The organism is Nocardia sp. SYP-A9097 (genome assembly GCF_009649815.1).
Taxonomy (GTDB): Bacteria; Actinomycetota; Actinomycetes; order Mycobacteriales; family Mycobacteriaceae; genus Nocardia.
In genome coordinates this window covers 1-57,671 of the sequence record NZ_WJIC01000008.1, presented here as the reverse complement: position 1 = coordinate 57,671, position 57,671 = coordinate 1, and the positions used below count along the sequence as shown (strand labels likewise).

Annotated in this window: 21 protein-coding genes; 17 read left to right on the top strand and 4 right to left on the bottom strand. The window is 67.1% G+C overall.

Going from position 1 to position 57,671, the window contains the following annotated elements; all coding sequences use genetic code 11:
- The first annotated feature begins 70 nt into the window (after positions 1-70).
- The 11 genes from GFY24_RS18275 to GFY24_RS18225 all read left to right on the top strand — a co-directional run bounded on the left by GFY24_RS18275 (position 71) and on the right by GFY24_RS18225 (position 41,751).
- A complete protein-coding gene (locus GFY24_RS18275; RefSeq protein WP_153806295.1) occupies positions 71-1,630 on the top strand; it encodes an amino acid permease in 1,560 nt (519 codons plus the stop codon).
- A gap of 72 nt (positions 1,631-1,702) precedes the next feature.
- Positions 1,703-3,856 carry a serine/threonine-protein kinase gene (locus GFY24_RS18270; protein WP_153806294.1) on the top strand — a complete coding sequence of 718 codons (2,154 nt, stop codon included), beginning with the start codon at positions 1,703-1,705 and terminating at the stop codon, positions 3,854-3,856.
- A gap of 39 nt (positions 3,857-3,895) precedes the next feature.
- A complete protein-coding gene (locus GFY24_RS18265; RefSeq protein ID WP_153806293.1) occupies positions 3,896-5,326 on the top strand; it encodes an aspartate ammonia-lyase in 1,431 nt (476 codons plus the stop codon).
- Between the two features lie 31 nt (positions 5,327-5,357).
- The gene (locus tag GFY24_RS18260) at positions 5,358-6,953 is read left to right on the top strand and encodes an MFS transporter (protein WP_153806292.1); all 1,596 of its coding nucleotides are present in this window, start codon (positions 5,358-5,360) and stop codon (positions 6,951-6,953) included.
- A 359-nt stretch (positions 6,954-7,312) separates the two neighbouring features.
- A complete protein-coding gene (locus GFY24_RS18255; protein ID WP_153806291.1) occupies positions 7,313-7,654 on the top strand; it encodes a hypothetical protein in 342 nt (113 codons plus the stop codon).
- A 128-nt stretch (positions 7,655-7,782) separates the two neighbouring features.
- Positions 7,783-8,442 carry a response regulator transcription factor gene (locus GFY24_RS18250; RefSeq protein ID WP_309231005.1) on the top strand — a complete coding sequence of 220 codons (660 nt, stop codon included), beginning with the start codon at positions 7,783-7,785 and terminating at the stop codon, positions 8,440-8,442.
- A 12-nt stretch (positions 8,443-8,454) separates the two neighbouring features.
- Entirely contained in the window at positions 8,455-9,870 is a 1,416-nt protein-coding gene (locus GFY24_RS18245; protein WP_153806289.1) for a HAMP domain-containing sensor histidine kinase, read from the top strand.
- Positions 9,871-9,966: 96 nt separating this feature from the next.
- Positions 9,967-11,601: a hypothetical protein gene (locus tag GFY24_RS18240; RefSeq protein ID WP_153806288.1), complete on the top strand. Its 1,635-nt coding sequence runs from the start codon at positions 9,967-9,969 to the stop codon at positions 11,599-11,601.
- The gene (locus tag GFY24_RS18235) at positions 11,601-38,912 is read left to right on the top strand and encodes a C2 family cysteine protease (protein ID WP_153806287.1); all 27,312 of its coding nucleotides are present in this window, start codon (positions 11,601-11,603) and stop codon (positions 38,910-38,912) included. The genes GFY24_RS18240 and GFY24_RS18235 overlap by 1 nt, the downstream gene beginning before the upstream one ends.
- 15 nt (positions 38,913-38,927) lie before the next feature.
- Positions 38,928-41,273, top strand: coding sequence for a hypothetical protein (locus GFY24_RS18230; protein ID WP_153806286.1), 2,346 nt, complete (start codon positions 38,928-38,930; stop codon positions 41,271-41,273).
- A 94-nt stretch (positions 41,274-41,367) separates the two neighbouring features.
- Positions 41,368-41,751: a hypothetical protein gene (locus tag GFY24_RS18225; protein ID WP_153806285.1), complete on the top strand. Its 384-nt coding sequence runs from the start codon at positions 41,368-41,370 to the stop codon at positions 41,749-41,751.
- A 142-nt stretch (positions 41,752-41,893) separates the two neighbouring features.
- Here the strand turns inward: GFY24_RS18225 and eccCa are convergent, their stop codons facing one another.
- From eccCa to eccD, 3 genes are read right to left on the bottom strand one after another with little or no spacing between them, the layout of a single operon-like run.
- Positions 41,894-45,925 (bottom strand): type VII secretion protein EccCa, encoded by a 4,032-nt coding sequence (eccCa, locus tag GFY24_RS18220; RefSeq protein ID WP_153806284.1) that lies wholly within the window; start codon positions 45,923-45,925, stop codon positions 41,894-41,896.
- 40 nt (positions 45,926-45,965) lie between these two features.
- Positions 45,966-47,369, bottom strand: coding sequence for a type VII secretion-associated serine protease mycosin (mycP, locus tag GFY24_RS18215; RefSeq protein ID WP_153806283.1), 1,404 nt, complete (start codon positions 47,367-47,369; stop codon positions 45,966-45,968).
- Positions 47,362-48,816 carry a type VII secretion integral membrane protein EccD gene (gene eccD, locus GFY24_RS18210; protein ID WP_153806282.1) on the bottom strand — a complete coding sequence of 485 codons (1,455 nt, stop codon included), beginning with the start codon at positions 48,814-48,816 and terminating at the stop codon, positions 47,362-47,364. Before eccD ends, mycP begins: the two co-directional genes overlap by 8 nt.
- A gap of 230 nt (positions 48,817-49,046) precedes the next feature.
- Here eccD and eccA point away from each other — a divergent pair, with 230 nt between their 5' ends.
- The 4 genes from eccA (at position 49,047) to GFY24_RS42960 (ending at position 53,579) form a co-directional block, all read left to right on the top strand.
- The gene (gene eccA, locus GFY24_RS18205; RefSeq protein ID WP_153806281.1) at positions 49,047-50,867 is read left to right on the top strand and encodes a type VII secretion AAA-ATPase EccA; all 1,821 of its coding nucleotides are present in this window, start codon (positions 49,047-49,049) and stop codon (positions 50,865-50,867) included.
- A 130-nt stretch (positions 50,868-50,997) separates the two neighbouring features.
- Positions 50,998-52,470: a glyceraldehyde-3-phosphate dehydrogenase gene (locus GFY24_RS18200; RefSeq protein ID WP_153806280.1), complete on the top strand. Its 1,473-nt coding sequence runs from the start codon at positions 50,998-51,000 to the stop codon at positions 52,468-52,470.
- Between the two features lie 67 nt (positions 52,471-52,537).
- Positions 52,538-53,245, top strand: a complete 708-nt coding sequence (locus GFY24_RS18195) for a hypothetical protein (protein WP_153806279.1) — start codon at positions 52,538-52,540, stop codon at positions 53,243-53,245.
- Between the two features lie 205 nt (positions 53,246-53,450).
- A complete protein-coding gene (locus tag GFY24_RS42960) occupies positions 53,451-53,579 on the top strand; it encodes a hypothetical protein (protein ID WP_255458695.1) in 129 nt (42 codons plus the stop codon).
- Between the two features lie 445 nt (positions 53,580-54,024).
- On the opposite strand, the gene GFY24_RS18190 is transcribed toward GFY24_RS42960, so the two are convergent.
- On the bottom strand, positions 54,025-55,398 hold the full coding sequence (locus GFY24_RS18190) for an alpha/beta hydrolase domain-containing protein (RefSeq protein WP_153806278.1): 1,374 nt from the start codon (positions 55,396-55,398) through the stop codon (positions 54,025-54,027).
- A 133-nt stretch (positions 55,399-55,531) separates the two neighbouring features.
- Between GFY24_RS18190 and GFY24_RS18185 the strand changes: the two genes are divergently transcribed.
- Both GFY24_RS18185 and GFY24_RS18180 read left to right on the top strand, forming a co-directional pair.
- Complete coding sequence (locus GFY24_RS18185) at positions 55,532-56,791, top strand: DUF4132 domain-containing protein (protein WP_153806277.1); 1,260 nt, start codon at positions 55,532-55,534, stop codon at positions 56,789-56,791.
- A gap of 252 nt (positions 56,792-57,043) precedes the next feature.
- Positions 57,044-57,244: a DUF1918 domain-containing protein gene (locus GFY24_RS18180; RefSeq protein ID WP_153806276.1), complete on the top strand. Its 201-nt coding sequence runs from the start codon at positions 57,044-57,046 to the stop codon at positions 57,242-57,244.
- The last annotated feature ends 427 nt before the right edge of the window (positions 57,245-57,671 follow it).

Below are 57,671 nucleotides of genomic sequence, written 5' to 3'. Positions count from 1 at the left end.
GATATGTGCCATTGAATGACGGTATGTTCCGTCAATCACTGGCACGGTTGATGTTAAGGAAGACCGAATCATGAGAACCGTTCGACCACAAGAACCTTCGGCGACCACCGGCGGACCGGCCGACGAGGACGCCGGATATCACAAGGTGCTGCGCCCCCGGCAGTTGCAGATGATCGCCATCGGCGGCGCCATCGGCACCGGCCTGTTCCTGGGCGCGGGGGCCCGCCTCAAAGACGCCGGCGCGGGGCTGTTCATCGCCTACGCGGTCTGCGGCGTCTTCGTCTTCTTCATCCTGCGGGCCCTCGGCGAACTGGTGCTGCACCGTCCGTCGTCGGGCTCTTTCGTCTCGTACGCCCGCGAGTTCTACGGGGAGAAACTGGCTTTCGGCGTCGGCTGGATGTACTTCTTCCACTGGTGTATGACCGGCATCGTCGACATCACCGCGATCGCCACCTATGTGCACTACTGGGGCGCGACCAAGGTTATTCCGCAGTGGTCGATCGCGCTGGTCGCGCTGGTGATCGTGGTCGCGATCAATATGGTCTCGGTGAAGTGGTTCGGCGAGCTGGAATTCTGGGCGGCGCTGATCAAAGTAGTTGCGCTGGTGGGCTTCCTGATCATCGGCCTGGTCTTCCTGGTGGGGCGGTTCAAGATTCAGGGCGAGGTCACCGGTCCCAGTGTGATCTCCGGACACGGCGGACTCTTCCCGCACGGCGTCCTACCCCTGGTGCTGACCACGACCGGTGTCGTATTCGCCTATGCCGCGGTGGAACTCGTGGGGACCGCCGCCGGTGAGGCGGAGAACCCGGAGAAGATCATGCCGCGCGCCATCAACTCCGTCATCGCCCGCATCGCGCTGTTCTATGTCGGTTCGCTGGTGCTGCTGTCACTGCTGTTGCCGTACACCGATTTTCGCTCCGGAACCAGCCCGTTCGTGACCTTCTTCGCCAAGCTCGGCATCCACGGTGCCGGATCGGCGATGAATCTGATCGTGCTCACCGCCGCGTTCTCCAGCCTGAACGCGGGCCTGTACTCCACCGGCCGCATCCTGCGCTCGATGTCGATGAACGGCAGCGCTCCCGCGCTGGCATCGCGAATGACCAAGGGCGGCGTGCCGTACGTGGGCATTCTCGCCACCGCCACGGTCGCGCTGTTCGGCGTCGGCCTCAATGCGATTGTGCCGCAGCGGGCCTTCGAGATCGTGCTGAACATGTCGGCGCTGGGCACCATCGCGGCTTGGGGCGCGATTCTGCTCTGCCAGCTCAAGCTGTGGCAGTGGTCCCGGCAGGGCCTGGTCGAGCGGCCCAAGTTCCGGCTGATGGGCGCTCCGTACACCAGCATCTCCGCGCTGCTGTTCCTGGTGGTGGTGCTCGGCATCATGGCCTTCGGCCGGGACGCGACCCAGCGTGGCTCGGTGATCGCCATGGGCGTGGTGGTGCTGCCGCTCATGATCGGCGGCTGGTTCCTGGTGCGCGGGCGGGTCTCGGCCATCGCGGCCGCCAGAGCGGGCTACACCGGGCAGTTCCCGGTGCTGGCCGAACGACCCCTGGAATACCGGCACGAGCAGTTGACCGAAGTGGTCGACGCGGTGTCGGGCGAGCCCGCGCCCGATGAGGTGCGGGCGCGCTGAACACCACTCCGCGACCGGGTCCCGCTCGGTCGCGGAGTGACCGCCATCGGCACGAGAAATGACGTGGTAGGCATGAAGAACGTAGCGCAGGACAGTACCGTGGCCGCCGATTCCCCTGCCGGGCAATCGTATTCGGACAGATCCGGGCCCTCCCGGCCGAGTCCGCCGCGCTTCGGCCTGCGGCTGGTCGCGATGCCCGCGCTACCGCCTACCGAGCCCGAAGCCGCGGTACTGACCAAACTCGAAGTGCCCGAGGACAAACGCTTCTGCTGGAAGTGCTCTCGACCGGTCGGGCGGCGTGACGATCGTGGTCCGGGTGCGACCCGGGGCGCCTGCGCACACTGCTTGACGCTGTTCAACTTCCGCCCCGCGCTGCGCGAAGGCGATGTGGTCGCCGAACAGTACGAGATCCGCGGGTGCCTGGCCTTCGGCGGGATCGGCTGGGTCTTTCTGGCCCGCGACCGCCATGTCGGTGGCCGCTGGGTGGTGCTCAAGGGCCTGCGGAATCCGCGCGATATCGAGGCACACGTGGCGGCATTGGCGGAGCGGCAGTTCCTGTCCGAGGTCATCCATCCGGCCATCGTCAAGATCTTCAACTTCGTCACCCACCGCGCCACCGACGGTGCCTCGGCCGGATACATCGTGATGGAGTACATCGGCGGTAGATCGCTCGGCGAAATGCTCGAACAGCAAGCGCCCGAACCACTTCCGGTGGCACAGGCGATCACCTATGTGCTGGAGATCCTGCCGGCCCTGGACTATCTGCACTCGCTCGGACTCGCCTACAACGATCTGAAACCTGACAACGTCATGGTGAGTCAGGACGAGGTCAAACTCGTCGATCTGGGCGCGGTGGCGGCGCTGCGCTCCGGCGGAAGTCTTTACGGCACACCGCGTTACCAGGCGCCCGAGGTGGCACGCACGGGTCCGACCGTGGCCTCGGACATCTACACCGTGGGCCGGACCCTGGCGGCACTGACCCTGACCGGCGGGGCCGAAAGCTCGACCGCCGAGGACGAGCCGATCCTGCACCGCTACCCGGCGTTCGCGAAACTGCTGCGCCGGGCGACCGATCCGGACCCGGACCGGCGATTCCCCTCGGCCTCGGCCATGTACCGCCAACTCGGCGGTGTGCTGCGGATGGTGCTCGCACAGGACACCGGCCTGGACCACAGGCAGGTCTCCACGACCTTCGGGGTGCCGCGCACCGATTTCGGTGTCGATGTCCTACCGCTCGTGGCCACCGTCGACGGGTGCCCGCCGGACCCGGCCGAACTCGCCGCGGCCCTGCCCATTCCGATGATCGACCCCGAGGACCCCAGTTTCGAATTCCTCTCCGCACACCTGCACGCCGCCCCTCGCCATGGGCTGGAGGCACTGCGGATCAGCCGAACGGCCTTGCGGGCGGGCATGATCGAGCTGCCCGCGTCCTTCGCGCTGGAGAGCGCGCTGATCGAGACCCGGGCGCGCCTGGACCTCGGCGACGTGCGCGCGGCGGGCGAGGTGCTGGACCGGCTGCGCGCCGAACACCCGGCTGAATGGCGAATCGACTGGTTCGACGCGATCGGCGCGCTGATGACCGGGCGGCTCGAACACGCCTACGCGCGGTTCGACGCCGCGGCCGCCATGGTGCCCGGCGAGCTCGCACCACCGCTCGCACTCGCGGCCACCGCCGAACTACTCGTGCGGGCGAGCACGGATTCGCTTCGCCGGGAACGCTGGTCGGGTCTGGCCACCCGGCAATACCGGACGGTGTGGCAGACCGACCGCAGCGTGGTCACCGCGGCCTTCGGGCTGGCCCGGCAACAGCTCGGCGGGGGCGAGTACGCGGCGGCGATCGACACCCTGCGCCAGGTGCACGCCGCCGCCCGGAATTACGACATCGCCTGTATGACACTCAGCCGGCTGCTGGTCTCGCGGGCCACCGCGGAGCTGACGCAGGACCGGCTGGACGAGGCGGCGCACCGGCTGCAGGAGTTGCCCGTCGAAAGACGGGTCCTGGAACTGCGATCCGTCGTATTGGAGCGCGCGCTGCGCTGGCTGTGCGCGGGCGGCCGGCCCGGTGCGCCGAGCGACCGCATCCTCGGCCACCCCTACACCGAGCGCGGGCTGCGCAAAGGGCTCGAGTCGGCCCTGCGGGCCGTCGCGCACGCGACGCCGGAACGGCTGGCCCGATTCGCCTTGGTGGACCGAGCCAATGCGGTGCGCCCCCGCTCCTGGATATGAACACCCGATGAACAACACGGACTACGAAGGAGATCTGCCATGCCCACCGAGCTGCGAATCGAACGGGATTCACTGGGCGAGAAGGCCATCCCGGCGCACGCGTACTACGGGGTGCACACCGCTCGCGCGCTGGCGAACTTCCGCATCACCGGAACCACGATAGGCGGCTATCCGGCCTTGATCTCCGCGCTGGCCGCGGTGAAACAGGCCGCGTGCCAAGCCAATCGCGACCTCGGACTGCTCGATGCACCGCAGGCGGACGCGATTGTGCGCGCCTGTACGGAGATCCGGAACGGCGCACTGCTGGAACAGTTTCCGATCGATCCCATCCAGGGCGGCGCCGGCACCTCGTCGAATATGAACGCCAACGAGGTGATTGCCAATCGTGCGCTGGAACTTATGGGCCGCGCACGCGGCGACTACACCGAGCTGCATCCGCTCACCCATGTCAACCTCGGCCAGTCCACCAATGACGTCTATCCCACCGCGATCAAACTGGCCGTGGTCGCCCACATTCGGGAACTGGTCGGTGCGCTCGGCCGGCTGACGGAATCCTTCGATCGCAAATCCGCCGAGTTCGCCGACGTGATCAAGATGGGGCGCACACAATTACAGGACGCCGTGCCGATGACCCTCGGCCAGGAGTTCGGCACCTACGCCACCATGGTCCGGGAGGACTGCGACCGGCTCGGCGAAGGCGCGCGGCTACTGCTCGAATGCAATCTCGGCGGTACCGCGATAGGCACCGGCATCAACTGTCACCCCGACTATCCGGCCCTGGCCTGCGGCTATCTGAGCGCGATCGCCGGTGAGCCGATGTCCTTGGCCGCCAACCCGATCGAGGCCACCCAGGACTGCGGGGCCTTCGTGCAGGTGTCGGGAATTCTCAAGCGGGTGGCGGTGAAGCTCTCCAAGATCTGTAATGATCTGCGGCTCACCTCGTCCGGTCCGCTCGCGGGTCTGCGCGAGATCAATCTGCCCGCCGTGCAGGCGGGTTCGTCGATCATGCCCGGCAAGGTGAATCCGGTCATACCCGAACTCGTCAACCAGGTGGCCTTCGAAGTGATCGGGAACGATCTGACCGTCACCATGGCGGCCGAGGCCGGGCAACTCCAGCTCAATGCCTTCGAGCCGATCATCGTGTTCAGCCTGCTGAAAACGCTCACCCATCTGACCGCGGCCGTGGACAGCCTCGCCACCGGCTGTATCGACGGCATCACCGCCAACAGGGCGCATCTGCAAGCGGGCGTGCGGAACTCGATCGGCATCGTCACCGCGCTGGCACCCCGGCTGGGCTACGCGGTGTGTGCGCGGGTGTCCGAGCAGGCACTCGCCACGGGTCATTCGGTCGCCGACATCGTGGTGGCTGCGGGAATGCTGAGCCGGGAAGAGGTCGGAGAGTTACTTTCCCCTCGTCGGCTGGCGGGTTTGCCCGCGATAGCCGAAACTTCGGTTAGCCAGGTCGGGTAACGAGCACCCGGGTGTGAAGGTAAGGGCGACTATGACACTCGAGGCCGGGAATGCTCGGCGTGCGAACACGACGGCCGGTACCGGATCGGAGACCGATCCGGACCGCGCTGAACGGCGGCAGCGCACGATTGTGCTGGTGGTGTTGTGCGGCACCGGTTTTCTGTTCAGCCATGATGTGAGCCTGCACAGCATCGCGGTGCCGACGCTGCTGCAGCAGTTGGGGGACCGGCCCAATCTGCATATCGCGCAGTGGACTCCGAAGGTGTACGTGCTGACCTTCGCCGCACTGCTCATGCTCGGTGGCGCACTCGCGGATCGACTCGGCGCCAAACGCGTCCTGGTCGGTGGATACCTGATGTATCTCGCGGGCGCCGCCGTGCATGTGGCCGTGCCGACGACAGTGCTGCCACTGGCCCTGGCCAGAGTGGTGATGGGTGCGGCTGTGGCACTGATCATCCCGGCGAATCTGCTCGTGTTGTCGGCCGTCAGCGGTTCGTCCCTGCACCGCGCGAAGGCCTTCACGATCTGGGCAGGCTGTTGTGCTGCGGGTGTGACGGTCGTGCCACTGGTCACCGGCCTGATTCTGAACGATGTGCTGTGGCCGAAGGTAATGGTGGCGATCGGGATCAGCGCGGTCGCCCTGTTGATCGGCATCATCAGATTCGTACCGGTCATGCCGGCGGATCCGGGATCGCCGGTGGACTGGCCGACGATCACGATCGCGACGCTCGGCAGCGGGCTGACGGTATTCGCCTTCCTGCAGGCGCCGGAGTGGGGGTGGGCCGCACCCTGGGTCGCCGGGCCGCTGGTCGGGGGCCTGGTGCTGGCGATCACGTCGGCGGTCATCCGGCGCGGCGGTCATCTGCCACTCGACTATCTGTTCCGCGCGGATGCCCGGCTGCGCCCGGCCATTTTCGCGGTGGCCGTGGCGGTCCTGACGCTGTGCGGAATGGTATTCCTGACCGTCCAGTATTTGCAGGCCGTGCGTGGCCATGCACCGATTGTCGCCGGCACCATTATTTTCCTGCCGTCCTGCGCCGCGACGGTGATCGGCGCGAAACTGGGGCAGCTGGTGCGGCGTCCGTACGGCGTCACCGCCGCGTTCACCTGCGGGTTGACCGCGATTCTGGATGGTCTGGCCTTCGGTCTCACCGCCGACGCGGCGGGCGACCTCGGTGCGATCGTGGCGATGGTGACGGCGGCGAGCGTGGGTTTCGGCATGGTGATGAGTGTCGGACTCGATATGGTCAGCGCGGCGCTGTCCGCCTCCGGCGACGGAATCGCCTGGGCGGCAATGGAAACCACCGTGCAAGTCGCCGGCTACCTGGGCCTGGCGATCGTCGGCAGCCTGGTCGATCGGGGCTATCACGCCGGCCTGGTGGTACCGGGCCACATTCCCGCACCCGATGGGGTCGCCATGAGTCACGATTCCCTCGGCAAGGGTGTGGCGGCGGCGGCCGCCTCCGGCGGGGACGGGATCGGGGCACCGCTGGCCGATGCCGTGCAGAACGCCTTCCTGACCGGTTATCGGCACGGGTTGCTGGCCACCATCGCGGTCGTCGCCGCCGTCATGATCGGAATACTCGTCTCGGCCGCCCGTTCGAAGTCCTCGGCCGAACGGTTCTGACCCCGGCGCCTTTCCATAATTGGGTGATTCGGAATCTCGGTGGTTATTCCGTGCTGCCGTGAATTTGAATTCGGATAAGGCATCGCGCATTCCGGAAGAAGTAATTTCGGGCCGGGTCCAAAAGGCTCGAAAAGTCTATGCGTGCGCATTCTGTGTTAGCTATAACATCAGGTGGCGGCATGTATTTCATGAATTCTGAAGAGGTTGCGCAATCCTCAAGGGATTCTAAAGATCAACAGCATGAACTACTCAAAATTTCGGTCGACTCGTGTAATTCGAGGCGGCGTTGTACCTTGATCTCGAACCATCTGAATCCCCTTTCGGGATAGGCGAAAACAATTGAAAGGCCGGTGTTTGCCATGCAGGAATTCGACAGCGGCACCCGGGCCGGTCGGCGTGCCGCCGCACGACCGGCATCGTCTCGGACCTCGGCGGAAGAGGCGCTGGCGCGATCGCGCGCGGATCGGGCACAGCTCGAACAGGGGCGGCTGTTCCACTCGACTCTCGTCGAGGAAGCCGAACAATTGCACGAGGAACTCCGGCTGCTGCACGAGGAGTTGCGCGAGGTCTATCGGAATCTGAGCGGCCTGCGCCGCCGATTCCCCAGCCTGCCGCCGGCGCCGCGCTTGGCCGGATACCCGCCGATGGCCGTCGCCCCGGCCGCCGCCGGCCGCCCCCCGTCCGGCCGCGCCACCGCCTGAGGATCCGCCCCGCGTATATCGGCCACATGAACAATAGGTGCCCCGGTCAGCGGCCGGATCGCCAGATGCTTGCTGTAGTCTCACCTTCTGTTCAGACAGCCTCTGGACTGCGGAAGGGACCAGCTGTCGTGCGTGTGGTGGTGGTAGAGGATGACCCGGGTATGGCTGCTGCCGTCGTGGACGGCCTGCGTGCCGAGGGCTTCGACAAGGTCGACCATCTCTCCCATGGGCTGGATCTGTTGACCTCGCATACCGGTTATGACGCGGTCGTACTCGATCTGGGACTGCCCGACGTCAACGGGTATCTGGTGTTGCGCCAGCTTCGTAAGGTCAGTTCGGTGCCGGTGGTCGTCCTCACCGCCGAGGGCGATGAGCTGGCCGTAGTCTCCTGTCTGCGGGCCGGCGCCGACGATTACGTGGTCAAACCCGCCCGGGTCAGCGAGCTGGCCGCGCGGCTGCAGGCGGTGGTGCGACGCTGGCAGGCCACCGACTATCGCCCGTCCGTGGTGGTCACCGGCGATGTGCGGATCGACCTGGTGGCCCGCATTGTCGAGGTCGCGGGTCAACCGATCTCGTTGACCCAGAAGGAATTCGCCGTCGCACGCATACTGGCCGAGCGTGCCGGTGCCGCCGTCGGACGCGAAGAATTAATGGATGAGATCTGGGGCGAGAAGAACTCGTCCATCTCCCGTTCACTCGACGTGCACATGGGCGGGCTCCGGGGCAAGCTGAATCGGCCGGGTCTCATCACCACCGTCCACGGCTTCGGCTATCGATGGGATCGGTGAGGAACACCTCCCATGCGCGGCCGATTGCTCATGACATTCACCGTGCTCGCCGCGATCTGCATGACCGCCCTCGCCCTCGGGATCGGCGGGCAGCTCGCCTCCAGCCGGACCCGCGGACTGATGATCGATCGCATCCGCGACGCCGACCGCTTCGTCGCGTGGTCCGCAGGTGATCCGGCCGAATTGGCGAACGAAGCCCGGAAGTATGTGGCGCGCAGCCGCAATGGCGTCCTGGTGATCGACGCCACCGGCACCGTGCTGTGCGATCTCGGGGTGGATCGCGACGATCCTGCGGTCGTGAACGTCATCGACCGGGCCCGCCGGTTCGATCCGCCACCCCTGCAGGACACGCTCTACCCGTGGAGTGCGCGGACGATGCTGATCGCGCAACCCGTCGGAACCCCGCCCATGGCCGCGGGGGTCGTCGTCATCGCCGCCTCCACGGTCGAGACCACCACCGGAATCGCCGATGGCTGGATCCAATTGGCGTGCATCACGGCCAGCGCGCTGCTGGTCTTCGGTGGTCTGGCGCTGGTGCTGTCCGGGTGGATTCTGCGACCGGTCTCCGAACTCATCCGCAATGTCGACGCGCTCACCGCGACTCTGTCCGGACCGGGTGGGCCGCCGCGCGGTACGACAGCCGCGGGCGATGGGCCACAAGAGATTCGGGAACTCGCGCACGCGGTCGAGGCACTGACCCACGCGGTGGCCGAATCCGCCGCGGCGGAGCGCCGGCACGTCGCGGATACCGCACACTCCATGCGAAATCCGCTGGCCGCGTTATCCGTTCGTCTCGAAGCCCTGCAACCGGCGATCGTCGGCGGCCGGGCCGAATCGACCTTCACCAGTATCGTCGGCGAAGTGGACCGGCTGACCGGACTCCTGGACGACCTCCTGGCCGACGCGGTCGCCGAAGCCCAACAGGTATGCGGCACAGCGGAGCTCGTGCGGGCGGCGGCTCCGGAATGCTGCGATGTCGTGTCCGTGGCGCAGGACCGGGTCGACGCCTGGCACGCGGCCTTCACCCGAGCCGGGATGGCGCTGACCATCGAAACATCGGTTCCGGCCGCGAGAGTCGCGGTGCCGGCGCGGATTCTGATGCAGATTCTGGATGTCGCACTGAGCAACTCCGCGCGCTACGCCGGAACCGGTGAGCACACCACGGTCGCGGTGCACCGGGAGTCCGACTCGGTGGTGATCGCGGTGCGCGACACCGGAATCGGCGTTCCGCAAGACGAGCTCGACATGCTCACCATGCGATTCTTCCGCGGCGCTAATGCCGTACCCGGCGGTTCCGGACTGGGCCTGCCGATTGCGGCGACACTGGCCGGAAAGCACGGCGGACTCTTCTTCGTCGACGCGGCTGAACCCCGCGGACTCATTGTGACGGTGAGCTTCCCGGCGCTCGACAGCTCCGAAGTTCGCTGACCGCACAACCTTACGGCCGGGTGAACTGCTGAAGAGGGGGTGAACTTTCCCCTTCGAGCACTTCGAATCGCCGGTGTTCTGCGGCACGATCCCGGGGTGTCGGAAAATGGTGGCGAGCGCGTCGATCAGGGTGATCATCATCCGCGCCGTCATCATCACGGCGGTACCGGAGCTGAAGACTCGCATGGGCACCCGGGTGCGACGGGGCCTGATGACGAAGACGATCTTCCAGGTGCGACCGGGCCCGAGCACGATCATGAGCATCACGGTGGTTCGCATCCCGGGCATTCGCATGGCCATCACGGTGGCGGCTCGGGCGCCAGTGGGGCGCATGGTCCGGGACAGCACCACGGCGACTCCGGTGACGGCAAGCCGAGGGGCGGTGACGGCAAACCGAAAGGCGGCCACGGCAAGCCGAAGGACGGCGACGGCAAGCCGAAAGGGGGCGGTGGCAAGCCGAAGGGTGGCGGGCAGCCCAGTGGTGGCGGCAAGCCGAGCGGTGGCGGGCAGCCGAGCGGTGGCGGGCAGCCGAATGGTGGCGGGCGTGGCGGTGCTGCCGTGCAGGTCGATCCCGCGGCCCTGATCGACAAGGGCAAGAAGCTCGCGGAACTGCCGAGTGTGTCGAACGGTCTGTTCGACGTCATGAAGAAATTGAATAACACCCTGCATTCACTGGGACAGCCGTGGGGTGACGACGAACTCGGAAAGCAATTCTCCGAGGGCGCGTCGGGCTATTTGGCGGCGGTGGAGTCGCTGGTCGGAAATGCGAGTACCGGGCCGAACGCCTCCGGTGCCATTCCGGTGTACGGGCAGTTGCTGGTCAATTACGGCACCACGATTCAGGAGGCGGGCAAGGCATTCGCGGCCGGTGAGGATCTGTACGCCGAATGGATGCTGAAGAACTACGTCGACGAACACGCGTCCGGCAACCCCGGGCAGTACCACGGCCCGCTCAGCTCCGATCCGAACTTCGGTAAGGGCGGCGGCAATCCCTCGGGTCCGCCGGTGAACACGCAGTATCAGGGCACCGGCGGTGGCGGTGGCGGCCCGAAAACCGGTGGCGGATCGGCAGGTGGCGGCAACCCTGGCGGCGGCAACCCGGGCGGCGGGAATCCCGGTGGATCGTCCCCGACCGGTCCGAACCTCGACGGTCTCACCGGTCCGACCGGCCCGCACACCTCGAATGCGGCATTGACCGACGCCACCGGTCCCGGGTCGCTGTCGGCACTGGACAACGGCACCGGGCCGCTGCGCACGGATGATTCGCTCGACCCCGCGATGTCGGGTGCGCCCTATTCGGACCCGTCCCTCGCGCCGGGTGTCAATGTGGCGCCCGGTGCGCTCGGGCCGAACGGGTACTCGCCGGTCAATCCGGCAACCGGTGCGCCACAAGGCAATCCGGGTGGTTCGAGCGCCGGTCTCGGCGGCTCGAACAGTGCCGGCGCGCCCCGCACGTCCCTGCCGCAGACCGCGTTCGACGGCGAGAAATTGGCCGGCGCACCCGGACCGGGCGGTACTCAGTCGCGCGCCACCGTAGGTACCGGCGGGATGATGCCCAGCAGCCCGGGTATGCCGGGCAGCGGCACCGGTGGCGCCGCGGCCGACGGGAAGGACAAGCGGCGCGGTGAGCGCCGCAAGCCGGCGGCGGCCGTGGATGAGGCCGAGGGCGAGGGCACGCCGGGTGCCGATGATCCGTGGCAGCGGTCCGGCTGGCCGGTGGGTGGCCGGTAGTGTCCGTTCCCGATGCGATCGCGCAATCCGACATCAAATTGCCGTCGGAATTGCACTGGCTGAGCTATGTCGCCGGTGGCGCGTGGCCCGAGGGCAGTGAGAACGGCATGTTCGCGCTGGCCGATGCCTGGTCGGAGGCCTCGAGTGAGCTCGCGGGGCTGGTGGCGGGAATCGATGACGCCGTCAAAGACGTACTGGGGGCATATAAGTCGGCGAGTGACAAGAACGCCGAAATGGTGCAGACCCTGAAGGATATGACGGCGGATTCGAGTAAGTCGTCGTTGCATGCGATATCGACGTCCCTGGGACAGATATCGAAAACGTGCGACAAAGTGGGTTGCTCGATTCAAGAGAACAAAATCATGATCATTATCGGTCTGATTCAGCTTGTTTACGACATCGCGATGGCCTGGCTTTCCCCGTTGACCGCGCCCCCCGAAGAAGCGCTGTTGATCGCATGGTATCAACTGGTATTCCACTGGCTGAAGAAATTGCTGATGGAAGCCATGATCGCCGCGCTGCGCGCCATGGGCCAGCAGATGATCCTCGATATTGTCATCCAATTGGGTCAGATGGCCGCCGGTCACCGTGACAGTTTCGACGGCAAGGAATTGGGACAGTTCGCGCTGGGTGGCGCGCTGGGTGGCGCGTTCGGTCATATTCTGGGAAAAATAGGTGGGGACCTGTTCCACTTCGTGGGCGGGAAGATCACGAAATCGGAATTCGACGGCCGCATACAGCAGATGATGCGCGGTGCCGTGCAGGGCGGTGCCGGTGGTGTGGGCGGCATGATCGGCGGCGGCGTCGCCAATCAGCTCATCAACGGTGGCCCGTTCGTACTGGATCCGAAGATGCTGGGCGCGGGTGCGGCGGGCGCGTTCAGCGGTGGTTCGCGAGGTTGGCGGACCGGCGGCGCCAAGGTGCACGTGGATCTGCCGGAGACGAAAGGTCTTGGCGGAAGCAAGATTCCGGAGAGTCCGATCCCGCCGCCGGAGGGGCCCGGCGCGAAACCCGCGCTGGGCGATGGGCCTGCGGGCTCCGGCGGATCCGGGGCGGCCGGCGAACGCACCAATGCCGGCGGCGCCGAGCACACCAACGGCACCACCGATCAGCGTGCCAATGTAGCCACCGACCAGTCCACAAGTGTTGGCGCGGGCGACCGTTCGGCCGGCGGTACCGGCGGCGATCAGGGTTCCAGGACGGGCGGTGGCTCGTCGTCGAACCATGACGAACGTTCGGCCGCACCCGGTTCCGAGGGCAGCGGGGCGCGGGATCGCGGTGCCACGCCGGGCGACGGATCCCAACCGCACGACAATGAGCCGTCGAATCAGGGCACCGGCCACGAGCCGACCCCGGTGGCCACGCCGCCGTCGAACAGTACCGGCGGCGCACCGAATACGCCCCGTGCCGAGACGCCGGGCTCAGCGCAGGGCGGGCGTTCACCCGTGAACGAGCCGTCCCGCTCGACCACCCCCGGTGACAACGCCACCCGGCCGGGGTCCTCGGAGCCGAAGTCCACCGCAACCCGGCCCAATGCCGATGAGACGCGTGCGCAGCCGCGGCCGGACGCGACTCCGGGCGACCGTAAAGGCAGTGTCCCCGAAGGTATTCAGGCCAAACGAGCGACCGACGGGGCGCAACCGGGTTCGCCCAAGCCCGGCGTGTCCGGCACCGATTCCGTCGTGGCGCACGAGCCGACGGTGGTGCACGACCCGACTGTGGTGCATGAGCCGACGGCAGGGCGGTCGGAGTCTCCGTCGGGGTCGCCGAGTACTCGATCCATGCGCGAAGGGCCTGCGGACCGCACCGCCGAACCCGACCGGACCGCCGACTCTCCGACCCGCAAACCGGCGACACCGGCGACACCGGCACAATCCGAGCCGAAATCGCCTGCGCCGGCACCGCGCAGCGGCGCAGCCGAGGTGACACCGGACCGCGATGCGCCGCGCGGCGCCGCGTCCGCACGCACACACGAGTCCGAGAATCCGCCGCACGCGGAGAGTGCCAAACCCGCGGAGGGCGCGAAGCATTCGGGCACCGCGAAGCATGAGGCACCGGCCGCATCCGACGGCCCGCCCTCCGGTGCCCGCTGGCGGCGTGTGGACGCGAGCCTGCTCGGTCCGGTATGGCCGGGTGGTCGCGGATTCCTGCGCCAGCTCATCGGTTTCGAGCAGACTATCGCGCTGTTCAAGAGCAGCAAATCGCCGCACGAGAACCGGGAGCTGTTCCGGCAACATCAGGACGGTGACCTGCCGCTGCGGCAGGGCTTCGGTCAGAAGAAGCCCCCGGCCGCTCCGGTCGCGGGCAAGGACGATGCCGCCGCGGTGCACGGATACGACGAGGCGCTGTCGCGCGGCCTGTACCGATTGAACGAAAACGAGCGCGCCGCATATAAATTCACCATCTCCGAGGACGGTCACTGGTCGCGGGACGGGGCCGGGAGCACATCGAAGACCGGCGACGGTGAATCGAAGTCGGACGATGCCGCATCGGTGAAGAGTGATACCGATTCGGTGAAGGACAGGGCCGATTCGGCGAAAGACGATGCCGCCCCGGCGAAGGACGACGCTGCCCCCGGAAAGGACAAGGCCGCCCCCGCGAAGGGCGACGACGCCGCCCCCGCGAAGGACAAGACCGCTCCCGAGCCGCCGAAGGATCTCGTCGATGATCCGCAGATCACGGTCCCGCGCTCGGGTCCGATGCTCAAACGCTGGGCGGAGCAGACCGCGCCGGTCATGCGGACCGTGGTCGGCGATCACGAAGGACGCTGGTACGTCAGCGATCTGACGCATGAGGCGTTTCACAACGCCGGTGTCTACACGGCCTTCAAGGCCGCTTTCCGCGATGGCAAGCTCGTCGCCATCCACGATTGGGCGGGCGCGTACCACCCCTCCCCGGCCCGGGTCCGGGAGGCGCTGGGCAAGTTCTACGACGGTGTCGACCACTTCGACCAGCACGGGCGGAAATACACGCCCGAGCAGCAGCAGGAGTGGGCGCCCGCGGCGAAGCGAAATCCCTTGGGGGAGAAGGACGTCGAGCCCGTCGCCCACGACGAATCCGTCCCGCCGAAGCCCGAACCCGACGACGATCCGCCGGTTGTCGGGCCGCCGCGGGATTACCGGGGCGAGGCCGAGGACCTCCTCGAGAGATACGCGAACGAATCCGCCGAATGGGAGGGTATGTCTCATGCGGAATTGTGGGAGCTGTTGCAGGGCAGCGTCCATCACAATTCGCCCGAGCATGCGGAGGAGTATCAGCGTGCCGTCACGGCCGCGGTCGAGATAATCCGGCGTGGCACGGCGACCGAGACCAAATCGGGTTTGACACTGCGCTGGACGCAGACGATGGCCACCATGGCCATGCGCCACGGTCCGATCAATATGGATGCCGGTGAAGGCAAGACGCTGGTCTTCCTCGCCGACGGACTGTTGAAGGCGGCGTCCGGTGAGCCCGTGCAGGTGTTCACCACCCGGGACAGCCTGGCCAAGTCCGCGTTCGACCTCTACCAGAAGGTGTTGGAGCCGTACGACTTCAAGGTGCACCGGATGAATCCGGACGAGGATTCATCGCATATCCAGCCGGTGGACGGCGAGCCGACGATCTATGTCGGCACCCTGAACGACGCGGCCTTCGCGCGCCTGCGCGGCAATGAGGTGCCGGGGCGGGTCGCCGTGATCGACGAGATCGACGAGGCGCTGGTACACGCGGACACCACCTGGATCATCTCCGACGGTGCGGCTCATCCCGCGGAAGCCGGTGCGGCACTTCGTGTTGTGCAGGCACGCGATTTCCTCGACGAGCATTTCGCGGCGGGCGCGCTGACGCCGGAGCACTTCGGCCGGACCGAGGGGCAGGTGGGTGGTCCCGCGAAGCTCACCGATGCCGGTATCGCCGAGTTGCGGACACTGCTGCAAGACAGCGGTGCGGGCGTGCGGCAACCCTTCCGGGAGCTATCCGAGCATCCGCTGGAAGATGTTGTCCGACTGGTGAATTCGGCTGCGTCGGCCCGGTGGGAGTTCGTCCGGGACGATCACTACATCGTGGACCGTGGCAATGGGAAAGTGTTCATCATCGATCAGACCACCCACAAGGTGATGTTCGATCCCAAGACGTCCACCGAGAGCCGCTGGAATGGCGGGCTGGCGCAGGCCGTCGAGGCCAGACACGGGCTGACCATCCGCTCCGATTCGGCCGATTCCAGGAGCCTGGCCGCCGACGACCTGTTCTCCGGCAAGAACTACGACTCGCTGACCGGCGCGTCCGGTACCGCCAAGGGCGTATCCCACATCCTGGCCGAGCGCTACAACATGGCCGATGTGGTGACGATTCCACGGTTCAAGACCTCGAAACTGCACACCCACGACGACGTGCTGGCCGGTGATCAGGCGGAGAAACACCGGATGATCGCCGAGGACATCGCCGCCGAAGCCGGTCCGACGGCCCTCCCGAAATTGGTGATCGCCGACCGCAACAGTGAAGTCGCGAAGCTGCACGCCCTGCTGGACGAGATGGGCGTCGCACACCAGTACGTCGACGCGCAATGGTTCCTCGACAATGGTGTACACGCCGAAACACGCCTGAAGGACATCTTCGAGAAGGCCGGTGAATTGGGTGAGGTCCTGGTCATCAACCGGCAGGGTGCCCGCGGTGTCGACATCGAGATCAGCGGGAAGGTCGATGACGCCGGTGGTCTGCAGGTCACCCTGACCAGCAAATCGAACCTGCGCGATATCGATATCCAGGCCGAGAACCGCGCTGCCCGTAATGGCCAGAACGGCAGCGTTCGTTACTATCTCGCCGCGGACGACGCCCTCTTCGCGCATGCGCCGCACGCTGCCCAGACCGTTATCCGCTACACCGACGCGGCCGCCGCGCACGAAACCGCGGCGACCGCGCACCGGACCGCGGAAGCCGATTACGAGACTTCGAACGCCGCGGTAGCGGCGGCGGATCTGCTCCACCAGAACGCGGCAACGGAACAGAATTCGACCCACCGCGAGGCTATGCTGACCGCCCGCGACGAGGCCCGAATCAGGCGCGATGCCGCGCGACTCGCATACGAAACCGCGTCGAACGAACGTCAGGCCGCGGCAGCCGCCCTGCTGAGGCTGGCTCCCACCCTGCAATCCGACAATGTCGATTACCGGTCACTCGAAAGTGTTGTGGCACAGCCTGTCCCGCTCGACTCGGACAGTCTTCCCGGTTCGCCCGCTCCGGTCCGGGACGAGGAGATTCCGCCACCCGGCCGGAACGACGAGCATTCAGGCGATCGGGACCCCGATAACGGGGACGATCGGGTCGAGCCGCGCCACGACAATGCCGAACCGCGCCAAGACAATTCGGAGCAGCACCAGGACGCGCCGGGCGATTCGGCGCAGCAGTATCGCCCCGAGTTCGCACCACCGGCCGATACGCAGGTCGACCGTGACCCGCTGATCGCGAACCCGATGCTGCCCCGGTTGACCATGCCGGACCTCACCCCGCTGCTGGACCTGGACCGAAATGTGCTGGCACCGGACGAGAATGGCGCATTCACGGTGCTCCAGGTCGAGCAGACCTGGGTCCAGGTGCGGGGCGCGAACGATATCGTCACCTGGTTGGCACCGGACGCGCTGGAGCTCGCCGGGCTGATGGTTGCGGCCGGAGACGACATCGTCCCGGTGGGTGAGCAGACCGTGCGCCCGGGCGACCAGCTCGTGTACGCCCAGACCGTCGTGCTGCCCGATCAGCCGCCCGCGACGCTGATTCACGGCTGGCACTACGCGATTCGCGAGACCGGCAACCCGGCCATGGTGCAACTCATGCGCATACCGGACGGGAAGAGCTGGACCCTGCCCAGGGCACAGGCCGCGCGATCCGGGCTGCACCCCCCGCAGCGCATGCAGGGCCCGCTGTGGCGGCCCGGCGGCCCGCGGCCGGAGGACATTCCGGCGCACCTGGGCGACCCGGTATTCGCCGATGAACTCCGCGAGTTCGTGACCCGAAACCCGGACGCGGTCGCGGACATGTTCGTCTCCATCGATACCGCGGACCGGATGACGGCGGACCGCTACCGGATATTGACGACCGACCACAGCGGCCCGGTACTGGTGGACGTCAACCGTCTGACACACCCCGGCGCGGACGGTCGCCTCGCGGTCCCACCCGGCGACCCGGTATGGCCGTACCTGCTGCTGAAGGCTTACCGCGCAACAAGATTCGTCGAGACCCGAACCGGTCCGGCGCGAGTGCAGCACACACCGGCGACCACCGAGAAGGATCTGCCGCCGCTGCCGGTCGAGAACGATCCGCGTGCGCTGCCGGTCGAGAACGATCTCCACGCGCTCGCGGTCGACAAGGATCTGCCGCGGCTGCCGGTCGAGAAGGATCAGCCGGTGCCGCCGGTGCCGTGGCAGTTGGTGCGGAATCAGTATTGGCAGGTCGGCGAGACCACGGCGGATCTGGCCGATCACCGCGCGGGGTATCTCGAAGCGGGGCAGTCCCTACTGCTGGGCGATGCCACCGACCACCTGTTCACGATCCGCCGCGATGTCTCCGATGGTGCACTCGCCGTAACCGATCATCTCGGCAGATCCGTCGACCTGCGGGGCGCGACGATCAGGGAATTCGTCACCGGGAGAGGGCTTTCCGAGTCGCTGATGATCGTTCGCGGCGGCCCGTCGCGCGCCGGTACGGTGGACAACTTCGCGAGCAGAATGTCCGATGCGATGGCCAGCCGCCGCCGCGGGAATCCGGGGCGGGCTGCTCGGCCCGCGGTCGAGCCGAGTACAGCCGAGGCGGAGGCGGCCGGCGCCGCGACCCGGGATCACGAGGCGTGGTGGCGGGAGGCCGCCCGGCAGGACGAGTCCCCGGGAACGGCTGCCGGACCGGGCGAGACCTGGAACGATGCGGAGGCGGCGCTCCTGGAGGCGGGGACCCGCATGGACGTGCCCGGGGACATCTCCGGTTGGCTGGCGGGGGAGCCGGGCCGCGTGGTCCTGTTCGGTTCGGCCGATCGTCACTGGTTCACCGTGTCCCGGGACACCGCCGGCCGTATCGCGGTGCACGATTCGATGGGCGGGCCGGTCGACCTGGACGGGCGCGGATTCAGCGGCCTGATAGCCGACCACGGCGTGCCCTTCGCCGTCGCCGGTCGCGCCCGCTCCATCGCGCCCTCGAACCCCGAATTCGATACCGTCGCAAGGGCTTACGAGACGGATTACGCGACTCCGGAGTCGGTCCCCAGTCCGGAGCCGCAGTTCTTCATGGAGTCGGGCCGGGGGCCGGGGCTGCTGCTCGAACAGCCGCTGGCCCCGGCGGAGCTGTTCCCGATCCCCCGCAATCTGATCGTGCGCGGGGCGCTGCCCTGGGACCATCCGGACACGGTGACGTTGTGGGACAGCGTATTTCTGGACGCACCGATATCCGCGGCGAGTGTTCCGGACGTATTGGCCAGCGATGAGGGACTCGTGCTGCTGTTCGGCACGGGCAGACAGCATTTGTTCACCGCGGTTCTCGGTGCGAATGACACGGTCGCCGTGGTCGACTTCCGCAAAGCTCCCCTCCACCTGGATGCGCATGGCCTCGACGGGCTGATGGCGAGGTACGACGACCTCAGAACCATGGTGGTACGCGCCCCGCACCTGCAGGCCGAGGTCGATCGCATCACCGCGGACGCGGCGGTGCCGCTATGGCCGTCGATGATCGAATTCGATTCCGACGCAGGTGATTCCGATCCGGCCGGTAATTCGGTCGTGAGCGCACCGACCGGGGAGGGTGCGGTCTTCACCGCGTCGGTGCTCCCGTCCGTGGACGCCGGCCCGCTGCCGTCGGTGCGCCTGCCGCGCACCATGCCGGCCGCCAGACTTCTTGCGCCACAGGCTCATTTGATGTTGACCGATGTCGACGGCCGAGTGCTGTGGGTGGCCCGCGATACCTCGGTACCGGTGCGCGCGCGGGGCACGATCGGTGACACGGGATTCCACGAGCTCGAGTTGCCCGACGGCACCACCCGCAGGCTGCCCGATGCCGCGGTGCGCGCGGCGTTCGACGAATCGACCCTTCCCGATGGGGGACGCGAACTTACGCCGAAGGCACCGGGGTTCTGTTACGCCGGCGGCGGTGAGGTTGTCAGGTTCGCCGGGCTGGGGCCCTTCGGGGTGCGGCCGAGCGAGCTCGAGCCCACGAAGTTCGACCTGTACTCCCCGGCGAGTGAAAAGTGGTTGCCCGGAGCTATTTCCGGACTCCTGTCCGTGGGCGTCGGCAAAGCGCTCGGCGATCTGTATATCGATGGAAAGCCGCGGCCGGAGGACGTCGTCCAGGGCAATATCGGCGACTGCTACCTGATGTCGAACCTGATCGGATTGGCGACGCATCAGCCGCAACTGATCCTCGACATGATTCGCGAGAACGCCGGGCCGGATCGTACGTTCAGCGTGCGATTCCACGATCCCGAAAAGGCTCGATGGGTGTGGGTCGAGGTGGATGACACCTTCTACCGGGACTCCGCCGGAAAGATGATCTACGCGGCGCAGGATGCGACCCGGCCGCTGTGGGCCGCCGTCGTGGAGAAGGCGTGGGCGGTCTTCCGCGGCGGGGACCGCGGCTATCTGGGTATCGACGGCGGATGGGCCGGGACGGCGGCGGCGCAGCTGCGGCCACCGCTCATGCCGGGCTTCGCGGGTCGCGTCCAGTCCACGCGTGGCCTCGACGCGTCCCTGGCCGCCGCCCCATTGCACATGGATCGGGACACGCTGGACCGCCTGAATGTGAATTCCGGTGTCGCCCACATGATTCTGGGCAGCGAGAATGCCGCTTTCGCAAACTACCTGCGGGAGTCACTGCCCACCGCGAACACCAATATGGTGCTCGAGGAGCTGGAAGCGGTGAGCCTGCGGGTGTCCGATCGGATGGACGAGCACGACGTTCTTCCGTCGGCACTGGCCACAATGAGCCGAGCCGAGCTCGCCGAACTCCTGGGTTCCGACAGTGTGGCGGCCGCGGTCATGGAGACACTGCCGGCCTGGGAGACAGCGGATTTCGAGGACGATCCCGCCGACTTCTCGCTCTTTCTCGACGACCAGTGGTCGCCGAGCGGCGAGCGACTGCAGGGGTATCTGACCAACTGGCTGTCGAATGACGCCCCTGCCGACACGACGGTCGCGGCGTGGGTGGCGGAGCGGATCGACTATCTGCTCCGCCGCGGCGACACCGTGAGCCTGGGTACCAAACAGCATCTGCCGGGCGGGCCGGCGGCGGCCGACGCACTGCGGGGCCGGCACGCGTACTCCGTCGTCCGGGTGAGTCGGGCGAACGGACCGCTCGGTGCGCCCACCGGGGTGGTGGTGCGCGACCCGTACGGCGGTGCCGAAATCACCGTGCCACTGCGACGTCTCAATCAATTCCGCAGGCTCAGCTCCGCGGGCTCGGGCACGCTGGCCGCCTACGGTGCAGGGCCCACACTCGATACGATCAGATCCGAGCGCGACCGCGCCGGCGGGGCAGCGGCGGCCGAGGCAGCGGCGGCCGAGGCGGCCTCCGACGGGCAGCCCACGGCACCGTCTTCGGCTGTGCCGGAAGCCATTTCAGCACCACCGCACTTCCCGGCGACCGCCTATCGGCCGGGGGAGATCGCGCGGTGGTGGGCCGATCACGGCAGGAGATGGTGGACCGATCTGGGATTCTCGAATCTCGCGTCGGAAGATCAATACCGGCTTGTGACCGGGTTCGCCACCCTGCGCAATGCCGACGGCATTCCCGCCGCGGTCCGAGACACCCTGAATCGGAGCTATCTGCATGGCGCGCTGGGCAATTCGCAGCCGCATACCGGAAAGCTCGAAGAGGTTCTGCTCCGACTCGGCGCGGCCGAGTTGGAGGCCGGGCAGGTCGCGGCCGCGTCGGATCTGCCGGTCCCGCCCGTATATCTGCTGAAGCTCGATCCGGCCGCATTCGGTGGGCGCGGTGCGACGGTGGTGAGCTTCGGTGATATCGACACCGCCGCGTTCGTGGCATGGCATGTACCGGGATTCGAGTCCACGCGGTCGGCGATGAGCAGCGGCGCGGTCAGTGCCATGAACCTGTACGCGGCAGCGAAACAGGAGAACCCCGCAGTGGAAACGGCGGCCGTGGTGTGGCTGGACGATGAGCTCTCGCGCGACCCCGGGATGGTGTCGCAATTGATGAGCTCGACGGCGGCGCTGCTGGGCACCCGTCATCTTCGAGTGCGAAATGCGGTGGCCGCCTTCGCCGCGGCGCGCCGCATCGCCGGAGGCGCCGCACCCACCGTCGAGATATTCGACGACCGATGGGAGCGGGAAGGCGCCGCCTACGGTCTGGACCGGCCGGTGAACCACCTCCTGAACCAGCCCGCGGCCGCGATCGCCATCCCCGCGGCCGGTGTCGAGTTCGAATCGGCGGGCCGCACGGTGACATTCGACGGCGACGAGGTGGTCGCGATCCGCCCGCATGAGACCTCGACCGATCAGGTCTGGGTGCTCGATCCTTGGGAGTCGGACGCCGAGGCGGCCTGGCACCTGGTCGACACGGCGGCACTCGGTATCGAGGCGCCCCGACTGGTGCATGCGCCGGGCACACTGTTCCGGGCGGACGGCAGCGTCGGTATCGAGGATGTTCTCGAGGTCGGCGTCGGCTCGTCGGCCCTGCTGCCCCTGCTGATCTCCCTTGCCGCACATCCGAATTGGGTTCGACGGATGGTGCGGGAACGATCGGACGGCAATTTCGAGGTGCGCTTCGGCACCGAGGATGGTGGCGGCATCCGGGTCGCGGTGGATCGGCAGTTCCACGCTTACGGCAGCGCCGGGGAGATGGCGTACGCGGCGCATATCCCCGGCCAGCCGTTGTGGCCGGCGGTGATCGAGAAGGCATGGGCGATCTACCACGGCGAGGAACAGGGGTACGCGGGAGTTCGTACCGCTTGGTCCGCGACGGCCGCGACGGCCCTGCGGCCCGCCGGCGTGAACGGCTGGACCTGGTCGGCGGATGCCGCGCGGGCCGGTGACTTCGCCGCGCACCCGATGGCCATGGAGCAGGACGTCTTGACGAGGTCGCTGCGCACCTCGCCGAACTCGCCGGGTAATTACGCGGCGGCGTGGGCGGTACTGGGCCTGCAGGCGCAGTGGCGCGAACGTATGGGCCGGTGGTACCGCGCCCAAGAGGATCGCGACAGCTGGGAGCCCGCCCGTGCGGCCTACCACCGGGCGCATGCCGCCGGTGTCGATGCCGCCGCCGCACAGGGCATTCCCGCGGCCGAAATCCCCGATTTCGCAGCGGATTTCGCCGACCGCGCCTACCGGCGCTGGCTCGGACTGCACGATGTCCGCTACGCCGAAGGCTTCATCGACTTCCTGCGCACGTCACTGGACAGGACCACGCTCCGCGAGACCGGGCTGTCGTCGCGTATTTTCCGTAAACGCATGGCGGCATGGGATTCCGGCGACGAGGCCGAGAGTTTCCGCGCGGCGCTACCGGATTTCGGTGGGCTCGATCGTCAGCAGTACGGGGAACACGACAGCACCGGCCGGGCGGCCATGCCGATATTCGCGGGCACCAATCTTCCGGTGCCGGAGCGCAAGAGCGCCGCGGACCGCCCGCTCGGGGGAGTACTGCCCGCGACCGCGACCCCGGATTCCTGGCTCGCGCCCGCCGAGCGCGAGCGGTACCGGATCGTGGTCGGTCCGCGGAATCTGCTGTACCGATCCGACGGCGGCCTTTTCGACACCACCTGGGGCGCGGAAACCGGCGCGGATGGATCGATTCCACGCGCGGTCATGGTGGTCGACGAGTACGGCAATGCGTACGCGGTCCCCGAGGCGCGGCAGGGTCATGAAAGACTCACGCACGCAACCCTTCTCAATGGCGCTCCGGCTGTCGCGGCAGTGCTGGCCGAGGTGCGCGCCGGCGTTCTCACCGGCATCTCCGAGCGGGGCGGCGAATACCGGACCTCGCCCGAAATGAACCGGGCGGCAGTCGATTACCTGTTCGGTGGTTCGAATCCGCTACTGGCGGAACAGGATTACCCGCAGGCATCGGAGCCGGTGATCGAGGGTCCGATCTCGCTGGTTCCGCGTGGTGCGATCGGTGAATCGGTGCTATATCCCGCCCGGCCGCGGTACCGCGTATCGGTGACGTCGGAACCGATCATCACCGATGACGGTGTATCGCTGAATCCGTTGTCCGAGGGTGTCTTCGGGTTCGACAACGCGGCCGATTCGGTCCGCACCAACGCGGTCGGATTCCGGTCCTATCGGGTGACCGGGGCGAACGGGACCGGTTGGGTTTCCATGGTCGATCTACGGCGGCGCGGATATCGCCGGGACACGGTCGGCGGAGACTTCGTTCAAGAGCGGGAATTGCTCGGCCGCCCGGACCGCGTGAATATCTTCGTGTTCGAGCAGGTCTCGGTCGAACTGGATCACCACAGTGCCGGCCGGGTGCTGGTACGCAAGGCCGGTGAGGCCGCGGTTTCGGTCAGAGCGAGCCTGGCCGAGCGCGCGGGTCTGCCGCACCTGGAGCCGCTCCCCGGTCCCCTGTTCTGGACCGCCGGCCCACTGGTGGATGATCTGCGAATTCTGGACGGCCAGGACGCCGCCGCCATCGCGCAGCTTCGCGCACTCGTCACCGATCATCCGGACGTCGTCGAGAACATGGTGCGAGCTGTTCCCGGGACAGCGGACGGCGAACCCGCCGCCGAGCAGTTCGAGGTACTGCTCATGGTCGATGGCAGCCCGCGATGGGTGCGGGTGGATCGTTCGACCACACTGGCGATCGAGCTCGAGGAATGGGAACCGATCTGGCCCGTCCTCATTCTCGCGGCACAGCACGCCGCGGCCGTAGTGAACAATCCGGAACCGCACGAGCGGGTCCCGGCGGCGACGGTCACCGTCCCCGCGGGCGGAGTCGACTTCGAGTCCGACGGCGTGGAAGTCCATCTCGCTGCGGGTTCCAGGGTCGCGCTGCGCCGCCATGACAGCGAGCCCGGGCAGATTCTGGTGCACGCCGGACGAAGCGGCGGACGATCGGTCTGGCGCCAGGTGCCGGAGGCGCACCTCCGGAAGCTGGGTATCAAGGCGCCCAGCCTGATTCGAGTCGGCAACGACCTGTTCGGGCCGCATGGCCCGCAGCCACAGGATGTGCGGCAGGGTGCCGCGGGAACGTGCTATCTGCTCGCCGCCCTCATCGATCTGGCGCGGGAGAATCCGCAGTGGATTCGCGACATGATTCGCGTGCGTCCTGCCGACGGTGACTTCGAGGTGCGATTCATCGAGCCGGACGGCCGCGAGGTGTGGGTTCCCGTGGACCGCCGGTTCTACGCCTACAAGGGCAAGATGGCCTACGCGGCGCATGAGCCGGGTCAGCCGCTGTGGGCGGCGCTGATCGAGAAGGCATGGGCCATCCACCGCGGCGGGGATCGCGGATATGCCGGTGCCAGTGGCGGTCGAGCCGGGCGGACCGCGGCCGCATTGCGCCCGCCGACGCTGCCGGGTACGGCGGAACGGGTCCAGCAGACCCGTGCGATGGATGACTCGACATTCGCGCATCCGATGACATTGGGCCCGGATGCGCTGGCCGAGTTGGTCGGTGGCACCGAGATCGCGAATGAGATGCTGGCGCTGGCGAGCGCCTGGCGGGATCGATTGAGCGGCCGCGGGATTCACGCATCCGCGGAGCGAGCGAAAAAGGCCGCACAGGAAATGCGGGACCGGGGTTTGGTGGGAGACGCACTCCAAACCGAACTCACCGAATGGATTTCCGATGACGACGCCCGCAAGTCGACCGGTTTCGCCAGGTTTCTGAAGGAGACATTGGCTCCCGGGCGATTCGACGAACTGGGAGAGTCCTTCGCGCCCATGCTGACCGAGATGAAGGCGTGGGAGTCGGCCGAGCCGATCCCGGGCTCGATTCTGACCCGATGGGTCCTGGACCGCATTGCCTACCTGGTGAAACGTGGTGACACGGTTACTGTTTCGACGCGTAAGGTCGCGGCGATCCGGCACCCGCACACCGAGCTGTTCGGTGGTCACTCCTACACCTTCTCGGGTTTCGTGACCGATGAAATCACCGGGCTCACAACGGGTTTGCGTCTGACGAATCCGCACCGTCCGCGCGCTACCGGAGCGAGCGAGCGCGAGGTCGAGGTCCCGGAGCGGCATTTCAACCAATTCGTGTCGGTGGCCTCGATGGGTGCGGGCAGCTTGGGCGCGCACGGCGACCCGGAGCTCTCGGCCTCGGCGACGGTCGCGGCGGAGGCGGTCCCCGATGATCGGCTGCTGTTCACGGGCACCGAAACCCCGGTGCCCGAGCCGATTACCGGCGATCCGGAACTGTCCGGTGTGCCGATGACCTACGACGACGAGGAGTACCACGAACTCGCTCCCGCCCGCCGCGCGGATCTGCGGATCGTGGTCGGGCCGGGCGGACTGCTGTATCGGGCGATCGACGGCGGGCTCTTCGACACCACCTGGACCGAGGATGATCCGAGCCGGCCTCGGGACTTCTACACCCGGCGCGCGCTATTCGTGATGGATGTGCGCGGCAATATGTACGCGACCACCTTCACAACCAATGAGCGCCCGGCCTCGATCACCGCGGCCACCCTGCTCAACGGCGCGCCGGCGGCGGCCGCGGGACTGATCGAGGTGCACGCCGGTATACCCGAGATCATGACGGTGGTGGACGACGAGTACGAGATCACCGCCGAAATGAACACGGCGGCATGGGATTTCCTGCGATCGCAGCCGCACGGACTGGTGCTGGGCCACGATTTCCGGCACCTGGAGTTCGACGCACCCACCCGCGAGGAGCTCGGCTGGGCCACCCAGGACCCGGACGGCAAGACCCCCGTTCCGACCGAATCGGAGCCCGCCGTCAGCGTCGCGCGCCCGGCGCTCTCCGGCCCGATCCCGCTGGCTCCGCAAGGCGCACTGAGTGATTCGGTGCTGACACCGGCTCGCCCGGCTGCCCGCGTCACGCCGGCGAGTACGGTACGGCGATTCGATGTTCGGACCGAAGCCGGTGTGGACCTCGCGCCGCTGCCGGGTGGCATTCTTCGCCATACGTATGCCCCGGCGGCCCAGCGTCTCGGGCCGGACGGAAAACCGTTGCTCTTCGTGACCGGCGCGAACGGCACCGGCTGGGTGCCCGCGCAAACGCTCTCGCGCCGTAGATATCTCGCCGATCCGGAGTCCGGGGGCTTTGTGCTCCGGATCGCCCTCACCGGGCATCCCGCTGATGAACACGTGCGCGGAATCCAGCTGCGGGTGAACGATTCGGTTGTGGTGGAACCGGATTCGCGTTACCCCGGATGGGTGCTGCTGCGCCGCGACGGTGAAATGCCGGTGTCGGTTCCGGCGGATGTCGCTGCCGGATATGGCTTACGCCCCCGGCGCGACCTCGAAGGACCGCTCTTCCGAGACGAGTCGGGGCCGACGATCGGTGATCTTCCGGAGACCGCGTTCTTCACCGAATTCCCGGCGCTGGCGCAACTTCGTGACCTGGTCGGCACCCCCGCCGGCGTCGCCGCCGTACGCCGGATGATCCGTGAGGTCACACCGGGCAGTATCGAGGTCCTGCTGATGGTGGCCGGTCGGCCGCAATGGGTGCGCGTGGATCGCTCCACCGATCTGCCCTTCGCCGTGGGCATCGTCGATCCGATCTGGCCCGCCGCGATCCTCGCCGCGCATGCCGCCGTCACGGACGACGAACGTCAGCACGAGTACCGTCAGGCCCGGCGCGACCGGGAGTATGACGAGGAGACCGGCGCGTGGATTCCCTTGGCGCAGACAGGAGATCAGCTCGAGGCCACGCACGCCGAGGTCGGCCGCTGGCTCAGCGGTGTGCCCGCGAGTGGATTCGCCGAGGGTCCGGAGTCCGCGCCGGAGCCGGCCGACCATGCGGCCGCGGTGTGGCGGTTGGTGGCCGGAGACCCGGAGGACGAGACAACATCATTGATTCTCGAGAATCCCGCGACCGATGATTCGATCCAGACGACTGCGGCGGAGTTGCGGACCCTGGGTGCCCGATTCGATCAGCGCACACGGGAATTCCACCTGCCGGTGCTGATCGACCTCCCGCAGGCTTCGGATCCGAGCCGGCCCCTCGACGGCGCGGCATTCACCCCGGCGATAGCTCCCGCCGCGGCGGACGAACCGGCGGCGGCCGAGCGTCTCCCCGCAGCAACGGTGGCTATCCCGGACGTCGGCGTCACCTTCACCTCGTTCGGCGAGACCGTGCACCTGGCGGGCGGGACGAGTGTCGCGGTTCGCCTGGATGACAGCGCACCCGATGAGGTTGTCGTCCTCGACCCGGCGGGCACGAACTCCACCTGGCATCGGGTCGAGCGGAGTGTGCTGGTGGCACAGGGCGTGCACGTGCCGAGTCTGGTGCGGGTGACCAGTGAGCTGTTCGGGCCGTCCGGTCTGCCGCTCGCCGCCGATGTGCGGCAGGGCGGTCTCGGTGACTGCTATCTGCTGGCCGATCTGATCGGTCTGGCCGAACAGCATCCGGAGTGGGTGCGCCGGATGATTCGGCTACGCGCGGATGGTGATTGGGAGGTGCGGTTCACCGAGTCGGCCGGCGATGGTCTGCGTCGTGAGGTGTGGATTCCGGTCGATCAGCGCTTCTACGCCTACGGCGGGCGGATGGCCTATGCGGTGCATGAGGCGGGTCAGCCGGTGTGGGCCGCGGTGATCGAGAAGGCGTGGGCGATCTTCCACGGTGGCGACAAGGGCTACGCGGGCGTCTCCGCCGGACTCTCCGGTGCGACCGCGGCCGCATTGTGGCCGACGGATACCGCGGACCGCGCGCGGTCGATGCGGGCGGTGGACGATACGGCCTTCGCGCATCCGATGGCATTGGGTCCGGATCTGCTGGGGGAGTTGTTGAGTGGCCCGGTCGCCGACGAAGCGGGCGTGGACCTCGCGCGCTCGATCGCCCACGAGGTGCTCGAGCTCGAGACGGAATGGATTGGCCGACTGGATAATTGGGTCGAGAACGACAGGTGGGACCTGGCGACCGCGGAACGGCAGCGGATCGCCGCTCTCGGACTGCCCGCCGCCGATGGCACGGCGCTGTTCCGGCGCTGGCTCGGCGAGCAGGATCCCCGCCGGGCGACCGGTTTCAGCGCATTCCTGCAAGAGTCGCTCGGTCCGGCGCGCTATGCGGAGTTGACGCCGCATCTGACCCGCTTGTCGGCGGCCATGGAGAAGTGGGAATCCGCTGCCCCCCTTGATGATTCGCCGCTGACCCGGTGGGTTTCGGATCGCATCGCGTTTCTGCTGAATCGCGGTGACACGGTGATCCTGGGCACTCGTAATCTGCCGGACGGACAGGTCGAGCATCCCGATACCCGGCTGAGCCAGAACCACGCCTATACCGTCTCCGGCATCGTGGTCGACGAGATCACCGGGCAGCCGACGGGCGTGCGCCTGATCGACCCGCACTGGTGGATACCGGGACACCGGTTCGCCGCGGGCGTGGTGGTGGACCTCCGGCACCTCAACCAATTCCTCCAGCTGTCGTCGATCGGCACCGGGACCCGATTCGCGTACGGCTCGGATACGATCGCACCGGCCAAGGCCACGCTCGAAACCTCTGCGCCAGAGGCGATCTCGTCGACTCCCGGGCCCGTCCGGGAGACTCCGCAACCGGTGCCGACTCCGCATACGGCCGGTCCGATAGCGGTGGTTCCGGCCGAGCATCTCGCGGCGGCCCGCGCCGCCGCGACCGTATTGCAGGTGGCGCATCCCGGCCTCCGGACCGCGGAATTGCTCGGTTCGAGTCATTCGCGGGCCGTCGAACAGTTGCGGGCGCTCGCCGCCGCCGATCCGAGTGCGCTGCTGAATATGATCCGCTTCGACAGTCCGGGCAGAATCGACGTACTGCTGACGGTGGCGGGCCGACCGCGGTGGGTGCGGGTGGATCGTGCCGAGGGATCCTCGGGTGCTGTTTCGCGGATCGATCGCATTCTCGAGGCGCAGGCCGCCGTGGAGGCGATGTACGCGAACGATCGGGCTTTCCTCGACGCCGTTCCGGACTTCGGACAGGAGATTCGCGACCAGCAGTACGGCATCGACGCGGCCGGGTTCGCCGCGGCCCGAGATGCTCGAATGATGTTCGCGGGCACGGATATTCCGGTGCCCGAGCGGCTGACCGGTGACCCGATCTCGGCGGGGGTGCCGATTGTCCCGGGTACCGAGTACACCCAGCTCTCCCCGGCGCAGCGGGAGGAATTGCGGATCGTGGTCGGTCCGCACGGCCTGCTGTACCGGGCCGTCGACGGTGGCCTCTTCGACTCCACCTGGGATTCGAAAATGGGGTCGGACGGGTCCGACCGCTGGCAGGAGACACAGGACCCGGTCAATAGGCGCGCGGCCCTGGTAATGGATACGCGCGGCAATATGTACGCGATCACGATGACGGCCAATGACGCGCGCCGCGACTCGGTCACCTGGGCGTCGCTGCTCGGCGGTGCGCCCGCGGCCGCGTCCGCATTGATCGAGGTTCGCGCCGGTGTGCCCACCGTGCTGCTGGATTTCGGCCTCCAGTACCCGATCACCTCCGGGATGAACGCCGCTGCCCTGCAGCTCCTGGGTTCCCGGCCGCACGGCTTGGCACTGGGTTCGGATTTCCGGCATGTGCGCTTCGCCGACGAGCTCGAAAGTGACGAGTTCGGCTGGGCGGCAATGGAACTAGACCATAACCGGGCGCCCGTTCCGACCGCGCTGGAGCCGTCCGTTCCCGTTCCCGCCAACCCCGCGCTGCTCGGTCCGATCCCACTCGTACCGCGCGGCACGGTAAGCGATTCGGTGCTGACACCGGTTCACCAGGCTGCCCGTTTCGCGCTGCCGAGTGACCTGCGGCGATTCGAGGTCAGGACGGTGACGGGTCAGCTGCTCGCACCGCTTCCGGGCGGCTTCCTGCGCTACACCGGAGGACCCGCCGCGCAGCGCTTCAATGAGCTCGGGAACAAGCTCTTCTTCGTGACCGGAGCGAATGGCACGGGGTGGGTGCCCTGGCTCGCACTCTCCGGGCGCGGATATTTCGCCACGGCGGAGACCGGGCGGTTCGTGCTGCGGGTCGGCTTCGGCGGGGATCCCGTCGATCCGTCCCGCCCGGGGATAGCCCTGGAGGTGAACGATCGGGTTGTGGTGCGGCACGATCCGGCCGATCCGCTTCGGGTCCTGTTGCGGCACAACGGTCTCGGACCGGTGTCGGTTCCGGCCGCGGTGGCCGCCCGATTCGGGCTCCGCCCGCCCCGCCGGCTCGCGGGACCGCTCTTCCGGAGTGCGTCGGGGCCGGAGATCGGCGACCTTCCGGACGCCGCGCTGTTCGCCGACTATCCGGGTCTCGCGCAGCTTCATGATCTGGTCGCGAGTGCCGATGGCGCGTCCGCGATCCGGCAGATGATCCGGGAGGATTCGCACGGGAATATCGACGTGCTGCTGATGGTTGCGGGCAAACCGCAATGGGTGCGGGTGGACAGGTTCTCGGATCTGCCCTTCGCCGGGCGCGTGGGCGAACCGATCTGGGCCGCAATGATTCTCACGGCACACGTTGCCGCGGCGGCCGATGATCTCCAGCATGAGTACCGTCAGTCCCTGCGCGACCGGGAATATGACGAGAACGCGGGAGTGTGGGTCCCGCTCGCCGAGTCCGGAGAACAACTGGCGGCCACGCATACCAGGGTCGGCGAATGGCTGAAGGGTGTCCCCGACAACGGGTTCGCCGAGGAGAACGAGCCGGTACCGGTACCGGTACCGGAGCCGAGGCCGGAGTTGGACCGGTATCCGGTGTGGAAGCTGATCGCCGGGGACCCGGCGGGCCACCCCGATGCCCCGGTGATTGTCGGGAATCCCGGATCGCATGAGCCGCTCGAGACGAATCCGGCGGAGTTGCGGCGGCTCGGTTACGTATATGACTCGCGGAGAATGGAATTCCACACTCCGGCGATAGTCGGCATCGACGCGGTCGCCGCGCCGGTCCGTGCGGAGGACATCGCCGCGGAAATAGCCCCGGCGGTGACGCCGGCGGTGGCGGACGAACCCGAAGCCGGGATGCGTGTCCCGGCGGCCTCGGTGCGAATCCCCACCGGCGGAATCACTCTCACGGTGGATGGCACGACATCGAGTCTGACGGGTGGCCGGCATATCGCGGTTCGCCTGCACGACAGCGATCCGAATCAAATGCTGGTACTGCTCCCCGCGAGCGGGACCACCGGGCTCGTATGGCGACCGGTCACACGAGACGTACTCGAACCACTCGGTGTGGTCATCCCGAGTCTGGTGCGAGTTACCAGCTCACTGTTCGGACCGAGTGGTCTGCCAGCCGCGAGCGATGTGAAGCAGGGTGAGGTCGGTGACTGCTACCTCTTGGCCGATCTGATCGGTTTGGCCGAACAGCATCCGGAGTGGGTGCGTTCGATGATTCGGCTACGCGCGGACGGTGATTGGGAGGTCAGGTTCACCGAGCAGGTCGCCGATGGTGCCGGTGCACAGATGCGTCGTGAGGTGTGGGTTCCGGTGGATCGGCGCTTCTACGCCTATGGCGGGCAGATGGTCTATGCGGTGCATGAGGCGGGTCAGCCATTGTGGGCCGCGGTGATCGAGAAGGCATGGGCGATCTACCGCGGTGGCGGTTTGGGTTACGTGGGTATCGACGGCGGCTCCGCCGGGGTGACCGCGGCGGCCCTGTGGCCGGCGGACACCCGGGACGGGGCGCGGCCGACGCGAGCGGTGGACGATATGGCCTTCGCGCATCCGATGGCATTGGGTCCCGATGTGCTGGCGGAGTTGACGGGCAGCCGGGAAGTCGCCCGCGAGCTGTTGGATCTCGAGCAGGACTGGTTCGACTGGCAGGACCGCTGGACCAATTCGGGGACCTGGGATCGTTCGCAAGCGGAGTGGGACAGGATTTCCGCCCTCGGACTACCCGTCGACGAGATCGCCGATGCGCATTGGAACTGGTTGCAGGAGCAGGATGTTCGCAAATCGACCGGTTTCGGCCTGTTCCTGGAGGCAGTGCTGGGTGACGCGCGGTATCGGGAATTGACGCCGCAGTTGACACCGGTGCTGACGGTCATGCGGCAGTGGGAATCCGGCACTCTCCCCGATGATTCGGCGGTGACCCAGTCGGTGATGTCCCGAATCGCCTATCTGCTCCATCGCGGTGACACGGTGACAATCGGCACCGGGGTACTTCCGGCCGGAGTGGCCCGGCATCCGCACACCCAGTTGAGTCCCAGTCATGCTCATACCGTTTCCGGCATTGTCATCGACGAGGCCACCGGGCACGCGACCGGTCTGCGCCTGATCGATCCGAATGCCTGGTTGCCGGGGCACCGCTTCGCCGGCGGGGTGGTGGTGCCGGTGCGGTACCTCCATCAGTTCATCAAGCTCTCGTCGAACGGGCCGGGAACTCTGTTCGCGCACGGCGCGCCCGTGCAGCGCCAGGTCTCGATGGCCGGCGCCGGTGGATTGTCGGCGGGGCGGCACACCGCGGCCGATATCGCCGGAATCGTTCCGCCGCAACGCGATACCGTGTGGGAGTCGCAGCCCGGGGCGGGGAACAATTGTCTCTGGCATGCGCTGGCTCGTTCGCTCGGTATTCCGGTAACCGATGAGCAGGCGCATTTGGACTTCCGGCGGGGCGTGGTGGACACCATGCTTCGTACACCGGAGAAATACCTCGGGCGGTTCATGGCGGGCGAGCCGCAGGATGCGCGTATTCGCGAATTCACCACGCAATTGCGGGATTTGCTGGAGCCGGGGCAGTGGAATAATCTCGCCGCCGACCAGTTGCTGCCCGCGGCGGCACAGGCCCTGGAATTGAATCTGGATGTGTATTTCCGGAACGGTTCGGTCGAACCCTTGCCCTTCGGTGGGCCGGATACGCCGGTGCGGGCATTGTTCCGTGATGGTGAACGCGATGACGACGGCCACTACTGGGTCGCGGTGCAGCCGCGGGACGGCACCGTCCTCAGCTATGAGCGTGGACCCGGCCATGCCGGGGAAGCGAATTCGGCCGGTTTGTCGCTGCGCGGTGGCGTCGATGAAATCGGAACGCCGGGAAGGCGATCCGCTCGTGCGGTAGTCGGCGATTTCGTCCGCCGGTTGGGTCGAGTGCTGCGCCGCGACCGTGGTTCCGCCCCGGTCACCGCGGCGGCGGCGCAACCCGCGCGACTGCCGTGGTGGCGTCGCACCGCTGGGCGGCGCTGGAATTTCCTGGGCCGGCTCCGGCGTGGCGGTCAGCAGGAGATGCGCACCGAACAGGTTGCGGCAGTTGGGTTCCAGGGCACGGCTCCCGGTGTTCGGAACGCGCTGGGCGACGCCTCGACCGCGAACAATGTGTCGACCGCGAGTGCGGTGGATCCGAGCCTCGCGGCCCTGAGCACGGTGGACTCGAATGTCACATCGAGCGTGCTGGATTCGAGCGTCACCTCGAGTGTGGTCGGTTCGAATGTCACCTCGAGTGTGGTGGATTCGAATGTCACCCCGGATGCGGTGGATTCGAGCGTCACCCCGGATGTGGTGGGTTCGAGTATCACCTCGAGCGTGGCGGATTCGGGCTCGGCGGCTGTGCCGGTGGGTTCAGCGTATTCCTCGAGTCTCGGCTCGGACGGCGACTCGGATTCGAGCGAATCGAGTTCGAGCTCGAGTTCCGAATCGGAGGACGAGTTCGTTCCGCTCATGGGGCGGACCGGTGAAACGGTGCCGCCGCGCAATGAAACCGACAGTGGATTGGACGCCGTGCTGCCGGACGATTCCGGTTCGGTTTCGCTGCCTGCCCGGATGATGGCGCGCCTGCGGATCGTGGTCGGTCCGGACGGCCTGTTGTATCGGGCCTTCGACGGCGGACTCTTCGATACCACCTGGGGTGCTCGAATGGGTTCGGGTAGCGCCGATCAGAGTTCGGCGGCGCAGTGGTATCAGAACCCGCGCAACCGGCGTGCGCTGATGGTTATGGACGCCCAAGGAAATATGTACGCGCTTCCCGCCGCCGATCAGCAGAATGTGCTGATCACCCACGCGTCACTGCTGGGTGGCCGTCCCGCGGTGGCGGCCGCGGAAATCGAGGTGCACCGGGGCTTGCTGCGGACCATGTCCGACCGGACCGGTGAATATCCGATTACCGAACAACACAATGACGCGGCTCTCTTGGATCTGACCGCACTGCATGGGCTGGAACTGCATCACGATTTCCGGCAGCTGTTCCCCGATCCGCTGGATCCGGATGAGGAGCTGGATAGGACGGCTCCGCAGTTCGAACGGATGCGCGGAGCTTTCACGCTGATGCCGGTCGCCGGTCCGCTCGGTCTGGCCCCGCCCGGTGCGAGATCCACTGCGCCGGTACTGGTTCCGGTCCATTCGGGCGCGCCGGTACGGTGGCGGGAGGTGTCGCTGCCCACGGCGTCATCGGTGCCGTTGCGTTCGTTCCCGGGTGGGTTCCTGCGCCTGCAGGACAGTCCCGCGACGTACGGGGTGATCGACGGGGTCGAGTATCGCTGGGTGCGGGGCGCGAATGGGGCGGGGTGGGTTTCCATTGCCGCGGTCGAGGGGGCCGGGTACGTCTGGGAGCGCGACAGTGGGCGGCTCTACCGGCGCGAGCTGGTGACCTTCCACGATATGGCCGGCACCGAGCGGCAGTTCGGAGTGCGCGAATTCGACCGATTCATTGTCGAGCCGGAACGTAACCCGCAGGGTGACGGGCCTCCCCGGGTGCTGCTGCGTCGCGGCGGTGACGCGCTGTGGTTGGACGCCGCCGTAGCCGCCGCCTCGTTGGGGCTCCGCCCCCCGACCGACCTGTCGGGTCCGATGTGGGGCGCCTCCGGCCCGATGGCCGCCGATCTGGCTCATCTACCGAATTCCCCAGTGGTGGAACAGCTGCTGGATTTGGTCAACGACGATCCGCGTGCGGTCGTGCGGATGCTGCGAGTGACTTTCGACAACAGTGTCGATGTGCTGTTGATTGTGGATGGCATGCCGCGCTGGGTTCGGGTGCGGCGCTCGACCGAGCTGCCGTGGTCCTCTCCCGACCTGCCGATCTGGCCCGCGATCATTATCGAGGCGCATAACGCGGTGCAGGCGGACACGATTCACCTCGATCAGCTCGAGCTGAATGACACGTCCTACGACGCCACGAACCAGAATCGGCAGATTTCCCGGTTTGTCGCGTCCGCTCATTTCGAGGAGCTGGAAAGCCGGGTGCACGGGTGGATCGATGGCATTCCCGCCGCGGGCTTCGAAGGTCGTCGCGACGCCGACGACGAGCACCTGCTGCTCGGCCCGGACGGCCACGACCATCCGGTGCTGCCGCCCGAATGGTCCGCCGCGGCCCGGCCCGCGGCGGGGGTCGCCGAGCTCACCGTCGATAACCTGGCCGCACACGAGCCTGCCGCGACCGGAACTCCGCATGGCACAACGGATTCGGAGCCGGTGCTACGCGCGCTTCGTCCGAGTGTTCAGGTGTTGCCCGCCGCGAACTTCCCGACGGAATCTGTTGGGCCCCTGTTGATTTCGACGGTGCCCGGTCCCTACGGTCCGGTGCGGTTGGCCGTCGGTGAAAACGTTGTCGTGGAGCAGCGCGTCGACTCGGAAGCGATTCTGCTGCACCGCGACAACGGCGAGTCGGTGTGGGTGGACCGCGACGCCGCCGTCGAACTCGGATTGGTTCTGCTGCACCGGCTCGCGGGCCCGGTGTTCGATGTCGGCGGCCCGGCGGTCGCCGACCTGGACTACCTCGAAACTCTGGTGGCGGATCCCGAGCGCATCGAATCCCTGCGCTGGCTGGTCGAGCAGGAGCCGCACATTCTCGTGGAGATGTTCCGCGAGAACGACGACCCCGCACGCACCGTCGATATTCAATCCGGTGTCGACGGCGTCCTGCGCTGGATGCGAGTCGATCGCTTCACCGACCTCCCGTGGCTGTCGGAAACCACCCCTATCTGGCCGGCGCTGGCCCTGCGCGTGCTCGAGGCGGTCCAAGAAGGTCCGATGGCGAGCGGCACCGCCACGGTTCCCCGGAGCGAGACATCGACTACGACTACGACGACAACTACGTCTTCGGCAGGGGAACAGTCCGAAAGTTGGCCGCTCGCCGAGCCGTCGGCGTTGTTCGACGCTCCCGCCGATCATGGTCTTTTCTCGGCGGATGAGCTCGCGGGCGTGTTCGGCGCCTTCGGTTCGATGGCCGAGGAGCCCCTCGCCGATCCGGGCGTCGTGCCGGTGTCGCCGCAGGCCCCGGACGCATTCATGGACGGCTATGCGTCCAGTGCTCAGCCGGAGCCGCTGTTGCCCGAGCCGACCGCGTTGTTCGATGTTCCGACGGATCATGGTCTCTTCTCAGCGGATGAGCTCGCGGGCATGTTCGGTGAATTGGGTTCGGTGGCCGGAGAGCCTCTCGCCGATCCGGGCGTCGTGCCGGTGTCGCCGCAGGCCCCGGATGCGTTCATGGTGAGCTATGTGTCCGGTGATCGGGCGGAGTCGGTGCGGTCCGAGCCGGAGCCGTCGCGGTCCGAGCCGGTCGCACCCGCAGCCATGCCGGCGGGGCCGCTGCTGCTCGCGCCGCCCCGGGTGCCGCTGGGTGAACTGCCTGTGGCGCAATTGAACTCCCGCAATCGCAGGCTGCCGGATACCCGCACGGATCCGCGGCCGGTGACCCGGGAACCGTCGTACCTGCGGCTTCCGGCGCTGCGATTGCGCACGGATCGGAACGCGCGGATCACACCGCGTGCGGGTGGCGCACTGGGATTCCACGACAGTCCGGCGAATCGGCACACCGATGAGCTGGGCACCAGATTGCGGGTCGCCGGGGTGAACCGGACCGGCTGGGTGTGGGAAAACGATCTGCTGGACAACGGTTTCCGCTATTCGGCGGCGCGCGGGCAGTTCCTGCGCGGCGCGGATATTCCGGGTGCCGACGGACCGGTGACGGTGTTCGAAAACCAGCCGATTCATGTCGAGCCGACTGCGGATCGCCCGGGACAGCTGCTGCTGCGCCTGGCGGATCGCTCGGTCTGGGTGGACCGGGCCGCCGCCATCGGATTGGGCTTGGAGCCCGTATTTCCGTTTACCGGCCCGCTGTGGTCGCCGGAACTCGGTCCGCGGGCCGAGGACTTGAACGCGCTGGTGTACACGCCGGAGGTCGCGCAGCTGGATGAACTCGTCCGCGGCAACCCTGCCCTCGTTCGCGACATGATGCGCGAGAATGCCGACAACTCCGTCGATGTCCGGCTGCTGGTGAACGACGCGCCGCGGTGGGTGCGGGTGGGTCGTTTCTTCCCGGTGGATATCGGATTGCCCGAGGGGCATCCGATTTGGGCGCCGCTCATCCTCGCGGCGAACCATCAGGCCCTGCGGTTCATCGGCGACGCGCGTGCGCGTGCCGCGCGGTTGGCGGACCTGCCGTACGTGGATTGGGACGGGCAAACGCGAAATATCAACGGCAGCACGCAGTTTCATGTCCGGGATCCCGGTGCGAGCGCGTTCCGCTGGTGCACCAGCGACTGGTTGCAGGAGTTCTTCGTCGAGTTGCGCGAGATCCCGCCGTCGCAGCTGCCGTTGGTCGAGCATACGGTCGGGGATCCGTTGGAGATGGAGGGGCCGCCGGCCTTCGGACAGGGTCTGTTGCCGGCCGGTCCGCTGTTCTTGACCGAGTACGATGTGGCGGCCGATGAGCCGGTGCTGGAGGAAGCGGTGGCCGCCCCGAATGGGTTGCCGCAGCGACGTTTAGGCGGTCGCCTGTGGGGGTCCAGCGGTCCGCTCGAATCGGATTTGCGGATTTTCGCGCGGCTGCGGGATTCGGATGCGGCCGCGGTCAGGCAGCTTCGCGCCTTGGTCGAGGGTGACCCGGGGGCTGTGATGGAGATGATTCAGGAGAACGCCGTGCGCGGCACGGTCGATGTTCGGTTGGTGGTGGATGGTCGCCCGCGCTGGGTGCGGGTGCGTCGTTTCGGCGGTTGGCACAGTCTGCTGACCGATACCGATAATGCCTGGCCGCATTACATTCTCGCCGCGCAGCAGGTGGCGGTGGCGCACAACGCGCGCGTCGCGGCCGAGGGACCGGGGGAGGCCGGACAGCTGCCCGCGGGCGCGATGATGGAGTGGTCGGGAGAGGTTCGATCGCGCTCGGACGCCGGTCCCGGCGGCGAGGAGTACTTCGTCCGGCCGCCGGGTCAGTCCTCCTTCGTGTGGCTGAGCCGGGCGTGGCTGGCGTTGAACGACATCCAGTTGACGGTGGACGGCGCGCCCGCGCCGCCCTTCGACGAAACATCGCCCGCGTCACCGGATTTCATGGATCTGGGTGCGCTCGGTGGGCTGTGACGGGTCGGTCGCCGCATGATCGATATCCCGCACGATCTGCGGTGGCTGGGCTGGCTGGTGGGTGTCGACCCGCCGGCCGGCAATGAGGATGCGCTGTTCGCGATCGGTAATGCCTGGAATGAGGCGGCGAAACAGCTTGCGGCGCAAGTGGATCCGTTGGTGTCGGTGCAGCGCTCCGCGACGGGGGCCTATCACTCCGGTGCCGGTGCGGAGACGATCGCCGCCCTGTTCGAGAGCCTGCTGCACGGTGACAGCTCACTCTCCGTGCTGGCCGCAGATTTCGACGAGATCGGTAATGCCGCTTTCGATTTCGGCACCACCGTGCAGGAGGCGAAGTTGATGATGATCATCTCCTACGCCCTGCTGGCGGCGGAGATCGCGTGGGCGTGGATGTTTCCGCCGACGGCGCCGGCGCTGGAGGCGGCCGCGGTGAGCGGAACCCGTTCGAGCCTGCGGTTTTTGGAGGATCTGACGGTCGAGAAGATCGAGCAGGCGATTCTGCGGGCGTCGGGCACGGTCGGGCGGCAGTCCTGGATGAAGCTGTTCGTGAAGAACCTCTCCACATATGCCGTCAAGGGCATGGTGTCGAGTACGCAGGCGGTGATTCTGGACGCGGCCGTGCAGGGCGGTCAGCTGGCCGCGCATACCCGCCGCCATTACAACGGTAACGAGACGCTGTTGTCGTTCGGTTCGTCCTTCCTCGGCGGTTTGATGGGCCGGGCCGCGGGTCATTGGGGCGGTATCGCTTTCGACAGGTCGATCGGCCGGCTCACCAATGGTCTGGGTCCGGCGGCGGGTGTGTTTCGCGGTATGGCGATCGGTGCGTTCGGCGGTGAGGTGAGCACGATCGGTGGTGCCATGGGGTCGGCGTTGAACAGTGGGGATTGGCAGGGTGCCTTCAGCGGCAACGGTTTTGCCGCCGGTATGGCCGGTGGTGCGTTCCGTGGTTCGGTAGCCGGTGGAGCCCGTGGCCTGTTCCAGTTGAATCGGGTGCCGCGCGGTTCGTCGAGTACCGGTTTTCTCCGCCATTACCAGGTCGATGCCGAGGGCAATGTGTACACCTCGGCGACCAAGGCCGCGGCGGCGGGCGGTTCGCTCGCGGATCCGGGGGTGGCGCGGCCGGCTCCGGTGGCCCGGCCGGCGTTCGCTCGCTCGGGCGGTATGACCGAGGAGCAGCAGCGCCAGGTGCGTGCGCTGGATCGGGAGGATGCGGCGAATCTGCGCGACTACAACCGGCAGTTGCGTGAACGCCAGCCGCAGCTGCGAGCGCAACCGACCGAACCGGTGGAGAACCGTTCGCGTGCTCGTGCGGCCGGTGACGGGCCGCCGGGGGATGGCCCGGAGACGCCGCGCCCGCGCGCCCGTGCGCTCGGCGAACCGGCCGGGCCGGAGTCGGCGGATCGACAGCCGCAGTGGGCCTCCCGCATGTCCGGCCGCGCCGGGGCGATGCAGGAACGCTCGGATACCGCGCAGCGGGTGGCCGATGAAGCCCAGACCGGGGCCGATACCGCGCAGGGCCGCGCCACCGTGCGGCAAACGCGCGCGACGGCGGAGCAGCACACGGCTGAGCAGGCCGACGCCGCCGTACAGCGCACCCAACGCGGGATCGATGACGCGCGAACGCAATTGACCGAGCAGCGGGCGGCCGCCCATCCGGACGCGACCCGGATCGAGCGGGCCGAGCAGCGGGTCGCCGATGCGCGGGCGGCGCATACGCAGGCGGTGCGCGAACATGCCGCGGCCGTGGATCGGGCCGGGGAGCATCAGCGTCGAGCGGACGGATTACAGTCTCGCGCAGACGATCTCCAGCGCCGGGCCGACAGCGCGCAAGCCCGTGCCGATGATCTTCGCATGGTGCGCGTCTCCCGCGATGCGATCAACAGCAAGGCCGATGGTGAAGCGCGCAAGATCTCGAGTCCGGGCGCCGATGAGAACACCTGGTGGAAGCGGGCGCTGATGCGTAGCAAGCGGATCGGGGACGAGTACGGCATGGGCGGTGAGGGCACCGACCGCTATCAGAGCAAGGGCACCGATCTGCGCGGCAAGACCCGAGCCAAGATCGACAAGTATCACGGTCCGGAGATCGAACCGTATGTCGCGCCGACGGCCCCGGATGTCACGGTGTGGGGAACGCCGTTGCCGCCGCCGGTCGTGCCATTGCCGCCCCCGCTCACACCGCCCGAGCCGGAAGAGCCGGAGGAGCCGGAGCCTGAAGAGCCCGATCCCGAGGAGCCTGATCCCGAGGAGCCCGAGCCGGAAGAGCCCGAGCCGGAGGAGCCGGAGCCCGAGGAGCCCGAGCCCGGGCATCCGCACTACCGTCACCCGCACCGGGGTCTGCCGCCCACCAGACCCCCGCGTTAACGCATTGTTTCGGCGCTGGTCGCGCGCATTCCCGCAACCGGCCGAATCCGGTTGCGAGAGTTGATCTCCTCTGTTGGTGACGAGGGGAGACGCTGTGGCACAGAGCATTGCGATCGATTCGACCACCCGGCTACACGCCGCGGCGACGGTGATGGACGGCGTGCACGATGCCGTCCACCGTGCCGTGACCACGCTGCATCAGACTCTCGCAGCGCTGGGGGACCCGATCTCGGTGCGGCCCGGCGCAGGTGCGGCCGCCGAGGTCGGCGCCGGGTCGACCGATCAGCCGCCCTGGGGCACCGATTCCTACGGGAAGAAATTCGCGACGGGCAAGAGCGGCTACGTCGCCATGAGTGTCGATTTGCTGCAGGGCGGTGTGGATCTGGCCCAGACATTGGCGGAGTTCGCCCACGGCATGCATCAGGCCGCCGGCGATCTGCGAGGCGCCGAAGATTCCTCCACCACCGCCTTCGCCTGAACCGCCCCGCCTGAACCGCCCCGCCTGAGCCGCCCCGCCTGAGCCGCCTCGCGTTTCGCTAGCCGTTCCGTGTGAACCGCTCCGCTCGAACCGCCGAGCCTGAACCGCCCCGCGTGTGCAACACGCGGGGCGGCAAGCTATTTCACACCGGCGGCAGCTGACAGACCTGGATGAGTTCACGGCCGTGGGTGCGGGATACGAGCATGCCCCGGCCCGGCGGATACTGCACGGGCCGAACATCTCCGAGTAGTACGCCCTCGTCCTTCGGTGTGCTCATCAGCATCGCCGCGACCGACATATCCTTCAACGGCCCGAGTACCGGATCGAAAAGGGCGCGGCCCGCGCCACCGGCGCGCCGGGCGATAATGACGTGCAGCCCGATATCCCGGGCCTGGGGGAGTAGCTCCACCAGTGGCAGTAGCGGATTGTTCGAGGCCACCATGTCGTAGTCGTCGACGATCACGTACACCTCGGGCCCGGTCCACCAGCTGCGGTCGCGCAACTGTGCGGGGGTGATGTCGGCACCCGGGATGCGTTGCGAGACAAAGCCCGCGACCTCTTTCAACGTCGGTACCGAGGTCTGGGCGGAGGTGGAGTATCCGGCCAGGTGCGGCCCCTCGATCGCGCCGAGCATGGTGCGCCGGTAGTCGACGAGGATGACGCGCGCGTCGTTCGGGTGTGAGTTCTCCACGATGCCCTGCGCGATATTGCGCAGCAGGGTGGTCTTGCCGCAGCCGACGTCGGCGAAGACCAGCAGGTGTGGCTGTTCCTGGAAGTCCAGCACCATGGGCTGTAGTTCGGATTCGCTCAATCCGATCAGTACCCGCTTGTTGTCCAGTCGCATTCCTTGTGCGCGTGCGGTTTCCAGTACCCCCGTGCGCTCCAGTTCGAGTGGCAGCATGCGGACGGCGGGTGCGCGCCGGTCACCGTAGAGCTCGGCGAGTTCCTCCTTGGCCGCGGCGACGCCGTCGGCGAGCGTATTGGGGTCGACGGCGGTGTCGAGGCGGGGTAGTGCGATGAGCATGTGCAGTTTCTCGGCGGTCATACCGCGGCCGGGCCGGTTGATCGGAACCCCTACTGCCGCACGACGATCCATTTCGGAGTCGGACGGGTCGCCGAGGCGCAGTTCGATTCGGGTGCCGATCTGATCCTTGACCGCGGGCCGGATCTCGGCCCAGCGGTTGGCGCCGAGCATGAGGTGGATGCCGTAGGACAGTCCGCGCGCGGCCAGTACATGTACCAGGGGTTCGATCTGCTCGAACTCCTCGCGGAACGCGGCCCAGCCGTCGATGACGAGGAAGACATCGCCGAACAGGTCCGCGGCGAGCGGATGCGCGGCGCGCTGGTCTTCGGGTAGTTCCGCGAGTCCGGCCTTGACCCTGCGGAAGTCGCGCATGTTCTCGATCCCGAGTTCGAGGAAGCGGGCTTCGCGCTGGCGCAGCAGGGTGCTGAGTTCGGCGACGGTGCGGCGGGCCCGGTCGCCTTCGAGTCGTCCGGCCGCGGATCCCAGATGCGGTAGCCCATTGAGGGCGGACAGCGTTCCGCCGCCGAAGTCGAGGCAGTAGAACTGCACCTGTTCGGGGGTGTGGGTGGCGGCGGCGGCCATGATGATGGTGCGCAGTGTGGTGGATTTGCCCGACTGCGGTCCGCCGACGACGGCGATATTGCCCTGTGCGCCGGACAGATCGATGGTGAGGACATCGCGCCGCTGTTCGTACGGTTTGTCGACGATACCGATCGGCAGCCAGAGGTTGCCTGTGCGGTTGTCCTCGGATCGCCAATCCTGGTGGGGCAGCAGCATATCCACCGAGGGGGAGATATCCAGCGGCGGCAGCCACACCTCGTGTGCGGGGCGGCCGTGGCCTTTGAGCCGATCGACCACCACCTGCAGCAGTGACTGTTCGGGTCCGGCGGGCGCGGGCTCGGCGAGTAGTTCGTTCAGATCGGGCAGGGTCACTTCCCGCGGTGCCACCGGAACCGCGCGCGCGGCCACGGCGGCGGCGGTGAACAGATCGACCGCGCCCGCCGCGGCGGCGGCCGGTCCGCCGGCCGCGCGCCGGGCCACGGGCGGAACGTACGGTCCCGAGACGTAGGTTGCGTTGAATCGCAACGGGTCCGACGCATCGCTCTTGAGGTAGCCCGCGCCGGGCTGGCCGGGCAGATGGTAGGCATCGGTGATGCCCAGCACCTGCCGCGATTCACCGGCGGAGAAGGTGCGCAGGCCGATTCGGTAGGACAGGTGCGAGTCCAGCCCCCGCAGCCGGTTCTCCTCCAGCCGCTGTGAGGCCAGCAGCAGGTGGACCCGCAGCGAGCGCCCCAGTCGGCCGATCATGACGAACAGCTCCGCGAAATCCGGTTTCTGCGAGAGCAATTCGGAGAATTCGTCGACGATGATGAAGAGCGCGGGCAGCGGATCGAGCTGTGCGCCATTGGCGCGCGCCTTCTCGTATTCGGTGACATTGGCGAAGTTTCCGGCCGCGCGCAGCAGTTCCTGCCGCCGGGTCAGTTCACCGGCGAGCGCGTCGCGCATGCGGTCCACCATCGAGAGTTCTTCCTCGAGGTTGGTGATGACCGCGGACACGTGAGGTAGTGGATCCAGGCCGAGAAAGGTTGCGCCACCTTTGAAGTCGACCAGCACCAGGTTCAGCAGATCCGGGGAGTGCGTGGTCACCATGGACAGCACCAGCGTGCGCAGGAACTCCGATTTACCCGAACCCGTTGCGCCGATGCACAATCCGTGCGGGCCCATACCGTTCTCGGCGGATTCCTTGATGTCGATCTCGACGGGAGTGCCGTCGGGGGTGGTGCCGATCGGTACCCGGAGCCGTTCGCGCGAGGATCGGGTGCGCCAGACGATATCCGGATCGATGGTGGCCGCGTCCGGAATCTTGAGCAGCGCCATCAGTCCGGGATCCCCGCTGACCTCCTCGCCGAGATTGACGATCTGCGCGGTGGTGGCGATCCGATACCGTGACATGCCGCGCGCGAAGGTGGCCGCGACCTCCAGGGGCAGCCGGTCCGGTCCGGCGAAGTTCTCCACCGAACTGCCGGTGCGAGCGCCGATCACGTTCTCCTCGACCACGAGTTGCAGTCCGCGCCGCACGGCCAGTCCGGTCTGTGGCGCGGTCAGGTCGAGTACGGTCACCGAGTCCAGTCCGGCATCGCTGATAATCCGTTCGGAGCCGCTGACATAGCCGTCGTCGATCACCACCACCACGTGCAGGCGGCCGGGGGTGGGCGGTGCGTTGCGCAGGAATCGGCCGCGTTCGAGCAGATCCTCCGAGAGCGCGTTCTCGAGTTCGGAGAGCGACTCGTAAAGCATTCGGGCCGCGCCGATTCCGTCGGTATCGCGCGGATGCTGCAGGTGCGGAAGCCATTTGGTCCACCGCCAGTCCTCGCTGTCGGGATCGGCGGCGACAATGGCGAAGATCAGGTTGTCGGGGCCGTGAAAGGTGGCCAGCTCCATCACCATCGAGCGCACCAGGGCGCGGCTGTGCTCGCGCGGTCCCTCGATATTGACCGCGGGGAAGGCGCGCAGCGAGATCGCGGTGGGCAGCCCGTGCACCACCGAGTGGGTGCGCACGAACCGCCGCAGTGCGACCGTCGCCACCGGCTCGAGGTCTTCCAGGGGTCCGGTTTCGGGCCGGGCCAGCCGGGTGGCGATGCGGTGGCTGCCGACGCCGATCCGGACGTGACCGAAGTCGGGGTCGCTGGGGCGTCGTTCCCACATTCGGCGGGTGCCGACGAGCGCGTGCAGGTCGATCGGGTGCGGGTGGCTCCAGGTGAGGGCTTCGCGCTGGGCGGTGCCGGTGCCGCGGACATCGCGGCGCAGTTGCTCGAGGTACCGGAAGTAGTCCTTGCGTTCCTCATTGAGTTCGGCGGCTTTCTTGCCGCCGCCGCCGGTGCGCCCGGCGAACATGCCGACCATCGACATGAGCATCATCATCGGATACATCATGCTGAGCGGGTTGGTGAGCATGGATTTGCCGCTCATGGTGAACATCAGCCCCATCATCCCGACCATGGCGACCACCATGACCAGTGGCAGCAGGCGCTGCCAGAGTGGGGCGGGCACCGGTGCGGTGATCTCCGGCGGTGCGTTGAGGACCACTTCGCCGCCCGGGGACCGGGGTGGCGCGATCCGGGCCAGCCGGATGAAACCCTGCGTACTCAATTGGCTGTTCCTCGATCGGTTACGTATCGGAAGGGGAGTGTCAGTCGTCGCCGGGCAGGACCAGTGGCATGCGCTGTGCGCGCCGGAAGGGAATCGACAGGGTCAGTACCAGGGCGAGCAGTGTCAGGCAGCTCGCCGCCCCGGCCGTGCCGATGCGGCGGGGCCACGGGCTTTCGGGGGTGGGCGGTATCGGTGCGGCGATCTGTTTCCCGCTCGCGGGGTCCGGTCCGGTTCGCGGCGGCAATACGGCGGTGAGCGCGGCGACCGGGTCGATCAGGCCCGCGCCGAGGCGGGTGTCGTGGCCGGAGCCATGCGCGGTGCCGACAATGCGGTCGATCACCTGGGCCGCGGTCAGTTCCGGGTAGCGGGCGCGCACCAGTGCCGCCACACCCGCGACGTAGGCGCTGGAGAAGCTGGTGCCGGCGATCGGCGCGACCTGGCCGTTGGCCTGCGGGGTCCCGTTGACCAGGCCGGTGCCGCCGGGAGCGCTGTCCAGTGACATCAGATTGCTGCCGGGTGCGGCGACCCCGACCCATGGGCCGTACAGGGTGAACGACGAGGGTGATCCGTCGGCCTCGACCGAGGCGACCGGCAGCACATAGGGCGAGAACCAGGCGGGCGTGGGGATGGTATTGACCGCGTTCCAGCCCGCGGTTCCGTTCTGCTCTTTGCAGGCCCCCTGGGATTCCAGGTTTCCGGCCGCCGCGACTACCACGACATTGTGGTTGGCGGCGTATTGCAGTGCCGCGCCGAGCATTCCGTCCACCGGTCCGGTTCCGTTCGGCCGGCACGACACCTCGGAGATATTGATGACGGAGGCGTGCAGATCGACCGCGTGCACCACCGCGTGGGCGAGGGTGGCGACGGTACCGTAGCCACCGGCCGACATGCCGCCGGGCCGGTCCGAGCTGTAACTGTTCTTGGCCTGGAATGCGAGGCTGGTCTGGCGGATGGACAGAATGGTGGCCCCGGGTGCCACTCCGGAGAACCCGTCTTCGGGGGCGGGATGGCCGGCGATGATTCCGGCCACCAGGGTGCCGTGGCCGTCGCAGTCGCTGGTGCCGTCGGAGTCGGAGACGTAATCGCCGCCCGGGTCGACGCTCAGCCGCGGATGCCGGTTGACGCCGGTGTCGATGACCGCGATGGTCTGCCCTTCGCCCCGGCTGAACTCCCACGCCCGTTCGAGTCCGAGTGCCTTCTGCGCCAAGGGAATTCCGGTGGGGGCGGGACCGGACCAGATCGGTTGCGAGCACAGCAGTCGCTGCTGTGACGGCTCGGGCGGCGCGACCGGGGCATTGGTCACCAGCGCTCCCGGATCCACCCCGGGTGGTTCCACCCCGTACGCGGTGGCGGCGGGTGTCAGCACCGCCGTCACGGTGAGGGCGCCGGCGGCGAATACGTGGACCAAAGTCCTTGCCGCGCAGCGCCGCCCGCGCTCAGCCATTGCGGACGAGCGCGTAGATGTCGAGTATCCAGAAGATCAGTGGGCCGATCGCGCAGATGGTGAGGTACTCGAAGATCTCACCGGCCCGCTGTACCACCGGCGATATCTCCAGGTTCGGTCCGGCCACGCCGATCAGCATGGCCAGTACCGCGATCACCAGCAGTGCCGCGGCGGCCGGCAGTGCCGCGTCGTCGAGCCGGAATCCGAGCAGGACGGCGGGCGGAATCAGTACCGCGCAGCCGCCGAGCACCATGGCCGCGGCCTGGGTCAGATCGGAGAAGGCGCGGCCGCGCCGGGCCAGCACGATTCCCACCGCCGCGGCCAATGTGATTGCCTGCCAGCGGTGTTCGGTGGCGGCCAGGACCGTGATGAGTGTCGCGCACACGGTGACCGCGACGATTCCGATGATCATTCCGGATTGGTAGTCGTTGGCGAGCCGGGATCGCTGATCCAGTCCGGCCGCCGACGGGATCGAGGTCGCGCCGATCGCGCCGATACCCTCGATGGTGGGTCGTGGTTCATGGTCGCGTGGATCGATGACGCCGCCCGCGGTCGGCACCGGCGGCACCGGCAGTCGAGCGGCCGCCACCGCGATTCGCGGGGCGAGCGTAATGCCCAGCAGGGTGGCGACAATGATCCCGGTCGCGGCCTCGGCGGGGGTGACCTCCCACAGCGTGCAGGCGCCGGCGGCGATGGTGCCGAATACCGTGGTGGTGATGACGGCCGAGAACACCGTCGGTCGAACGGCTATGACGCGCAAGGTGATTACGGCCAGCAGCATGGTGGCCGCGCATCCCAGCAGCAGATGCGGTGCGCCCGGTTGCCCGGGGACCAGTGCCGCCGCGCCGCTGCCCATCAGCAGCACTCCGCACAGCGCGAGCACGGTGGCGGGCAGGGTCGCGGAGTACATGCGGGCGACGAGCCCGCCGCCCACCAGGATCAGCAGTCCGATGCCGAGGCCCGCGGTCCCGGCCAGGATGCCCGCGCCGTGCGCCGCCGCGACCATCAGCAGTGCGCAGGCACCGATCACCGCGGCAATGGCCCCGGCCTGTCCGGCCCGGCCCGCTGTCTCGGCTGTCCAACCGCGATAGGAGCTTTCGGTGAGGCGGGCGACGGCGTCGATGACATCGTCGAAGAGCGCGGGTGATTCGACCGAGTCCACCGCGCGCAGCACCAGTAGTTCACCGTCGAAGACCTCGGCTTCGGTGAGGGTGCGCACCGGATCGATGGCGGTGTGGCCGAGTCGCGAGAGTGTCCAGTGCTGGGCCGCGAGTGGGCCGTTGTCGTCGTGTTCGGACAGGTCCGGATTGCGGGATGCGATGAGCTGCACCACATCCGGGATGAAATTGGCGATCGGGATGGTCGTGGGTAGCACCACGTCCACCTGGGTGTTGCCGCCGATCACCGAGACTCGGCACAGCTGCGGCTCGATAGCCGTTGACTCCATCACGTGCTGGACTCCCGAATTTCTGGTTCCGACGTCCGGGAAGGTAGCAAGGTGTTCGCCCGGCGGCAGCGGCGCCGAAATGGAGTTTCCCCGGCCGTAACCACGCGGCGGGAGCGACGTGGGGTTATCGCCGGAAGTGCAACGGCCGCACGTTAACTGCCGATGAATGCGCAGTGGTCGCCGCCGGCGCCGGCGTGCCAGTACGGCGTTGATCCATTACGTTGCGGGCCATGTCAGCGATTCGGCAAGCGCAACAGATCTTCGACGCGGGCGTGCTGTCGCTGGGTTTGATGGTCGACGGCCAGCAGGCCGCGAAGAATCTGGAGTACGCCAAGGTCGCTTTCCGCCGGGCCACGGAGCTGGATCCGGATATGTGCGATGCCTGGCTGGGCCGCGTCGCCGCCGGTGATGACGGCCGAGATGTGTTGCACCACTTGCACCGCACCTCGGGCACCTCGCTCTTGCGTGAGCAGCGCCGGCTCGGTTTGCCGCCGCGGCAGTTGGCCGGGCGGTTCCAGATCGGCCAGTACATCGACTATCCGATCGCCAGTCTCACCGAGATCTGGCTGGCGCAGGCGATGCGGCTGGTCGAGGAGAAAGAGTTCGACGAGGCCCATCGGCTGCTGGAGCAGTTGACGCTGCGGCGCGCGCAATCGGCCGACGATCCGGATCGCGCCGTTGACGACAAGGTCTGCGCCTATGCGCGGGGCGTGCTGTATTTCACGGCCCAGCTGTGGCCCGATGTGATGGCCGAGCTGGCCGGCTCGGCGGAGTGGCAGGACCCGTACATGGCGGCGGGCGCGCATGTCATGGTCGGCACGGCGTGTGCGCATCTCGGCCTGTTCGGTGAGGCGACGCGACGGCTGGAATTGGCTGAGCGCGGCCCGATTCCGGCGGCCCGCACCGCCGCAATGTACTGCCGTGGCCTCGCGCTGCGGGAGCAGGGCAATGAGGATGAGGCGCGGGCGCTGTTCGAGACCGTGTACACCCAGGTCCCGGATTTCGAGGCCAATACCCAGGCGATGCGTGACCCCAAGTTCCGGATTGTGGTCACCACCAAGGAGCAGATCGAATCCCGTGCCGTCCGTTGGGATCCGGCGTCCGCGCCGTCGCTGGAGGCGGCCGCCGAGGAGGAGCAGCATCATCGGGCCGAGGTGATTCTGGCCGCGGCCCGCAAGGAGCTGGACTCCCAGATCGGGCTGGGCGCGGTCAAGGTCCAGGTCGCCAAGTTGCAGTCCTCGGCGACCATGGCGAAGATCCGGGCCGAGAAGGGGCTCAACAGTATGCCGCGCGGTCAGCATCTGGCCTTCACCGGTCCGCCGGGAACCGGTAAGACCACTATCGCGCGGGTGGTGGCCAAGATCTACTGCGGTTTGGGACTGCTCAAGACCGACAAGGTGGTGGAGACCAAGCGCTCGGATTTCGTCGGCCAGCACCTGGGCTCGACCGCGATCAAGTCCAATGCGCTGATCGATTCGGCCATGGACGGTGTGCTCTTCGTCGACGAGGCGTACACGCTGATCCAATCCGGTCTCTCCGGTGGTGATGCCTTCGGCCGTGAGGCGGTCGATACGCTGCTGGCGCGCATGGAGAACGATCGTGATCGCCTGGTGGTCATCATCGCCGGTTACGACGGTGAGATCGATCGATTCCTGGCCAGTAACGACGGTTTGGCGTCCCGCTTCGCCAAACGCGTTAAGTTCGACTCGTATTCGCCCGATGAGCTCTGCGAAATCGGCGATTTCATTGCCCGCAAACGTGATTCGACGGTGTCGGACGAGGCGCTCGAGCTGCTGCGCGCGGCCTGCGCCGAACTCTACGAGGCCGAGCGCACCGATCAGAGCGGCCTGCCCCGCCGCGGCGTGGACATCGCTGGCAACGGCCGTTTCATCCGCAATGTCATCGAGAGTGCCGAGGAAGAGCGCGAATACCGCCTCGCCATGGATGACACCCTGGACTTGCGCGGCCTCGACCAGGACACCCTGATGCGCATCGAAGCCGACGATATGAGCAAGGCGTTACAGGCCGTGCTCGCCACCCTCTCCGCATAGCCCGTTCGCCGGGTGTTCGGACCGGCGAGGTGTGGCGCACGGCTCACAGAGGGGTGGGGGCGGTTTGTGAAAATATGCTGCTGACTAGCATCGATTCACGTACAGATCGAGGCGACCCCGAGGACTTGTGTTGACTACCGACTCTCTTGACCGCTGGAATGCTCACGAGGCATCCGCGGAGGCGATGATTCCGATCATCGGAAAGCTGTATCGCGAGAAGGGGGTCACCATCCTCCTGCACAGCCGTTCCCTGGTCAACAAGTCGGTGATCAGCATTCTGCGCACGCACCGGTTCGCCCGGCAGATCGAGGGCGAGGAGCTTTCGATCGAGGAGACGCTGCCATTCCTCGAGGCGCTGACCCAACTCGATCTGGGTCCGTCCAAGGTCGATCTGGGTCGTCTGGTCATGGCCTACCGCGTCGATGAGCGCGGGCTCTCGATCCCCGAGTTCACCGCCGCGGTGCTGGCCGACATCACCGATGGCAACAAGGCCGAGCCGCAGGGGCCGCGCGATGTGGTGCTGTACGGGTTCGGCCGGATCGGGCGTCTGGTCACCCGGCTGCTCATCGAGAAGACCGGATCGGGCAATGGCCTGAACCTGCGTGCCGTCGTGGTGCGCAAGGGCGGCGAGGACGATCTGACCAAGCGCGCGTCGCTGCTGCGCCGGGATTCGGTGCACGGTCAGTTCAACGGCACCATCAAAGTCGATGCCGAGAATGACACCATCATCGCCAATGGCAATGTCATCAAGTTCATCTACAGCAATGATCCGACGACGATCGACTACACCGAGTTCGGGATCGACAATGCCATCCTGATCGACAACACCGGCAAATGGCGTGACCGCCAAGGGCTTTCGCAGCACCTGCGCCCCGGTATCGCGAAGGTCCTGCTCACCGCGCCCGGCAAGGGTGACGTGCCGAATATCGTGCACGGCGTCAACCACCTGTCGCTGGATCAGTCCGAGCAGATCGTCTCCTGCGCCTCGTGTACCACCAATGCCATTGTGCCGCCGCTGAAAGCGATGGATGACGAGTTCGGCATCACCCGCGGTCACGTGGAGACGGTGCACTCGTTCACCAACGACCAGAACCTGCTGGACAACTTCCACCCCGCCGACCGCCGCGGCCGTTCCGCGCCGTTCAACCTCGTGCTCACCGAGACCGGTGCCGCCTCGGCCGTCGCGAAGGCCATGCCGGACTTCAAGGCCAAGATCACCGGAAACTCGATTCGCGTTCCCACCCCGGACGTTTCGGTCGCCATCCTGAACCTGCAACTGAAGCGCGAGGTCACCAAGACCGAGGTCCTGGACTACCTCCGCCAGATGTCCCTGTCCGGCCCCCTGAGCCGCAATCTCGACTACACCGCCGCCACCGACGTAGTCTCCAGCGATTTCATCGGCTCCCGCGCCGCCTCGATCGTCGACGCCAACGCCACCATCGTCGACGGCGACACCGCCATCCTCTACCTCTGGTACGACAACGAATTCGGCTACTCCTGCCAGGTAGTGCGCACGGTCCAGTACATCTCGGGCATCGAGTACCCGACGTACCCCCGATTGGGTGCACAGGACAGCTCCGAACTCGCCCCGGCCGCCGGCTAGTTCGCGCCAGCCCGGAACGCCGAAGTTCCTGTCGCGCAATGGGATTGCGCATGCCATGATGAACCGCGTGGACTTCCCCCAATACGCGGCGAACGAGGTTGACGCCGAGTTCTACGACGCGACCGCCCTCACCAGCAACCCGGCGTTCTGGGCATATCACCTGTGCGGCTTGGTATCCGAGTCACCCGGGTGGTTCGGAGTCCCCGAAGCGGAGTTCCGCCGCCTGCGGGATGAGCAGCTGTTCAACCCCCTGCGCTGGCCGGTGCTACGAATCCCGCTAGCCGGCGGCCACGAGATCGTCATCGTCTACGAGACCTACGAGCTGATCCCCGCCGAGGAGTACGAGTACGCGGTCCAGTACTGGCTCCGCATCGCAGGCCAGGAGCCCCCACACATCCTCGGTGCCGCGGAAATGGAAGGCGCCTACGGCGGAATCCGCTGGCCGGAACTGGTCAAGGCAGCAGCACCCGCCGGCACAGGCGGCATCCAACAGCCAAGCGCCCGCCTCCTGGCCCTACTCCCAATCCTGACCGACGCCGACATCCCCCAATCCGAGTTCCTCCCAATGGTTTCCGCAGCCCTACGCGAACAGGGCGCCACCGCCCCCGAAGCCCAGACGCAAGCCCTGCTAACCGATCGTCAATACGGTGAGGACGCAACCTGGTCGGTCGACGCCGAAGGCATCTGGACCTGCGACACCTGGCCCAACAGCCGCCTCCGCACCCATTCCCACAACCCCCGCCCAGCCGCAGTGAGCCGCGCCCTCGCCCCCTAATGCCCGCCGCCAATTGACCTGTGCGAGCACCGCTTACACTCACCCGATCGTCCTGCCCTCCGCGACGCCGAGCAGTACACCCGCAAAGCGGTTGCCACACAAGGCGTCCCGTTTCGTCTCGTCCGGCCAGACACACCTGCGGCGGTCGCCGACTACGGTGAGGGCACGCATCGCCGATGCACCAGCACTCTCGAGCGTGCATGCAATGCAAGCTGCGCACGTCTACAAGGTTCCTCATGACCGAGACCATGTCCTGAACCTCCTCAACGACTACGTGCGGTTGTACCGGCAGGCCGCGGAGAAGGACGAATGGGTTCTCGTCACGCGTGACTGAACACTGTCCAAGGAAACGCACTACATTGCCGCTGATCGCGTTGACCGAAGCGGCCAGCGCGGAGCGACGGAAGATCAACTGGCGGCAGGCATCCCACGCTGACCGAACGCACCATCATGCCGATTATCGAGCATCGTGTCGGTGACGTTTTCACCGGCAGCGGCATGTTCGTGGTGCGCGACCTACGATCGCCGTCCACGAGTGCCCCGCCGCAGGGAGATCACCTTCCACCGCTCGGGATCGTTTGGACGGACCGTCTGAAAGGTTTTGCGGGGCAATGGCTGTCAGGTAATTCGGCGAGGGTGCCGATGCGAACCCCCATGGCCGCCGCGCCGAAGGTGGAGCCGTGTCTCCGGCACCAACCCGAGAGAGGACGCGAGCATCACTTGCGAATTCACCGACGCCACAAGTTCGAGCGCGGTGACAGCCAGCAGATCGGTGGTGGTTACCGGGATGCGTGCTCGGTGCTCAACGGTTGATTCGCGGCTGCCATGGCGAGGATTTCCGGTACGTCCTCAGCCAGCAGGAAGCCTGCCGTGACCGTCTTGTCGGTTGCCGCTCGGAATGCCGCGAGGTAGTCGTCGGGAGGGGGTCCCGGGAGTGGTCGCGTGCAACCGAACATGATCGCCGGGCCGCCGCCTTCCTGTCCGAGCCCGGACAGCACTGCCAGTGGCACGTCCATCCACGGCGTGCGGATACCGCCCAGCGCGTTGCCATGGACGTCCAGCACCAGTTCCCCGGCGGATACCGTGAGCCGATCGGCCTGTGCCGGAGCGGGTCCGCCGTCGGCCCATCGGGACAGCGCCGCGATGGCTTGCTGCACGACGTAGTGATGTTGTGGCCCGGAATTGATCGGCTCGGGGAATTCGACGCCCAGTGGATTGCGTCGTGGCGCCATCCGCTCGGCCAGTTCCTCCGCGGTCAGTGAGCCCGAGTCGGTGAACGATGCGCCGACGGTGTAGGAGTCCGCGTGTGCGGCGCCGGCCAGCTCCCAGAGCCGGAACCGGTCGGAGTCGGGCTGGCGGGAGTCGATCGAGCGCATGAGACCGACCACCTCGAACTCGGTTTGGAGCACGAGCACCGGCGCGGTCGAATCCGCACGCACCCGCGTGCCACCGTCCAGCGCCTCGGGATCCACCAAGCCGGTCAGCGTGGCAGGGCGGCCCGGCCGCCCGTCGATGAGGTACGCGTCGTACGGCGAGCCATGCGGCGCAATGGCATTCACAAATGTGACGAGCGCGGCCGCGGATTGCGACTGCCCGGCCGCGAGCAGTTGCCGGGTCCCGGCCAGCAGCCTTCGAATCACCTCTCCCGCCTGCCGGTAGATGTCGTAGCAGTAAGCATCCCCAGGATGCGAAAGATCGGCGTACCGCACCGGATCCGCCTGCTTCAGCGGTGGCAGCAGGACCGAGTTCCAGGTGTCGTCCTCCTCGGCGGCCGCGGCCATGACGCTGCCGCCGTGGATCGGGGCGTACTGCGCGGAGACCCCGATCCAGGCCATCCGGGCACGGATGAGATGCCGATGTGCCAGTAGCCAGATCGGCGGCGCGTCCGCACCGGAGGAGGCGTTGAGCCACTCCACGACAGCCGTTCCGGAGTAGCCCTCAACCGGCCGGTAGACCACGAGTCTGGTCGTGAACGGTGCGAGGCCGTCCGGCTCGCTCGCCCACTCCCCGTCGTCACCGGCCGAGCCGGTCAGGCGGTAGGACCCGGCTGTACCGGATAGGAAGTACTCCTCGGCGACGTAACCGACATCGGCCAGTAGGAAGAACGTCGAGATCAGGTTGGTCGGACCCGTTACCGGACCGGAAGGCTCCATCTCGAAACCCTAACAAGTGCTTGGTTTTTCGACAATCGCTGAACTCGCGCCGACCCGGCATCGGGCGGGACCGATTGTGTTGTGCGAGAGCGGTTTCGTAGTACCCGATGCGGCAGTCCACACGCTGGTCACCATGCTCGCGTTGAGCGAATCCCACGGCAGGCATCCGGGCATCGCGCAACTTGCCGCGGTCGCCGAACCGGGCTCGCTGGCAGATTTCGCCTGGGGGCTGTTCGAGGCGTGGATGTTCTCCGGCCTAGCCAATGGCGGCATTTGGGTGATGCAGGCGCTAGCGCTGTTCGGTGACGACGAGACCGCCTGGCGACTGGAACCGATTATCCGGTCTTGGTATTACAGCGCGGGTTCACCGGCGGAAGCCGCGCTGCGGGTGCTGGTCGCCATCGACAGCGATGCTTCCCTCACGGTGCTGCATCGGATCTCTCAGCAAGCCAAGGCGAAGGCGTTCAAAAAGCACGCGTCTGTGGCAGTCCGACAAATCACGGATGCACGCGGCCTCACCAACGAAGAATTCGCCGACCGTTTGGTGCCGGACTTCGGCTTGCGCGAAACCGGAGCAATGATCGTCGATTACGGAACACGCGCATTTCTCGTCCGGATCGACCAGCGACTCTGCCCGCTCGTGTTCGACGCGGTGCCCGATGACTGCGGCGGGTGGGCCGCAGCGGGCAGCCGCAAGGTGCTTCCCCGGCCAACAGCCAAGGACGATCAGGACAAGGCTGTCCCGGCCTACCAGGACCACACCGCCTTCAAGGAGATCTTGAAAACCACAGCCGCAGACCAGACGAAGCGGCTCGAACAGGCGATGGTTTCGGGGCGGCGCTGGTCCAGCGCAGTGCATCAGCGGTTGTTTGTCGAACATCCGTTGATGCAGCATTTGGCCCGCAGGCTCGTCTGGGTGATCGTCGACGAGGCCGGCGAGGTCACCGGGTCGTTCCGGATCGCCGAAGACGGCAGCCGCGCGGACATCAATGACGAGGTCGTGGAATTGGCCGATGACACGCTCGTCGGCGTCGCACATCCCGTCCACATGGGCCAGTCGACACGTGAGTGGGCGAATCTGTTCGCCGACTACGAGATACTTGCGCCCTTCCAGCAGTTGGAACGCCCCTGGTGGACGGCTGATTCACCGGGCTTCGCCGATGCGCTCGACCGCCTCGCCGGTCGGACCGTGCGCACAGGCACGGTGTTGGGCCTCAAGCGATTCGATTGGCGGTGGCAGGAGACCGGCGGGGGCCTCGTGACCCGCTTGAGGCGCACGCTCAGAGACAACGTCCATGCCGAGATCACGATCGATCCCGGACTGTGGATGGGTGCGCTCCACGATGACGAGAAGCAGACCATCACTCGAGCCACCCTGACTGTGCCGGACTGACGATCACTGATGGCAAGTTCCAATCCCGACGGGACTCCAGCACTTTCATAGATCAACCCGCGATGACAACCTGAGGCTACCCGAGGCTCTGCCCCGGGCTAACCGTTCACCCCTGCGTGTCCTCCTACGAGATCGGTCGAGAACATCGATCCGTGACCCCGGCCCCAGCGCGCGATAAGCCGACGACGATCAGGTGCGAGCCCGTACCGTTGAACTCGCAAGGGTCCGCCTACGGAAACGAGGAGGCTTCGCATGCATGCATCGAAGGGCGACAGGCTGGTCGTGCACGGCCGCACTGTCGGCCAGCAGGACCACGTCGTCGAGATCGTCGAAGTTCTCGGCCCCAACGGCACGCCTCCCTATCGAGTTCGGGCCGAGAATGGCCACGAGACCATCGTGTGGCCCGGGCCGGACTCTGTCGTGGACCATCGCAGGGCATCGGGCACCGAGTGACAGCTTCGATCTGAACCGGTCATCGTTTCTAGGTTTCGACCATGAGGGCCGTCCCAGCGCATGCGATGGGGCGGCCCCGTCGCATGTCCGCAAATGCCGCATGTCGCGGTGACCGAACCGGCCGGCGCGAGGGGTGGAAGATCAACTGGCCGTGGCGGTCCGGAGCTGGCCAGGCGCACGCTCATGTCGAAGAGCGTGCATGCCTGGCCCGCGCACTCTGAACCATCCCTCGGTCCGCTTTCGTCGATCTGCGCCGATGCTGCGACTTCGACTTTATGCTTGGGGACGCATCGTTCTCTAAGAGAGCGTCTGAGAACTCGGTGAGGGCGTCGGTGTGAGGCTCGAGATTTGAGTGAACTCCTGGTAATTCAGTGTTTACCAAGACGCTGATCTACCAGGAGTTCGTGTGCCAGTATCGCCGATTTCG

Coding starts and splice junctions, on each gene's coding strand:
- GFY24_RS18275 (WP_153806295.1), top strand. CDS start 71: ATGAGAACCGTTCGACCACAAGAACCTTCGGCGACCACCGGCGGACCG.
- GFY24_RS18270 (WP_153806294.1), top strand. CDS start 1,703: ATGAAGAACGTAGCGCAGGACAGTACCGTGGCCGCCGATTCCCCTGCC.
- GFY24_RS18265 (WP_153806293.1), top strand. CDS start 3,896: ATGCCCACCGAGCTGCGAATCGAACGGGATTCACTGGGCGAGAAGGCC.
- GFY24_RS18260 (WP_153806292.1), top strand. CDS start 5,358: ATGACACTCGAGGCCGGGAATGCTCGGCGTGCGAACACGACGGCCGGT.
- GFY24_RS18255 (WP_153806291.1), top strand. CDS start 7,313: ATGCAGGAATTCGACAGCGGCACCCGGGCCGGTCGGCGTGCCGCCGCA.
- GFY24_RS18245 (WP_153806289.1), top strand. CDS start 8,455: ATGCGCGGCCGATTGCTCATGACATTCACCGTGCTCGCCGCGATCTGC.
- GFY24_RS18230 (WP_153806286.1), top strand. CDS start 38,928: ATGATCGATATCCCGCACGATCTGCGGTGGCTGGGCTGGCTGGTGGGT.
- mycP (WP_153806283.1), bottom strand. CDS start 47,369: ATGGCTGAGCGCGGGCGGCGCTGCGCGGCAAGGACTTTGGTCCACGTA.
- eccD (WP_153806282.1), bottom strand. CDS start 48,816: ATGGAGTCAACGGCTATCGAGCCGCAGCTGTGCCGAGTCTCGGTGATC.
- eccA (WP_153806281.1), top strand. CDS start 49,047: ATGTCAGCGATTCGGCAAGCGCAACAGATCTTCGACGCGGGCGTGCTG.
- GFY24_RS42960 (WP_255458695.1), top strand. CDS start 53,451: ATGCAAGCTGCGCACGTCTACAAGGTTCCTCATGACCGAGACCATGTC.
- GFY24_RS18190 (WP_153806278.1), bottom strand. CDS start 55,398: ATGGAGCCTTCCGGTCCGGTAACGGGTCCGACCAACCTGATCTCGACG.
- GFY24_RS18185 (WP_153806277.1), top strand. CDS start 55,532: ATGCTCGCGTTGAGCGAATCCCACGGCAGGCATCCGGGCATCGCGCAA.
- GFY24_RS18180 (WP_153806276.1), top strand. CDS start 57,044: ATGCATGCATCGAAGGGCGACAGGCTGGTCGTGCACGGCCGCACTGTC.